Consider the following 56477-nt stretch of genomic DNA (forward strand, 5'->3'; position numbering starts at 1 on the left):
GGCAAGACCCTGGTCGGGGCCGCCGCGATGGCCGAGGCGAAGGCGACCACGCTGATCCTGGTCACCAACACCGTGGCCGGCCGGCAGTGGAAGCGGGAACTGATCGCCCGCACCTCGCTGACCGAGGAGGAGATCGGGGAATACTCCGGCGAGCGCAAGGAGATCCGGGCGGTCACCATCGCGACGTACCAGGTGCTGACCGCGCGGCGCGGCGGTGCCTTCACCCACCTGGACCTGTTCGGCGCCCGGGACTGGGGTCTGGTGATCTACGACGAGGTGCACCTGCTGCCGGCGCCGATCTTCCGGTTCACCGCCGACCTCCAGGCCCGGCGGCGGCTCGGCCTGACCGCCACCCTGGTCCGGGAGGACGGCCGGGAGGGCGACGTCTTCTCGCTGATCGGCCCGAAGCGGTACGACGCGCCGTGGAAGGACATCGAGGCGCAGGGCTGGATCGCCCCGGCCGACTGCACCGAGGTACGCGTCACGCTGACCGACGCCGAGCGGATGGCGTACGCGGTCGCCGAGCCGGAGGAGCGCTACCGGGTGGCGGCGACCGCCCGCACCAAGCTCCCGGTGGTGAAGGCCCTGGTCGACCGGCACTCCTCCGACCAGGTGCTGGTGATCGGCGGCTACATCGACCAGCTCCACGAGCTGGGCGAGGCGCTGGACGCGCCGATCGTGCAGGGCTCGACCACCAACAAGGAGCGGGAGCGGCTCTTCGACGCGTTCCGGGCCGGCGAGGTCTCCACCCTGGTCATCTCCAAGGTCGGCAACTTCTCCATCGACCTGCCGGAGGCGGCGGTGGCGATCCAGGTCTCCGGCACCTTCGGCTCGCGGCAGGAGGAGGCGCAACGGCTCGGCCGGGTGCTCCGGCCGAAGGCGGACCGCCGGCAGGCGCACTTCTACACGGTGGTCTCCCGGGACACCATCGACACCGAGTACGCCGCGCACCGGCAGCGCTTCCTCGCCGAGCAGGGGTACGCGTACACGATCGTCGACGCCGACGACGTGCTCGGCCCGCCGCTGCCCAGCGTCGACTGAGCCGACGACTCCGACCTCGGGCACGGGGGGACGGTATCGATCAGCCCCCGGTGGCGCCGATCTCTCCACCGCGTTCGTCGGTCGACGACTCAGCGTCGTAGCCGCGTGTTCAGCGAGAGTGCCAGGCCGATCCCGAACACCCCCGCCGTCGCGACCCCGGCCGCCACCGATCCGCCATCGTGCAGTGGCCAGGCCCACCAGCGGACCGCACCCTCCAGCGTGACGCCGAACGGTTCCAGCGGTCCCATCAGCGCAAGCGGCAGCACCCAGCACAGCTGCCGGCCGAACAGCCGGGCCGAGACGAGCGCGACACCCGCCCAGAACCACACGTTGCGCTGTGCCGGCACGACGACGGACGACGGAGTGGCCGACGCGATCAGGCTGATCCGCAGCAACAGCGAGGCGACCAGGCCGCCGATGACGACCTGGCACAGTTCCAGCCGCCAGAGACGGCGGGCAGCGGCTGCGTCGAACGTGGCCATCTCGCTGTGCAGGCTGAGCGCCACCAGCGCACCGAACGGGGCCGGCAGCACCGCGGACAGTGGGAAGGAGACGCTTCCCGCGGCGTTCGCGGCGGGTAGCTCAATCATTGTGTTGCCCCATAGTGCACCGGCGACGGCAACGATGATCGCCGCCGCCAGCACCGACAGGGTCCGCCTGGCACGCAGGTAGCGGCCCAGTGCCCCGCTCAGGTTCCGCAGGGACGGCGGAGCATCGACATCGACTCTGTCAGCCACCTGCGTTGACCGTCCTCGTCCATCCTCAGGACTCGTTGCACGTCATCGAGCACCGGGCCACTATGACCGGGAGACATGGGCAGCGGCCGACCGTTCCCGACCGCCCGGCTGGCCCGCCACACCAGCAGCGTCTCGAATGCCTGGTTGCGCTCGTCGTCGGGGCACTGCTGCACCTCTCCCAACGGGAACGCGCCCGCCAGGCTGTAAGCGAACGCCGAGTCGCCGCTGCCGACGGTCACCAAACCGGCGCGGTTCTGCCCAGGCCGGAGACCCTCTTCATACACCGTCGTCGGCACTTCGGACAGCCCGCGTACGGCCGCGGCCAGCCGCTGTGTCATTGACACCGCCTCTGCCAGGTACTTCTGGTTCTCCGGCCACAGGCACACCTCCGGCTCGCTGCCGGCACACGTCGCAACCACCGGCGTCCGTTCACGCATGAGGCGCTCGCCGTTGAGCTGGACAGCGAGTGCCGAGACCAGCACCACGACCGCGGCACCCAGCGCCGTCACCGACCAGTCGACGCGGACGGACGGTGTGGCCCGTAACAGTTCCGGCGCCACGAGCGCGACCGTGACCAGGGCGGCCGCCACTGCCAGCCGCGCCGCCAGGGCACGCCAGGACACTTCTTCGCTGGGTGGGCCCGAGAGGACAAACAGCTCGAGTGCCGTGTTGTCCAGCGCTGCCAGCCCGAGATAGTTGACGACGCCCACCAAGACTGGGGTGATCCGCCAAGGAAGGAGCCGTCCAGCGAGCTGCCCCATCGACACCGAGATCACCAGAACCGCCACGGCAAGGACGAGATATTCCGGCCAGATCCAGCCGGCACCGCTCTCGGCGTACGTCACGGCGAACGCGGAGGCAGCACCGACCGCCAGCGGCACCAGACCGAGCAACACGATCGCCAGCAGGTGTACCCCGTCGACCGCCCAGCCCGGCCGCGGCAACGCGCTGAGCTGTTCCTCGGCCCTGTTCCGGGCGGTCCGGCTCGCCGACCACGCCGCTCCCGCCGCGAGCGCGGGGGTCAGCAGGATCATCGGGACCTGGGCCGCCGCGCTGGTCTGTGGCCAGACGCCCACCCAGCCGCGCGAGCGGCCGAACAGGAATAGCAGGTAGACCGCGATGAGCGGCGGCAACCACCAGCGCAGCGGAGAGCGGCGCAACTCCATGCCGAGGGCCCACCTCATGCGCGTGCCCCCGGCCGTTCGATCGCCGCCAGGTAGCCGCGCTCGACAGGGCTGTCACCGCGGGCACCCGGCGATCCCAATGCCGCCAGGTCCTGCACACTGCCGCCGAAGACGAACGCGCCGTCGCGCATCACCCGGACCTCGTCGCAGATCGATGCCACGTCCTCGACCAGATGCGTGCTCACGACGATCGAGATGCCGTCGAGTGACCGCATCAGCTCGCGGAACTCCAGCCGCTGCTCGGGGTCGAGCCCGGCCGTCGGCTCGTCGAGCAGGAGCAGGTGGATGTCACCCACGATCGCCTGAGCGATCGCACACCGGCGCTGCATGCCGCCTGACAGCTTCTTCAACTTCCATTCACGCCGCGACGACAGCCCGACCTGATCGATGGCGCGGAGCGTGGAGTCGTGGCCGATCTTCTCCGGCACTTCGCGCAGCCATGCGCAATAGCGCACGAAGTCGTAGACGGAGAAGCCACCTGGGAAACCGAACTGCTGTGGGACGTAACCGATCCGCCGCCGAGCCTCGCGCACCGTCGCGGCGGATTCCACCGTGCGACCAAATATGCGCAGCGTGCCCGAACTCGGCGGGACCACGGTGGCCAACGTGCGCAGCAACGTCGTCTTTCCAGCCCCGTTTGGGCCGAGCAGGCCGAGAATTCCGGCGCCCCACTGCAAGCTTATTCCCGAGACAACCGTCCGGTTACCGTACTTCTGCATCAGGTCCGATGCTTCGAGTGTCACGTGACAACCGTTCCTAATCCGACCCCCAGCCGGCCGCAGATCTACGGCCGGCTGGGGGGCACTGCCACGGCGAGGCCAGGCTAGCAGGCCCCGTGGTTAGGTAGATACGTAGAGTAACTCAGCCCGTACTCTGGTTCACGTAGGCGCTCTGCACGGAGTACCGGCACTCGTGGCGGTCGAACGGCGCCGCGGTGCCTTCGATTACCACCCAGCCCCCCGTGTAGTCACCTTGGTTGTTGCAGAGGACCCTGAGCTGCTTGGCACTGCGCGAACTGCTGTAGCAGTACCCTGCGCCGGCCGTGTCCCACCACTGCGCATAGCAACCGTTGAATGTGCCCGTCTTGCCGGCGGCGAATGCCGGCGAGACTCCGACCACCGTCATGGCCGCGAAGAGTGAACCGACAATAAGTCGCACGCCCATTTTTCGCTTGATCACATATCCCCCATGTTTCATCGAACGAAAGACATTTAGCGATCGATCGCGTTGGTCACGTTAACACAGGCGATGCGGATCGCGCCATCCCTGTAACCCACCGTCCCGGCCTGCCTCTGACAGACGGTGACAATAAATGATCACCGTCCTGTCGCGTCGGCGCAGGTCAATGCCTTCGACAATCGGCGTATGAGATTACCGCCGAGGACCGGGGAGCGTCGGTACAAATTGCGACTGTCGCTTTCTAGTCGGCCGGCAGCTCCGGGCCGCCGTCGAGCAGCTCGATCAGCAGGTCGCCGTACTCCTCGATCCGGTCCAGCACCTCGGCGGCGGGAAACTGGCGGACGGCGCCCGGCTCGCCCTCGGCGGCGGCCTCGACCTCGGCCCAGTGCAGCGGGGTGGAGGCGGACGGCACCGGCTGGGCCCGCAGCGAGTACGGCGCCACGGTGGTCTTGGCCGCGTTGTTCTGGCTCCAGTCGATAAAGACCTTGCCGGGGCGGAGCCGCTTCGCCATCTGCGCCGTGATCGACTTCGGCGCCTCCCGGGCCAGCTCGTCGGCGATCCGCCGGGCGTACGCCGAAACGGTGTCGGCGGACTGCCGGCCCGAGATCGGGCAGAGCAGCTGCATGCCCTTGCGGCCGGAGGTCTTCGGATAGCTCTCGACGCCGTCGGCGGCCAGCCGCTCCCTGATCAGCAGGGCGACGCCGCAGCACTCGGCGAGCCCGGCCGGGGCACCCGGGTCGAGGTCCATCACCATCAGGTCGGGGTCGGCGTCGACCTTCCACTGTGGGGTGTGCAGCTCCAGTGCGGCGAGGTTGGCCAGCCAGACCAGTGTCGGCAGGTCGTCGCAGACGACGTAGTCCAACTCCTCCCGGTCCTTGGACGAGCCGGGTGACGGCAGTCGCTCCAGGCGTACCCACTCCGGGGTGCTGGCCGGGGCGTTCTTCTCGAAGAAGAACGCTCCGTCGACGCCGTTCGGGTAGCGGATCCGGGTCAGCGGCCGGTTGCGCAGGTGCGGCAGCAACGCCCCGGAGACCCGGGTGTAGTAGTCGATCACCTCACCCTTGGTGAACCCGGACGCCGGATAGAGCACCTTGTCCAGATTGGACAGCTCAAGGCTCCGGCCCTCGACCTCGACCCGTACCCGCTGTTCACGTGCCATCGACGTCCGCCACAGTCTTGTCGGTGCGCAGCCGGCGGATCCGGGGGAACCGCAGCCGGCCGTCCGGCGTGCGCTGGCCGTACTTCACCTCCACCACGATCTGGGGAGTTACCCAGATCGCGCCCCGGGCATCCTCCCGGGGCACCGGGGTCACGAACGGCGAGCCGCCGGTGCGCAGCGGCTCCAGCACGGCCAGCAGCTCCCGCTCGATCGCCGCGCCGATGCCGCCGCCGACCCGGCCCCGGTAGACCAGCCCGCCGTCCGGGGCGGGCACTCCGACCAGCAGCCCGCCGATCCGGCGTACGCCGGGCCGCCAGCCGCCGACCACGAAGTCGTCGGTGACCTCCAGTTTCACCTTCACCCAGTCCGGGGACCGGATCCCCGGCCGGTAGACCGCGTCGACCCGTTTCGACACCACGCCCTCCAGCCCGTGCTCGCCGGCCGCCTGGTAGGTCGCCCGACCGTCCGGGAACACCGGCGGCACCGCCCAGCGCGGCCCGGCCAGGCCGAGCGCCTCCAGCGCCTCCCGGCGACGCCGGTACGGCCACCCGGTCAGGTCCGTCCCGTCCCGCCGCAACAGGTCGAAGATCATGTACGTCACCGGCAGGCTCGCCGCCAGCCGGGCTGCCCGGGCCGGCTCCCGGACGTGCATCCGCTCGGCGAGCGCGGTGAACGACGGCTGCCCCTGCTCGGTCAGCACCACCACCTCGCCGTCCAGCACCGCGTCGGCCAGCCCCCGCTCGGCGAGCTGGGCGCGGAGCGCGGCAAGCTCCGGATAGGCGGCGGTGATCTGCACTCCGGAGCGGGCGTAGAGCCGCAGCTCGCCGGCGGCGAAGTCGGAGACCGCCCGTACCCCGTCCCACTTGAACTCATGCACCCAGCCGGGGCCTGCGGGCAGCTCCCCGGTGACCGCGAGCATCGGCTTGACCGGGGTGCCGGGCACGATCCTCACTCTAGGTCCGCGCCGAAACACTCGCGTCCGGTTCGATCCGGTGCGATCCTGGATCGAACCGGTCGTGCACACCGGCAAGGGCCGGGTACCGGCTGCTCAGGGGGCACTTCACCTGACGGGGTGAATATCCGCCCGGATGGGGGAAGGTACGGGATCATGCGGGCTATCTGGCGCGGCGCCGTCTCGTTCGGGCTGGTCTCCATCGGGGTACGGGTCTACTCGGCGACCGAGGAGAAGGACATCCGGTTCCACCAGGTGCACCGCACCGACGGGGGCCGGATCCGCTACAAACGGGTCTGCTCGATCGACGGCGAGGAGGTCAGCTACGACGACATCGCCAAGGGGTACGACATCGGCGGCGGCGAGATGGTCATCCTCACCGACGAGGACTTCGCCGAGTTGCCGCTGAGCACCTCGCACGCGATCGACGTGCTGGAGTTCGTCCCGGCCGAGCAGGTCGACCCGATCCTCTACAACAAGGCCTACTTCCTGGAGCCGGACGGTGCGGCCGCCAAACCGTACGTGCTGCTCCGGGACGCGCTGACCGACTCGGAGCGGGTGGCCATCGTGAAGGTGGCGCTGCGGCAGCGGGAACAGCTCGCCACGCTGCGGGTCCGGGAGGGCGTACTGCTGCTCAACACCATGCTCTGGCCGGACGAGATCCGCCGCCCCGACTTCGGCTTCCTCGACGAGGACATCAAGGTGCGCCCGCCGGAGCTGGCGATGGCGAGTTCGCTGATCGACTCGATGGCCGGCGAGTTCGAGCCGGACATCTTCACCGACGACTACCGGGCCGCCCTCCAGGAGGTGATCGACGCCAAGGTCGAGGGCCGGGAGGTGGTGCAGCCGGAGGAGGTCGAGGAGGCGCCGGCGGCGGCGGTCGACCTGATGGCGGCGCTGCGCGCGTCGGTGGACCGGGCCCGGGCCGCCCGCGGCGAGGAGCCGGCCGGGGCCGGCGCCGGCCAGCCCACCCCGATCTCGGCCGCCAAGTCGGCGAAGGCGGCCGCGGCGAAGAAGACCACCCCGGCCGCGAAGAAGGCTGCCAAGAAGACCGCGGAGAAGTCCACCGGGGCCAAGAAGGCGGCCGGGGCCAAGAAGGCGGCGTCCAAGTCGGGTACGGCCAAGAAGGCCGCGACGAAAAAGGCCGCCCCGAAGAAGGCGCCCCGCAAGTCCGCCTGAGCCGATTCCTCGTGCTCCCGGTCATGCCTCGTAGTGCGGGCGGCGCGGCATCCACTGCGGGTGGTGGTCCCGGAGGTACCCCACCAGCCCCTCCCGGAGTTCGCACCGCAGGTTCCACGCGTTCGGGCCGTCCTCGGCCGTGACCGTGATCCGGACCGTTACGTGCTGCTCGGTCATGTCCGTCATCTGGAGTCCCCAACCGGCGCGGTCCCACAGCGAGGATGCCGTGAGTTGCCGCCCCAGCTCCGCCCGCAGTTCCTCGAGATCGGCCGTGTAGTCCAGCACCAGGTCCACCGCGGCGGCCACCCTGGCGCCGAACCGGGTCCAGTTCTCGAAGGGTTTGCTGACGAAGTAGGTGCTGGGCAGGATGAGCTGGCGCTCGTCCCAGGTGCGGATCACCACGTGCGTCAACTGGACCTCCTCCACCTGCCCCCACTGCCCGTCCACCACCACGACGTCGTCGATGTGCAGCGCGTCGGTGAAGGCCATCTGGATGCTCGCCATGGCCGCCGAGATCATGGGCCGGGTGGCGACCCCGATGACGAGGCCGAAGACCCCGGCGGAGGCGAGCAGGGAGAGCCCGAAGATCCGGACCTGGCGGAAGGTGAGCAGCATCGTGCCGATGGTCAGCAGGACGATGACCGCCACGGTCGCCCGCCGGACCACCCGGACCTGGGTGTGCAGTTGCCGGGCGTGTTCGTCGGTGGGAGTACGCGGGTGACGCTTGAAGATCCACTCCTCGGCGACGTGCAGGATCTTGGTGACCAGCCAGCCGGCCGTGCCGATCGCCACCAGGAGATCCCAGTGCCGCAGGTGCTCCAGGGTCTCCGGCGGCAGTCCGGTCGCCGGCAGCGCGTAATACAACGCGAGCGCCACTGACAGCACGCTGAACGCCCGCTGGCCGTGTACCTGGGCCATCTGGAGGAAACTCCGGAGCCGACGCCCCCGGCCGATCGGCCGCAGCGCGCGGCCGAGCAGCAGGCTCAGCAGGAAGGCACCACCGGCCGCCGTGACCAGGATGAACACCGCCCGGGTGGTCACCGCCACCCGGCCCATTGCCGGACTGCCCGCCCGATCCTCGTCACCGGCTACCCCCTCCGATCCCCGGTCGGCGGTTTGCCTGGGGCGCGCTACTTAAACCGGGGCTCGTCAGGTGTGCCCGGGCGACCCGGGCGCGGCACCGGGCGCTCAGTACGCCGGCGGCACGCCGAACGGGTACGCCACCGGCGGCGGAGTGCCGTTCCGCTCGGCGCAGTAGGCGGCCCGGGGCCCCGGCCCGGTGAACGGCGGGACGTAGCTGGTCAGGGTCGCGAGCCCGGTGGCGATCGCCACCGCGCTGGACTCGATGTCGAGCTCGACCAGGGTCCGGGCGAAGGGGGTACGGGCGCCCGCCAGCCGTACGGCGTTGCGCCACGCCTGCTCCCGCCAACTGACCAGCAGCCCGAGGGCGGCGCCGGTCGGGATGCCGGTGTCGAAGCCCTCCCGGTCGAGCCGGGCGATCAGTTCGGCGAGCAGCGGGTCGATCACGGCGGCGAGGATCTCGTTGACCCTGTCGTGGTCGGGTTTGCGGCTGCTGCCGTCCGGCGCGGTCAGTCCGACCCGTTCGAGCACGTACGGCAGGTCCCGGTTGATGTGCGCGTTCATCCCGAGCATCAGGTCACCGGCCCCGCTGAGCCGGCGGGACCGGGCCGCGTCCAGGGCGGCCAGCCAGGCTCCCGGTACGGCGGAGCGCCGCCCGGCGGCCCAGTCGTCGTACGCCCGGTAGTAGTACTCGGCGAAGAGCGCGCCCTCCCGGTTGACCCAGGCGTTGTCGACGAAGTACCCGGGCTGGTCCCGCCCCCACTTGAAGCCCTGAGTGGTCCGCAGGTAGGCGAGCGTGAAGGTGGCGTGGTGGTCGCAGGAGCGGCCGAGCGTGGCGAACCGCTCCCGCAGCCGCGCGATCGTGTCGTCCACGCATCCGGCCCCGCCGTCCGGGCAGGTGTCCGGGACGGCGGCCCACACCGCCGCTCTGTCCGGTCGGTACGGCGACGGTGCGGCGCCGGCCGGTGGGGCGGGCGGCAGCACTCCGGTCACGCCCAGCGCGGCCGCCAGCAGAGTCCGCGCCGTCGCCCACCGTCCCATGCCGGCCCCCTCAGATGATGATCGACGTCAATGCCATACATCATTCCGAATCTGAGTGACTAGTCAGGAACATTGGTCCGATACCCGACTCGACCAGCTAAAAGAGCCGAATCAGCCGCTATCCTGACGGCTAATCCGGCTGCGGTCGTTCACCGTCGTGACGCTGTGCCGAGCGAGCCCCGGTCAAGCCCGGGGCAGCGCCCCCGCTGGGTCGAGCGGGTCAGCGTGGCCCGGTTGGGTCACCTGGTTGCCGGTGACCACCACCCGGCCGGTCGCGCCGACCACCGAGAGCGCGCCGGTGATCCGCACGCCGGCGAGCTGGACGGACCGGCCCCCGAGCGCGGAGATCCCTGCCAGGAGACGATTCGCCCGTTATCTGAAGATCGTCCGCCTAGGCTGGATCCGGGAGGTGGCCGCGCCGCGCATACGGCCGGAGGGAGGCAGGCATGAAGGCAGTGGTCTACCACGGGCCGCGCGAGGTCGCGGTGGAGAACGTGGAGGACGCCCGGGTCCAGGACCCCAACGACGTGGTCGTGCAGGTGACCACCAGCGCGATCTGCGGCTCCGACCTGCACATGTACGAGGGGCGTACCGGCGCCGAGCCGGGCATCGTCTTCGGGCACGAGAACATGGGCATCGTGGTCGACGTGGGCCCCGGCGTGGCGCATGTCAAGCGGGGCGACCGGGTGTCGATGCCGTTCAACGTCGCCTGCGGGTTCTGCAAGAACTGCCTGGCCGGCTACACCGGCTACTGCCTCACCGCGAACCCCGGCTTCGCCGGCGCCGCCTACGGGTACGTCAACATGGGCCCGTACCGGGGCGGCCAGGCCGAATACCTGCGGGTGCCGTTCGCCGACTTCAACTGCCTGAAACTGCCGCCCGGCAACGAGCACGAGAACGATTTCGCGATGCTCGCCGACATCTTCCCCACCGGCTACCACGGGGTGGCGATGACCGAGCTGCGCCCCGGCGAGACCATCACGGTGATGGGTGGCGGCCCGGTCGGGCTGATGGCGGCGTACTCGGCGATGCTGATCGGCGCGGCCAAGGTGTTCCTGGTCGACCGGGTGCCCTCGCGGCTGCGCCTCGCGGAGTCGATCGGCGCGATCCCGATCGACTTCGGCAAGGGCGACCCGGTCGAGCAGATCCGGAACCAGACCGACGGCGACGGAACGGACAAGGGCGTCGACGCGGTCGGCTACCAGGGGACCGGCAGGGGCGGCGAGGAACAGCCGGCGGGGGTGCTGAACAGCCTGGTCGAGATCGTCCGGGCCACCGGTCGGATCGGAGTGGTGGGACTCTACGTACCGCACGACCCCGGGGCGCCCGACGAGCACTCCCGCAACGGCGAACTGCTGTTCCGGGTCGGCACGTTCTTCGAGAAGGCGCTCCGGATGGGCAGCGGACAGACCAACGTCAAGGCGTACAACCGGTACCTGCGTGATCTGATCGTCGCCGGGCGGGCCCGGCCGAGCTTCGTGGTCAGCAAGGAGTTGCCGCTCGACGCGGCGCCGGAGGGCTACGACCGGTTCGACAAGCGCGACGAGGGCTACTCCAAGGTGGTGCTCAAGCCCGCCGCGTGATCCGCTCGGCAGAGCGGACCGGCGGGTGTCCGGTCGGCCGGCGGCGCCCGACTGGGGCAGGATGGAGTAGTGGTGGATGCGGTGGTCTTCGACCTGGACGGCGTACTGGTGGACTCGGAACCGGTCTGGGAGCGGGTCCGCCGACGCTACGTCGACACCTCCGGCGGCCGGTGGCAGCCCGACACCCAGCGCCGGCTGATGGGGATGAGCACCGGCGAATGGGCCCGTTACCTCGGCGAACTCGGCGTACCCGGCAGCGCCGAGCAGATCGCGACCGACGTGGTCGACGAGATGGCCCGGGAATACCAGAGCCACCTGCCGGTCATCGACGGCGCGCCCGAGGTGGTCCGCCGGATCGCCCGGCACTGGCCGCTCGGGCTGGCCAGCTCGTCCCCACGCCGGCTGATCGACGTGGCGCTGGACGCCATGGGGCTGACCGACCAGTTCCGGGCGACGCTCTCCACCGAGGAGGTGGCCCGGGGCAAGCCGGCTCCGGACGCCTACCTCGCGGTCGCGCAGCGCCTCGGCGTGCCGGCCGACCGCTGCGTCGCGGTCGAGGACTCCAGCAACGGGGTACGCTCGGCGGCCGCCGCCGGGATGCGGGTGGTGGCGATCCCGCACGGGTCGTACCCGCTCGACCCGGACGCCGAACAGCTCGCCGCGGTGGTCCTGCCGCACGTCACCGACCTCACCGAGGAAACGGTGCCGCCGGCCCGGTCGCCGCGGATCCAGGAGATCTCCTGGGGCCGGATGGTGGTCGACGGGCTCGGCGAGGGCAAGGACTTCAAGCTCTATCCCGGTGGTGGCCGGCCCTGGGACTGGACCGAGACCGGCACCCGGCACGAGCCCGGGATCCAGCCGGCCGACGTCGAGGAGCTGATCGCCAACGGGGCGACCCGGGTGGTGCTCTCCGAGGGCTTCGACGGGCGGCTCCGGGTCGACGCGGCGACGCTGCGGTTCCTCCACGAGCGGGCGGTCGAGGTCCATGTGGCCCGGACCGACGAGGCCGTCGAGCTCTACAACAGTCTCGCCGCACGGGAGCCGGTGGGCGGTCTCTTCCACTCCACCTGCTGACCCCTTCCACCTGCCAGCGCTATCCCCGGCCCTCCAGCCGCAGCGCCATCTCCCGGTAGCGGGCCACCGGCACCAGGTGTACGCCGTCGAACGCGCCGCTGTCGCGCAGCCGCTCGATCTGCTCGCAGGCCGCGTCGACCCCGGCCCGCCGGTCCCGCTCCACCCGCTCGACCAGGTCGGCCGGGATCTCGATGTCCGGGATGCTCGCCGCCAGCGTGCGCGCCATCGTCGGGCTGGCCAGCACCATCACCCCGGCGTAGACCGGCACGTCCAGCGCGACCGACTCCCGCCAGCGCAGCAGCGCGTCGACCGAGAAGCTGACCTGCGCGAACACGAAGTCGGCGGTGCGCTTCCAGCTCGGCAGCCGACGCAAGCCTGCGGCCACGCCGACCCGGAACGGCGGCAGCCCGGCGAAGGCCGGACTCTCCCCGGCCGTCCGGGCCTCGTCGATCATCGCGCGCACGGTCAGCTCACCGCTCCGGTCCCCGACCGTCGGCTTGTCGCCGTAGACGAAGAGGAACTCCCGCACCCCGTACGCGGCGGCGGTCAGCATGTCCCGCTGGAACCCGAGCCGGTTGCGGTCCCGCGAGTTCAGGCAGGCGATGCTCCGGCCACCCATCGCGGCCACCTCGTGCGCTACCGCGATGCTCGACACCGTGGCCCGGCCGATGTGATTGTCGGGAATCAGGAACGAGTGCGCGACCGGAGCCAGTACCCCGATCTGGTGGCGTACGTGCCGCAGGTCGGGACGGGTCGGCGGCTCGATCTCGCAGATCAGGTCGAAGTTCGGCGAGTTCACCTGGAGCAGCGTACGCCGGACTCGTCCAGCCGGCCCGGCGCCTCGCGGGCGCCCGGACCGGTGCACCCAGCTCTGAAGCTCTGCACCGGATCACGCTGGCCGGACCGGGCGGTCAGCGTCGGCCGGGCAGCAGCAGGGATTTGCCGCTGGTACGCCGGCCCTCCAGGTCGGCGTGCGCCCGGGGCGCGTCGGTGAGCGGGTACGTCGCGCCGATCCGGATCGACAGCCGCCCCGCGCCGATCCAGCCGAACAGGTCGGCGGCCCGACCGAGCAACTCGGCGCGGCTCTCGATGTGCTGCGGCAGGGTCGGCCGGGTCAGATAGAGCGAGCCTCCGGCGGCCAGCCGCTCGGTCTGCAACGGCGGTACCGGCCCGCTGCTGGCGCCGTACGCGACCAGCAGGCCACGGCGACGCAGCGCGGCGAGGCTGTCGTCGAAGGTGGTCCGGCCGACCCCGTCGTAGACCACCGTCGCACCGGCACCACCGGTCACCTCACGGACGGTGTCGAGGAAGGTGTCGTACCGGGCGACATGGTCCGCGCCCGCCTGACGGGCCAGTTCGGCCTTCTCGTCCGTCGAGGTGGTGCCCACCACGACGCCACCGCCCAGCTTGACGAGTTGGGTGAGCAGCAGCCCGACCCCACCGGCCGCCGCGTGCACCACGACCGGATCGCCGGCCGTCACCAGGTGGGTGGTGTGCGACAGGTAGTGCGCGGTGAGTCCCTGCATCATCGCCGCCGCCGCGACCGGGAAGTCGACGTGCTCGGGTACCGGCACCGCCCGCTCGGCCGGGATCGCGACCTGCTCGGCGTACCCGCCGGGCACGCTCACCCAGGCCACCCGGTCGCCCACGGCGAAACCCTCGACCCCGGGCCCGAGCGCCGCGACCGTGCCGGCGCCCTCCTGCCCCGGCACCGCCGGCAGGTCCCCCGCATACGGCTGGACGCCCTGCCGCTGGTAGACGTCGGTGAAGTTGACCCCGACGGCGGCGACGTCGACGAGGAGCTGACCGGCGCCGAGCTGCGGCGCCGGTGCGTCCACGATCTCCAGGACCTCCGGTCCGCCGTGTCGCCGCATCAGCACCGCCCGCATGCGGCCATCGTCTCCCGTGCGCCGCCGTGGCACCCCCGGATCGCCGCGATCGGCGGAAGGCTCTGGCGTGTCGTCGGCGCGTCCGGCCCGGCTTTCACCCGGCCCGGGCGCCCGGGCCGGACCGTACCTACCCGGGTGGTGGCCGGCCGGTCGGCCGGCCGCAGCACCGCCACGGACGCGTTCACCCACGGCCGGTGTCGGCTTTCCGACCGGATCGGTCGGTGGGCGGGACGGCTCCGCCGGGCAACCCCCGCCCGGCGGGGACCTCCGGGCGGATCACGGGCCCGGCGAAAGGGCGCCTGACAACGGGGTTTGTGCGGCGTACGGCCGGGTGCGCCGGGAGTGTCCCTCATCCGGCCACTACCAGGGAAAACGCGAGATGGATCCGCGTACTACTTCACTGGGTATCGGGACTGTTGCTCTAGGTGATTGTCTGCGTAACATGCCCGAGGAGCAGGCCCTACTGGAGGAGGTCGCTGGAGGGCGAGGCGCGGGACGGCTGCACCGGCACGGCCGGCACCGCCCGTACCGCTACGAAACTGGCCGGCACCGCCGCCGGCGGAGTCCGGAGAGCACCGGCGGGTCACCGGACCTGTGACAACCCCCAACGATCAGCGAGAACGGTCAACGGTATGCCAACTTTTCGATCGACGCTGCGCCGCGCCTACCACCAGTCCGGTGCCCACCACGTCCGCCGAGCCGCCCACCGGATCGCCCTCCGTACCCGGGCAGGGGCGTTCCGGAACGAGATCGGCGTCGTACTGCACGCCGACCACACCGACATCAGGGGCACCGAACTCGCCGTCTACAAGGGAAACCTCGACCGGAAGGCGGTTGCCGCCTGGCGGCGTCTGGTCTCCGAGATCCGGCCCACCGTGGCGATCGACGTCGGCGCCAACTACGGCGAGGTGGCCTTCTCGACCTGCTACTACGGCCTGCGCGAACTGCATCTCGTCGAACCGAACCCAGCCGTACTCCCCTGGCTGCGCAAGACGATCGCGGCGGCCACCGGCGACTACCCGGGCACCGTGCTGCACGCGGGTGCCGCCAGCGACCGATCCGGTACCGCCCGGCTCTATCTGCACGAACACACCGGCGTCGCATCCCTGCGGGTGCAGAACGACCGGGGCGTCGAGGTGGAGTGCTTCCGGCTCGACGAGCGGATCCAGCTCGGCGACGACGACTCGCTGCTGTTCAAGATCGACGTCGAGGGTCACGAGCAGGCCGCCCTGGAGGGGATGGCCGGGCTCTTCCACCGCCGACGGGCCGCCGGCATCTGCGAGATCCTGCACGCCGACGACGACCTGCTGAAATACCTCTGCGCCAACTTCGCGGTCGCCCTGCAACAGGCCGGCCGGGAGCAGCCGGTGGACGAGTCGCAGCTGCGCGACACGGTCGCCCGGGCCCGGGAGACCGGCTGGGGCGATCTCAGCAAGGACGTGGTGCTCCGGTCGCGCTGACCCCGACGGACGTGGGGGGGCCCCGGGGGGGCCGCCGCCGCCGGGCGCCCCCCCCCAGGGGGGGGGGCCCCCCCCCCCCCGCGCCACCGGACGGACTGCTGGTCACCAGGTCGACGAAGCTGGCACGGGCGATCGCCACGTCGATCTGCTCGGCACTGTCCGCCCGACTGCGTACGCCCGACTCGAAGACGGTCACGTCGTCCGCGCGTACCGCGAAGGCGACCTCGACGTCGTCGGCGCCGACGTCGATCACGGCCCGGAGCCGTTCGCAGCCGGCGGGCGGCTGCACCCGGACCCGGCTGGGCGCGGCGGTGAGCACCGCGCGCGGATAGACCTGGCCGTGCACGGTGACGGAACCGGGGGACGACCCGGTGGCCGGGGTCGGCGAGGGCCGCTCCGAACTGCCGTCCAGCAGCATCGGCAGGTCGGAGAGGTAGTAGGTGACCTCGGCCGGGGACGGCTGGGCCTGGCTGCGTGTCGTCACCCCGGGCCACAGGTTGAGCGCCATCACCCCCAGGGCGACGGCCAGCACCGCGACGGTCGAGGCCATCGCCCGGTGCCAGCGCCGCGCCGCCGCCCCGGGCGACACCGTGGGTGTCCCGGGCGTCGGGAGCGGCCCGGCCGGAGCGACCGTTACGGCGACCGCCGGTACCCCGGCTCCGGCGCCCCGACCCGACGGCGCGGTACGGGCGGTCCCGCGCCGGGACGGGCTGACGCGGGCCGGAAGCAGCGCCGGGCGGCGGCGGGCGGCCAGGTCCTCGATCCAGCCGAACAGCGCCACCGCCACGGCCACCAGCAGCCAGACCGCGGCCAGCCGGAGGGTGACGGTCTGCACCCAGCCGGAGACGGCCAGCGGGGCGATCAGCGCCCCGGCCAGCACCCCGAGCGGCAGGTGCCACAGATAGACCGTGACCGCCCGGGCGTTCAACAGCTCCACGAGGCGGTCCAGCAGGCGGATCCGGCCCAGCCAGTCGAGTCGGGGCCGGAACCGGAGCACCGTCGCGACGAACGCCATCGACCACAGGGTGTTGCCGCCCGCGATCCGGTTCAGGTCGTAGTTGCCGGTCGACCAGCCGACCGCCAGCACCCAACCGGCCCCGGTGACCGCGAGCAGCCCGACGGCGAGCGCGTACCGCCGGGCGGGGATCCGGCGCAGCAGCCCGTCGTGGTGCGCGAAACCGAGCAGCCAGCAGGCCAGGTACGTGCTGACGTTGGTCGCCTGCTCGTTGAAGTACCCGCCGACGTTGACGATGTTGAACCGGAAGGCGATCGGCAGCGCCACCGCCAGCGCCAGGCTCTGCCAGGGCCATCGGCGGAACGCGGCGAGCAGCACCGGCGAGAGCAGCACCAGCCACAGATAGGTGACGATGTACCAGAGCACCACGTTGTAGGCCCAGGCCCACGACTGGTCGCCGACCGGCGGGGTACGGGCGGGGAAGACCCACCAGACCATCTCGCCCCAGCCGAGTGCCGCGGTCGGTGCCGTACGCCAGCCGGTGACCAGCAGCAGCGTGACCGCCACCACCCCGAACCCCCACAGCGGGGGCAGCAACCGGCGCAGCCGCCGCCCGACCGCACCCGGGCCGGTACGGTCCAGCGAGCCGGCCATCAGCGAGCCGGCGAGCGCGAACATCAGCCCCATCGCCGGGAACAGCACGGTCAGCCAGATCCAGCCGAGTACGTGGTACGTCACCACCCGGACCAGCGCGGCCGCCCGCCACAGGTCCAGGTACCGGTCCCGATCGCCCGACGAGCCGCTGGCCCGAGCACCCGGCGAGCCGTCCGCCGGCCCAGCCACCGGTACGACCGCAGCCGGCACCGCAGGCTCGGCTGAGGTTCCCATCGGCGTCTCCACGTCTCCGGTCGGCCGCGCCCGACGGTCCCGGGCGACTCGTACGTCGTCGGCACGGGCGACCCGGAACGCCTCCGGCGACACCCCGCCAACGCCGCCCGCCCGGCCACCAGCTCCGGCGGAACCGCCCGGCAGGCCGGCGCCCTCGACAGACGGACCCTTGCCCAACAGTCCTACCCGACAAACCTGAACGATCGCTGACTGGGCCTTCGCGGCGTGTTTCCCGTCGCTCCCCACCCCGACCCGGCCGACCGCCCGCCGGACGTCAAAGGTCGACCACCGGTCGGGACCCGTGGCGGCGGCGGCACGAGATGCGGCCGCCCGGCCCAGTCTGTGACGCCGCACACCCGTGCCCGGTCACGAAACTCCGGCGATCCACCCGTTCGGGCAGCAAGATGGTGATCGGTCGTAACGCGTGCGGGGTCCGGCCGGCGGATCGGGGTGAGCGGGCCGGCCCGCGGATCGAGACGAGAGGTGGTCGAGCGTGGCAGCACCGGAGAGGTCGACGATGAAGGCGGCGGTCTACCAGCGCACCGGCGATCCGTCCGTGCTCGAGGTGGTGGACCGGCCGGTGCCGGAGCCGGGTCCGGGGGAGGTGCTGGTCCGGGTCGCCGTCTCGGGGGTGAATCCCACCGACTGGAAGTCGCGGCAGGGCGACGGTTCCGGCGCGCCGCCCCGGCACGGCTGGCAGATTCCGAACCAGGACGGCGCGGGGATCATCGAGTCGGTCGGTACCGGTGTCGATGCGAAGCTCACCGGCGAGCGGGTCTGGATCTGGGAGGCGGCCTGGCAGCGGCCGTGGGGGACCGCGGCCGAGTACACCGTGGTGCCGGTCCGGCAGGTGGTGCGGCTCGGCTCGGCCTCGTTCGACCTCGGCGGGGCCCTCGGCATTCCGTTCATGACCGCGCACCGCTGTCTGACGGTCGGCGAGACGATGCCGGACCGCCTCGACGTCGGTGCGCTCACCGGGCGTACCGTCCTGGTCCAGGGTGGGGCGGGGGCGGTCGGCAACGCCGCCGTCCAGCTCGCCCGGTGGGCCGACGCCACCGTCATCGCCACGGTCAGCAGCGCGGAGAAGGCCCAGCTCGCGGTCGCGGCCGGCGCGTCGTATGTGATCAACTACCGCGAAGAGGACGTGGTGGCCGAGGTCCGGAAGATCACGCCGGACGGGGTGGACGCGATCGTCGAGGTCGCAGCCGCCCGCAACGCCGAGATCGACTGCCAGGTGATCGGTGCCAACGGCGCGGTCGCGGTGTACGCCGACGACGGCGGCGCCGCGCTCACCCTGCCGGTCCGCCCGCTGATGGTGCCGAACGTCCGCTGGCAGTTCGTGCTGGTCTACACCCTGTCGACGGTGGCCAAGGCGCAGGCCGTGACGGACGTCGCCGCCGCCGCGTCGTCCGGGGTACTCCGGATCGGCACCGACGCGGGCCTGCCGCTGCACTACTACCCGCTGGACGAGGTGGCCCAGGCGCACGCCGCCGTGCAGAACTCGGCGGTGGGCAAGGTGCTGGTGGTGACCAGCGAGTCCTGATCACCACCGGTCCGGGCCGGCCCGCCGGACGGGGTCAGCGCTCGATCGTGGGCGGGCCGACGTACGACCAGGTGATGCCGTCCGGGGAGAGCCATCCGCCGGAGGAGTCCTGGTTGCCGGACTGGGCGTAGCCGCCGGGAACGGCTACCGCCGAGGCACCCGGGCCGACCTGGACCCGCGCGGCCGTACGCCGCCAGGTCCGCCCCGGGTCGACGCTGCGATAGACCGGCAGCTCACCGTCGACCCGGCCGACCGTGTACGCGGCCCGGTCGCCGATCGCCAGTGCGGCGGCCCCCGCGTTGCCGCCGGCCTCGACATCCTCGGGCAGCACCGTCTGCCGCCAGTCGTGTCCACCGTCCCAGCTCACCCGGATCCCGCTGCCGCTGAAGATGGCCACGTTCTTCGAGACGGTGCCGTTCTCCTCCTGCCGCGGGCCGGCTACGGCACGAGGACGATCTTTCCGCGCAGCCGCCCCGCCGCGACCAACCGGTGGGCGTCGGCCGCCTCCGCCAGCGGCAGCGAGGCCGCGACCCGGGTCCGTAGCCGTCCCTTGGCCACCTCGGTCATCAGCTCCGCCAGCATCGGCTGGTCGAGCCGGATCAGAACCGTCTGCTGCCGTACCCCGCGCGGCGGATCGAGCGGTGGTACCGGTCGGGTCGTCACCAGCGCGCCGCCGTCGGCGACCGCGGCGCCGGCCGCCGCCCCGACCGGTACCGCGTCGAAGACCGCGGGGACCGGGCCGAGCTCGGCCAGCTCGGCGGAGCGGGGCACCACCTCGGCGACGCCGAGGCCGCGTACCCACTCCTCGTCGTCGGAGCTGGCCACCGCGATCACCCGGTGACCGGCCCGGGCCGCCAACTGGGCGGCGAAGCCGCCCACCCCGCCGCTGGCGCCGGTGACCAGCACCGTCGACCCGGAGGCGAGCGACATCATCTCCAGCCCCTGCCGGGCGGTCAGCGCGTTCAGCGCCACGGTGGCCGCCTCCGCCGCGTCCAGCTCGTCCGGTACGCCGACCAGCCAGTCCGGCCGGGCCACCACGAACTCGGCGTACGCCCCGACGCCGCCCCGGGTGAGGTACCACGGCACCATTCCGGCGACCCGGCTGCCGGGCCGGTAGTCGGTGACCCCGTCTCCGAGGGCCACCACGTCACCGGCGAAGTCCCAGCCGAGCAGGAACGGCGGCTCGATCGGGCCGCCGGGGACCTGTCCCGCCCTGGCGGCGAGGTCGGCGGGGTGCACCGCCGCGGCGCGTACCCGGACGAGGATCTCGCCGGGGCCGGCGACCGGGTCCGGCCGCTCGACCACCCCCAGCACACCGGGACCGCCCAGTGCCGTCACCGCCACCGCTCGCATCGCTCGCCCCTTCCGCGTGGCCAACATCCTTCCCGGCACGACATCGAGTTGGCAACGGGCGGATCGCGGCCCGACCGGCCGGCGGCGGGACGGGGAACTGCCAGCGGCATCCGGATACTCCGCTTCCCCGCCTGGCTGGTACCGGACCGCCCGGCCGAGGTGGCCGCACAACTGCGCTCCGCCCTGCTGGCCGCCGGCTGGCGCCCGTGAAGGCAACCGGCGAACGTAATCTCCCGCTGCCCCTCCAGGGGTAGCAACAGCACACCGACGGTCAGGTCGGGAGCACGGTCACGGTGAGGGCGTTGGTGGCGTAGTCGGCGCGGACGCGCTTCTTGTCGAACTTGCCCACCGAGGTCTTCGGTACGGCGTCGACGAAGGCCCACCGCTCGGGCAACTGCCATCCGGCCACCCGGTCGGCGAGGAAGTCCCGCAGTTCCTCGGCGCTCACCTCGGCGCCCTCCTGCCGTACCACCGTCGCGAGTGGACGCTCGTCCCAGCGCGGGTCCGGTACGCCGACCACGCACGCCTCCCGCACCGCCGGATGCGCCATCAGCGCGTTCTCCAACTCGACCGAGGAGATCCACTCACCACCGGACTTGATCACGTCTTTCGCCCGGTCGGTGAGGATGATGAAGCCGTCCGCCGAGAGTGTGCCGACGTCACCGGTACGCAGCCAGCCGTCCCGGAACTTCTCCTCCTCGGGTGCGTCGTCGCCGACGTACCGGGCGGTCACCCACGGGCCCCGGACCTCCAGTTCGCCGACGGCCTTGCCGTCGGCGGGCAAGGGCGTGCCGTCCGGGCCGACGATCCGGGCGGCGACTCCGGCCGGCACCCGCCCCTGGGTGTAGCGGTAGCGCCAGGCCTCCGCGCCGGTCGCCCCGGCCGGCGGTCGGGCCACCGAGCCGAGCGGGGACATCTCGGTCATCCCCCAGGCGTGGATCACGTCGATCCGGTGCCGTTCGGCGAAGGCGTGCATCAGCGCCGGCGGGCAGGCCGAGCCACCGACGATCACCTCGGTCAGCGACGAGGTGTCGACCTCGTTGGCGTCCAGGTAGTTCAACAGGTCGGTCCAGATGGTCGGCACCGCACCGGCCAGGGTGGGCCGCTCGGCCTCGATCATCGCGGCGATCGGGGCACCCTGGAGGAACCGGTCCGGCATCACCAGTGAGGCCCCGGAGAGGAAGGCGGCGTACGGGATGCCCCAGGACATCGCGTGGAACATCGGCACGATGGCGAGTTCCCGGGTGGTCGGGCCGAGCCCGAACGACTCCGGCAGGCAGATCTGCATCGAGTGCAGCCAGATCGACCGGTGCGAGTAGGCGACGCCCTTGGGGTTGCCGGTGGTCCCCGAGGTGTAGCAGAGCGCGGCGGCGTCCCGCTCGTCCAGTTCCGGCCAGTCGTACCGGTCCGGCCGGTCCCGCAGCAGGTCGTCCCAGCGGTGTACGGCGATCCGCCCGCCGCCGGCCGAGCGCAGCGGCGCCGGGTCACCGCCGCCGACCACCACCACGTGCTCTACAGTGGACATCTCGGGCAGCGCCCTGGCCAGCAGCGGGATCAGCGTCGAGTCGACCAGCACCACCCGGTCCTCGGCGTGGTTGGCGATGTAGGCCACCTGGTCGGGAAAGAGGCGGATGTTGAGCGTGTGCAGCACCGCGCCCATGCTCGGCACCGCGAAGTACGCGACCAGGTGCTCGGCGTTGTTCCACATGAAGGTGGCAACCCGCTGGTCGCCGGTGATCCCGAGGTCGTCGCGGAGCGCGTGCGCGAGCCGGGCGGCGGTCGCACCCACCTCGGCGTACGTCATCCGACGGGAACCGTCGCCCAGCCAGGTGACCACCTCGGCGGTGCCATGCACCGTGCTGCCGTGTTCGAGGATGCGGGAAATCAGCAGGGGTGCGTCCATCATCGTGCTACGCATGGACCACAACCTAGTGTCGCAGCTCACACCTTGACCACCCGGAAGGCATCCCGATGAGCAGTATCCCGTGGGCCGAGTCGTACCTCGGCCAGCTTCGCGCCCTCGCCGGTGACCGTACGCTGATGTTCGTCGGCGCCCGGGGCGTGGTACGCGACGCGGCCGGCCAGGTGCTGCTGATCGAGCGCTCGGACAACGGTTACTGGGCACTGCCGGCCGGCGCGATGGAACTCGGCGAGTCGATCGCCCAGTGTGCCGTCCGCGAGGTCTGGGAGGAGACCGGGCTGACCGCCACCGAGGTCACCCCGTTCGCCATGTACACCGGCCCGGACCGCACCTTCACCAACATGTACGGCGACACGTACCAGCTCTTCGTGGTCGCCTTCCGGGTCGACGCCTGGTCCGGCGAGCTGCTCACCAGCACCGACGAGACCACCAACGCCGGCTTCTTCCCGCCCCGGGCACTGCCCGCCCCGGTCTCCTCCACGGTGCTGGAGACCCTGGACGACCTGGCCGTCTTCGAGCAGACCGGCCAGGTCGTCCTGAAGTAGTCCGGCGGCCTGGCCCGGTTCGCGGCGGGTGCGCGCTTCCTTGACCCGGAAGAGGTCGCGGACGCTCAGGGTCAGATCAGCGTCTGGGCGTTCGCCTCCATCTCGGTGGCCGCGTCGCCCTTCCGCTCCCGGGCCAGTCCCTCGCCGGAGCCGGGCGGCGGGCCGCCGCGCAGTTCCTGGTTCGGCATCGCCAGGGTCACCGCCACCGCCAGGAACGCGATCAGCCCCGCGACCAGGAAGACGGTGTGCAGCGCGCCGACGAACGACTCCTGCACGGCGGCCCGGATCGGTTCCGGCAGCGCCAGGATCCGGGACGGCTCGTTGACCGAGAACTCCGTGGTGGCACCGGCGAACTGCGCCCGCTGCTCCGGCGGGAGCTGGGCGATCGCGCCGGGCAGCCGGTCGGCCAGCCTGCCGGAGAGCCCGGCGGAGAGCACCGCACCGAGGATCGCCACCCCGAACGCGCCGCCCAACGACCGGAAGAAGGTGGCGGCCGAGGTACCGGCGCCGAGGTCGCGCATCTCGACCGCGTTCTGCGCGGCGAGGATCAGCGGCTGCATGCAGAGGCCGAGCCCGATGCCGATGAGCACCATGTAGACGAAGGCGTTCCATAGCGGGGTGTCGACCCGCAACCGGGTGAAGAGCAGCATGCCGGTGACCAGCACGACGGCCCCGACCACCGGAAACCACTTGTACCGGCCGATCTGGCTGATCGCCCGCCCGGAGAGCACCGAGGTGACGATCACGCCGGCCATCATCGGCAGCATCAGCAGACCGCTGTCGGTCGGCGACGCGCCCTTGACGATCTGGAGATAGAGCGGGATAAAAATGATCGACCCGAACATCACCAGGCCGAGGATGAAGCCCGCGGCGTTGGCCAGCGCGAAGGTGGACCGGCGGAACAGCTTGAGCGGCAGGATCGGCTCGGCCACCCGAGCCTCCTGGACCAGGAACAGCACGCCGAGCACCGCTCCGGCCACGAACAACCCGATGATGATCCCGGAGCCCCAGGCGTACTCATTGCCGCCCCAGCTCAGCGCGAGCAGCAGCGAACTCACCCCGGCCACCAGCAGGCCGGCGCCGAGCCAGTCGATGGCGTGCTGCCGGCGCTGGAACGGGACCAGCCGCATCACGTGGTAGCAGACGATGATGGCGACCACCGCCAGCGGCACGTTCAGGAAGAAGATCCACCGCCAGTCGTGCTCGGCGAAGTAGCCGCCGACCAGCGGCCCGGCCACCGAGGAGAGCCCGAACACCGCGCCGAAGAGGCCCTGGTAACGGCCACGGTCCCGGGCCGACACCACGTCGGAGATGATGGTGAAGGCCAGCGTCATCAGACCGCCCGCGCCGAGCCCCTGCACCCCGCGGGTGATGATGAGCTGGGTCATGTCCTGCGCGAAGCCGGCGGCCAGCGAGCCGACCAGGAACGCCCCGATGGCGAAGAGGAAGACCGGGCGGCGACCGAAGAGGTCGGCCATCTTGCCGTACAGCGGGGTCGAGGCGGTCGACGCCAGCAGGTACGCGGTGACCACCCACGAGTAGTGGTTGATCCCTCCGAGTTCGCCGACGATGGTCGGCAGCGCCGTTCCGACGATGGTCTGATCCAGTGCGGCGAGCAGCATGCCGGTCATCAGACCGCTCATCAGGAGCAGGATCTGACGGTGTGTCAGGGCCGGCCGCGTGTCCTCAGCGGTGGTCATAGTGCCTTCTCCCCCCGTTGGCACAGAAAATGCCTACCGCCAGTCTCGGCCTGGGCCACCGCCCGGCCCAGGCGAACGCGAGCGCTGTGATCACGATCATGCGCCCTCGGCACGCCGCGCTCGCCGGGGCCCCGCCGGTCCGGTGAGCGGTCGCCGGGGCCCCGCGGGGCGGTCTACTCGTTCGCCTCTGCTGGGCGGTCGGCGGGGCCCGGCGGAGCGGCTCTTCTCGTTCGCCGCTGCGCGCTGGCGGCGGGTCGCAGTTCCAGCCGCCGCGCCGGAGGCATCGCTTCTCAGCCACGTGCCGGAGGCATCGCCTCTCCAGCCGCGTGCCGGAGGATCAGTGCCGGCCCTCGGCGAGTTCCTCCACGAGCTTGGCGCAGAACGCCGGCAGGTCGTCCGGCTTGCGGCTGGTCACCAGGCCGTTGTCGACGTGACACTCCTCGTCGACCCAGTGCGCGCCCGCGTTCGACAGGTCGGTCCGCAGGCTGGGCCAGGAGGTGACGGTGCGCCCCTTCACCACATCGGCGTCGATCAGCGTCCACGGCGCGTGGCAGATCGCCCCGACCGGCTTGCCTGCGTCGAAGAACGCCCGGACGAACCGGACCGCGTCCGGGCTCGCCCGCAGGGCGTCCGGGTTGGCCACCCCGCCGGGCAGCACCAGGCCGTCGTAGGCCGCCGGGTCCGCCTCGGCCACGATCGTGTCGACGTCGTACGTCCCGGACTTGTCCAGATGGCTGAAGGCCTGGATCCGGCCGCCCTCCAGGGAGACCAGCTCGGCCCGGCCGCCGGCCGCCTCGACCGCCTGCCGGGGTCGGGTGTACTCGACCTCCTCCACGCCATCGGTGGCCAGGAACGCGATGCGCTTGCCCTGCAACGTCGCGGTCATTCGCTTCTCCTCTCAGGGAATCGGGGGGATATGCGGCAACGAACCTTTGGGTCGCATCCCGTGAAAAAGACGTTCCCGGTACGCCGGGTGCCAAACCCGCCGTACGGCCACCGCCGGGTCCCGGTGCCCGGCAGGACCAGGTTTGCCCGGCCGGGCACCGGGGACCCGTCGCCACATGGCGACAGACGCAGCGGAACAGCGCCGGTTGGCCTCGGTGGTGGAGAGCTGGCTCGGCAGGGGCGTACTGGTGGTCGGCGACGCGATGCTGGACGAATGGCGGTTCGCCGAGTCGGACCGGCTCTGCCGGGAGGCGCCGGCGCCGGTGTTGACCCTGCGCCGTCGGCTGACCGCAGCCGGTGGCGCCGCGAACACCGCCGTCAACCTCACCACGCTGGGCGGCCGGGCAGCGCTGGTCGCCCCGGTCGGCGCGGACGTGGCCGGTGACGAACTGCACGACTGTCTGGACCGGGCCGGTGTCTGGGACCGGACCATCAGCCAGCCCGGTCGGCCGACCCCGGTGAAGCGTCGACTGCTCGCCGCCGACCAGATCCTGCTCCGCGAGGACGAGGGCGACGCCGACGAGACGCTGCCCGAGGAGGGCGTACGCCGGATGCTCAACGCGCTCGCCCGGGCGACCGAGGAGTTGCGGGCGGACCGGGACGGCCAGCCACCGACCCTGGTGGTCTGCGACTACGGCCTGGGTGCGCTGCCCGAGGCGGTACGGAGCTGGCTGGTCCGGCACCGCGACTCCTTCGCCACTGTCGCCCTGGACGCGCACGACCTGGCCTACTGGCGTGGACTCGCCCCGACCGTGGTGACCCCGAGCTTCGCCGAGGCGACCCGGCTGCTCAACGAGGCGGTCTCCGCCGGCCCGGCCAGCCCGGCGTCGGCGGTCGCCGGCACCCGGGTCAGCGTCGCCGAGGACGGCAGCACGGTGGCGACCGGCGGAAAGGGCGACGCTGACAGTGGAAAGGGCGACGGCGCGGACGCCGGCAGGGATGCCGACGGTGGCCCGGTCAGGGGACCCGGTGCCGGCATCGCCGGTCGGCCGGCGCCGGCGGTCGCCGCCGGTGGCACCGAGGACGGCGGCCGGGACGGCGACGGCCCCGCCGCGCCGGAGGGTACGCCGCCGGGCAGCGGCGACGGCGGAGGTCCGGTCGGCGGGGACGGCCTCACGGTGACCAGTGACGAGATCGGGGTCTCCGGCGACGACATCGTGGTGGCCGGTGACGAGACGTCGAGTGCCGCCGGTGGGCGTCCGGTCGCGGCCGGCGGCGCCAGCCGGGCGCTGGTCGCCCAGGCCCGCCTCGCCGAGCTGCGGGAACGCACCGGTGCGGACGTGGTGGCGGTGACCCTGGACGCCGAGGGCGCGGTGGTGGGCGGGGCCGACGGGCGGTCCCGGCGCAGCCACGCGACTCCGGTACCGGCGAGTTACGCGGTCGGCGCCGGTGACGCGTACCTGGCGGCGATGACGCTGGCGCTGGCCGCGAACGCCCCACTGCCGACCGCCGCCCAGTTGGCCCAGCTCGCCGCCACCACCACCGTCTCGGACACCGGCACCTGTGTCTGCCTGCGCGACGACCTGCTCGCCGCGCTCGGCTCGGCCGGCGACGAACCGCCCCGGATCGTGCTCGACCGGGACGCCCTGGTGGAACTCGTCGAGCGGCACCGGGCCGAGGGGCGGGCCGTCGTCTTCACCAACGGCTGCTTCGACGTACTGCACCGGGGGCACGTGCGCTATCTCGACCAGGCACGCGATCTCGGCGACCTGCTGGTGGTGGCGGTCAACTCCGACGACAGCGTACGGCGGCTCAAGGGCACGGACCGCCCGGTGAACCCGGTGGAGGACAGGGTGGCGGTACTCGCCGCGCTCTCCTGTGTGGACCATGTGGTGGTCTTCGAGGAGGACTCGCCGAGCGCGCTGATCGAGGCGATCCGCCCCGACGTGTACGTCAAGGGCGGCGACTACCCGCCGGACATGGTCCCGGAGGCACCCCTGGTACGCCGGCTCGGCGGCCAGGTCCGCACCCTCGGCTACGTACCCGACAAGTCCACCTCGGCGGTGATCGACCGGATCCGTTCACACGGCGAGGACCGGCGCCAGGCGGCGGCCGCCCGTCCCGGGGATGAGGCCGACCGGCGCCACCTGCCCGACGGCGCCCAGCGCCACTCCCCGCCCGACGGCGCCCAGGGCGCCTCGCCGGACGGGAGCAGGGAGGCCGTTCCCGCTTCGGCGGACTCCGGCGGGACGGCGTCCGGGCCGAGCCGCCAGGCGTGAGCGCCGGGCCACATCGCGCCCAGGGTGGCGCGGCACCGAGGACGATCACCCGCCCGCTCGACCCCGGCAGCCCGGCGGACTTCCGTACGCCCCGTCTGCTGGACGTGCTGGTGCCGACCCGGAACCGCCCCGCCGAACTGGCGGTCACCCTGGCCGGGCTGGCCGCCCAGCGCCCCGCCGGGGCCGGCGCGCAGGCCGCCGACACCGACTCCGCCGGGCCGGACGGGCCGGACGGGTTCGGGGTGGTGGTCAGCGACCAGTCCGACGGGGAACCTGGCTGGGCCGCACCCGCGGCGGCGGCGATGGTGCGGGTACTCCGGCACCGGGGCCATCCGGTGCTGCTCACCCGCCGGCTGCCCCGGCGGGGCCTGGCCGAGCACCGCGCCTACCTGCTGGACGCCTCGGCGGCCCGGTACGTGCTCTTCCTCGACGACGACGTCTGGCTCGAACCCGGCAGCGTCGACCGACTGCTCAGCGCGATCCGGGAACTCGACTGCGGCTTCGTCGGCAACGCGGTGCACGGACTCTCCTATCTGGACGACGTACGGCCGGAGACGCACCGGCACTACGTCGAGTGGGACGGCCCACCGGAGCCGGAGCGGCTCCGCCCCGGCACGCCGGAGTGGGACCGGGCGCAGATCCACTCCGCCGCCAACCTGCTGCACGTCACGGAGGCGCGACGGCTGCCGGCTGGACAGTGGCGGGCGTACAAGGTCTCCTGGATCGGCGGCTGCGTGCTCTACGACCGGTCCCGGCTGCGCGCGGCGGGCGGGTTCGACTTCTGGACCCGGCTCGACCCCGGGCACCAGGGCGAGGACGTGGCCGCCCAACTCGCCGTGATGGCCCGGTACGCCGGAGCCGGCGTCCTGCCCAGCGGGGCGTACCACCTGGAGGCGCCGACCACGGTGACCGAGCGGACCATGGAGGCCTGGGAGGTCACCGCCCGGTCAGATCGGCCACCGCCGCCAGCACCTCCACCACCGGTACGTCGGTGACGAAGGAGACCTGGTGCGGGCAGGCCGGCCCACCGCCGCCCCGGGCCGGATAGATCTCCCGGCTACAGTCCCGGCCGCAGACCGGGCAGTTCAGGGTCCACGAGGCGATCGGCCGGTGCCGGCCGCGCAGCGGCGTCGCGCAGTTGATCACGTTGCCGACCCAGAAGATGCCGACGGTCGGGGTGTCCAGCGCGGCGGCGACGTGCACCGGACCGGTGTCGTTGGCCACCACCACCTCGCAGCCGGCGTAGCAGCCGATCAGGCCGCCGAGCGAGAGTTCGCCGACCACCGAGCGGACCGGCCGCCGCGCCGCCGCCACCACCTGCTCGGCGAGGTCCCGCTCGTCCGGGGTACCGGTCACCAGCACCTCGTAGCCGTCGTCGACGAGTTGGTCGGCGACCTCGGCGAAACGCTCCGGCGGCCAGCGGCGACGCGGATCGCTCGCCCCGGGGTGCAGGGCGATCCGGGGGTGCACCGGCTCGCCCAGCACCGTGCGCGCCTCGGTCAGGTCCGCCTCGGTGGCGACGAGCCGGGGCACCAGGCCGGTCGGGCTGGCGCCGACCAGGCCGGCGACCTCCAGGTAGCGGACCACCTCCGGCTGGTAGTAGACGTACCGGAGCCACCGGTCCAGCGGCGGCGCGTCCTCGCTGCGCAATCCGGCGGTCACCCGGGCACCGAGCCCGGCCACCAGCGGATTGGAGTTGGCCCCGCCGCCGTGCATCTGGAGCGCGAGGTCGAACCGCTCCCGGCGGGCGGCGTCGAGGAACCGGGCCATCGACTCCGCCGACGGTGCCGGTTCGCCCGGCCCGGCCACCCGGATCCCGTGCGCGGGCGGCACCACCATCACCCGGTCGACCGGACCGGGCCGGTCCCGGAGCAGGCGCTCGTGCCAGGGTGCGCCGATCAGCACGAGTTCGGCGTCCGGATAGCCGGCCCGCAGCGCGTCGAGCGCCGGCAGCGCGAAGATGAAGTCGCCGAGCGCGTTGGCCCGGAGTACGGCAATCCGCTCGACGTCACCGACGAGATCGCGCACCTTGCCGATCATCGGGTACGGGTCCGCCGCCCGCTCAGCCCGTGAACCCGGGGCCCGGGGTACCGGCGGCGGTGTCCGGGGCGTGCAGTTCCCGGTCGGCGGCCGGGTCCACGGCTGCGGGCTGGATGCGGGCTCCGCCGGTACGCCCGGCGCGCTGGCCCGGGTCGTGGCGCCGGCCGCCGATGGTGATGGTCCGCCGGCCCGGCCGGGGCGCCTTCGGCAGCCTGACGGTGAGCAGACCGTGGTCCATCACGGCGTCGATCCGATCCGGGTCGACCGGTGCCGGCAGGTGCACCCGGTGCTCGAAGGCACGGGCCTGCGATCCGCTGCCGACCATTCCGTGGTCGGCGTTGACCTCGGCCTCGGAGCGGGCCCGGATGCACAGCTCACGGTCGTCGAGTTCCAGGGCCACCTCCTCCGGGGCCACCCCGGGCAGCCGGGCCACCACCGTCCAGCCGTCGTCGCTCGGACTCAGCTCGACATCCGGCTGCCCGCCCCGGCCGCCGACCAGCGCGGAGCCGACCAGCCGGCCGAGTTCCGCGCGGAGCGCCTGCAACTCACCCAACGGATCCCAGCCCCGGTCTCCGGTGCCACGTCCTGGCTCAGCCATGCCGCCGTGTTCCCTCCCGTCGTCTCCTGCCACTCGTCGGAACCACCGCCCGCCACCGGCCGGCGGCACGGTCCCGGATACCCGTCCTCGGGCCGGTCAACGCGTCCGGACCCGGGTTACTCGGCGACCCGGCGGGCGTAGTCGTGCGGAGCGGCCGCAACAGCCGGCGCGGCGCTCGCGACAGCCGGCCGCCGCCACGGTCCTGGTTCCCTGCCGTGGTCCTGGCTCCTGACCGGTTGGCGATCCGGACCGACACCACGCGGATCGGCCGGTGGTCGCGGTCGCCGCCCCACTCACCGCTTCTCGGGTCGGTCCGCGGACGCCGCGGCGGTGGTCCGGGGACGCAGCGAACTCGACGCGTTCAGGTCGGCCTCCGGATCCACCCCGACGCCGAGCCGGTCCACCAGTTCGCCGCCGAGCCAGGCGCCGAGCCCGGCACCGGCCACCGCGACCACCTCGATCGCGACCAGGGCACCGCCGGCCGCCCGGGTGTCCGCGGCCAGCCGGACCGCCCAGACGGCGGCGAAGAGCAGCAGCACGGCGATGTTGGTCGAGGCGTGCGCCACCCCCACCCGCTTGGCCCGGGTCCCGGACGGTACGGCCAGCAGGTCCACCGCGCCGGCCATCACCGCGAGTACCCCGCCGATCAGGCCGACCAGGATGTTCCAGTAGGCCAGCTCGCCGAGGAACGCCGGGCCGCCGGCCACGTCGATGATGTCGAAGATCGTGGCGGACACGAAGAGGGCGATCGGGAACATCACCAGCATCGGATGGACCGGGTGCCCGAGCACCTTCAGTCGGCTCTCCATCATCGTCGCCTCCCAGGCTCAGCGGATGCGGCGCCGCAGCCGTCGTACCCACGCACTCGTCATGCGTAGGCCGACACGTCCGCACGCTGCTGACGCGGTACCCGAATTGTCCGCCCGCAAACCCTCCGTACCGCGCTGTTCCGCTATTTCGGGGCTGAATGCTGGTGCCGGCGGGCCCTCGGCTGCCGGGCCAGCGCCCGCCAGGCGGCGACCACCACCCCGAGCAGCACGGAGTTCGCGGTGCAGAAGATCAGCAGCGGCGAGAGGAAGATCATCGCCGGGGCCGACGAAGACCAGCACGCCGAAGCCGACCAACCGGGACCCGGGCGACCCCGCCCAGCACCCGGCGCGCGAAGAGGGCCCAGGCGAGCAGGAACAGCGCACGTGGCCCGGTTCGACCTGCCCGCCGTACTGCCGTGACGTACCAATCCCCGACTCGATGCTCCGAGCGCAGAGGGATGGATGCTGCTACTCCGCCGGCAGCATCCCGACCCGGTAGCGGTCCGCCGGATACAGGTCGGACGCCCCCTCGGAATGGGTGACCACAAGCAGCGGCACACCCTCTGGCACCTCGTACTCGCGTCGCTCGGCCGGCGTCGGATTCCGTGCCCACACGGCAGAACCCGGCTCGGCCTGAACCACCTCGGCTCCGGATGCTCTCGTACGACCACACCTAGCCGGGCGCCAGCTCGGCCAAGCCCTCGTTTCGTACCTGCTGCAACGCGGCTCGGGCGGTCTTCGTCGCCACGCCGTAGGCCTGGGCCAACTGCCCTTCGGAAGGCAGTGCACCTGTGGCGTCGAGTCACGGAGCTTGCCGAGTTCATCGAGCGTAACCCGGATCCGGGTCGGGTGAACGCCAGCGGCGCCAGGTCCCCGCGCCGAGGCGCACCATGATTTGGCGGCGTCCTCTACGGTGATCGGGTGGCACTGGGTGGGTATCGTCTCGGGGTCGATTTCGGCACCTCGTCCACGGTGGCGATGCTCGCGGGTCCGGACGGACGGGCGAAGCCGTTGCTGTTCGACGCGTCTCCGCTGCTGTCGTCCGGGGTGTTCGCCGGCCCCGGCGCCGGCCCGCTGCTCACCGGCACAGACGCCGAACGGGCTACGTCCACCCACCCCGCGGGCTTCGAGGCCAACCCGAAACGGCGGATCGACGATCACGTCATCTGGCTCGCCGAACGGGAAGTCACCGTCACCGACGCGATCGCCGCCGTGCTGACCCGGGTGGGCACCGAGGCACGCCGGGTCGCCGGCCGGCCACCGGACGCGGTGGTACTCACCCATCCCGCCGGCTGGAGCCATACCCGGCTCGGCATCCTGGCCACCTCCGCTGACCGGGCACAACTCGGCGACTGCTCCTTCGTCGCCGAACCGGTCGCCGCAGCGGCGTACTTCGCCGACATCCTCGGCCGCGACCTGCCGGTCGGCCGGTGCCTCGTCGTCTACGACCTGGGTGCCGGCACCTGCGACGTCAGCATCGTCCGCCGCACCGCAGGCGGGCTGGAGGTGGTCGCCACCGCCGGGCTGGACGACGTCGGCGGCCTGGACCTCGACGCCGCCATCGTCACCCACGCCCGCTCACTGACCACCGCCGCCGGTGATGCGTGGGGACGGCTGGAGTGGCCGCGAACCCCCACCGACCAACGCGCCCACCAACAGTTGTGGCGCGACGCCCGTACCGCCAAGGAACAACTGTCCCGGCACACCACCGCCGACCTGCACATCCCGCTGGTCGACACCGTCGTCCACGTGACCCGCGACGAATTCGAAACAGCGGCCCGCCCCCACCTCGACCGCACCGTCGACCTCACCGCCACACTGCTGCGCGACACCGGCGTACCCAGACAACACATCGCCGGCATCTTCCTCGTCGGCGGCTCCTCCCGGGTACCCCTCACCGCCTCCCTACTGCACCGCACCCTCCGCATCGCCCCCACCGCCCTCGACCACCCCGAACTCGTCGTCGCCGAAGGCGCCCTCCACATCCCGACCACCAGCACCCACCCGCCGACCAAACCCACCCCGCCAGCAGCAGCGGCACCCACCGAGCCGGCCCCAACACCCGCCACACCGACCCCGACGAACCCAGCACCCCCAGCCGACACCTCGACCACCGCCGACGCCGATGCCCACCACATCGACCAGCCAACAGCAATCGATACCACCCCTGGCGATGCGACAGCGGAGCGCGCCACCCTCGACGCCACCCCGGTCCGCTGGCCACGCTGGCCGCCCCGAACCCGCCGCGACAAGGCCACCATCGGCGGCACCATTGCCCTGGTACTGGCCATCATCGCCACCACCGGGTTATGGCGCTTCCTGCCAACCGGGCCGGACTCATCCGGCGATCCACCGCGCGGCACCTTCATCTTCGCCGGTGCTGGTGACCCGAATGACTTCGACCCGATCTTCAACTGGGACGAGGAGTCGCTCCGACCCATCCGGCAGATGTACGACACCCTGGTCAGCCACAAGCCGGGTACGGCGGAGCTGACCGGCGGCCTGGCCGAGAGCTGGGAGCACGACGCCGACGGCAAGGTCTGGACGTTCAAGCTGCGTAAGGGCGTGAAGTTCCACGACGGTACGCCCTTCAACGCGGCCGCGGTCTGCTTCAACTTCGAGCGCTGGTACAACATGAAGAGCCCCAGCGCCCAGGACCGGATGTTCCACTACAGGGACGTCTTCGACGGGTTCGCGAAGAACGAGACTACTGACGCAGGCGACCCGGTCTACAAGAGCTGCGCGGCCAAGGACGATGCCATCGCGGTCCTCATCCTCAACAAGTACAAGGGCGCCTTCCCGGATGCCTTCGCGCTCCCCGCGTTCTCCATCGCCAGCCCGACGGCGCTGAGGAAGTACGCCGCCGACCCGGTAGAGGACGACGATCGCCTCAGTTACCGGCCCAGCCAGTTCGCCACCGCGAACCCGGTCGGCACCGGCCCGTTCGCCTTCGGTGGCTGGGACAAGGCCAAGAACGTGATCACGCTGAACCGCAACCCGGACTACTGGGGCGACAAGGCCAAGGTCGAAAAGGTAATCATCAAGGTCATCGAGGACGGGAGCAGCCGTGAGCAAGAGCTGCGGGCCGGCACCGTACATGGCATCGACTTCCCGGCCATGGCGGACCGCGAGGCGCTGGCCATCGAGGGCTTCCAGGTGCTCAACCGCCCGGCCTTCAACATCCTCTACCTCGGTATCAACCAGAGGAACAACCCGAAGCTCCAGGACCTGCGGGTACGGCAGGCGGTCGCGTACGCGCTCAACCGCGAGCAGATGGTGCGAACCCTGGCCCCCGCCGGCTCCACGGTGGCCAGTCAGTTCATGCCGGACACCGTGCTCGGCCACGCGCCGGACGCGCAGAAGTACGAGTACGACCCGGACAGAGCCAGGCAGCTACTCAAGGAGGCCGGCGCCGAGGGGCTGACCCTCAACTTCTACTACCCGACGGACGTCTCCCGGGGGTACATGCCCAACCCGCGGGAGTCCTTCACCGCTCTCGCGAACGACCTGCGGGCCGTTGGCGTCAAGGTCAACGGTGTCCCACGGCCGTGGCACTACTTCCTGCAGGACGTGCGGGAGTCCGGCAAGCAGGACCTGCACCTCCTCGGCTGGATTGGTGAAAACAGCGACCCGGGTCACTTCGTCGGGACGTTCTTCGGCCGGGACAGTGCCGAGTTCGGCAACCAGGCGATGACCGACATGTTCGGCGCCATCACCAAGGCCGACGGGACCGTTGACGAGGCCGCGAAGAAGACGGCCTGGGAGCAGGTCAACCGGGACATCGCCAGCAAGTGGCTGCCGGCCGTGCCGATCTGGCACGCACCGCAGGCGATCGTGGTGACCAAGGACGTTACGGGTCTGGTCGTCAGCCCGCTGAGAGACGAACAGTTCAACACGCTCTCCGTCGCGGCCGAGTGACAAGCAGCGACTGACGCCCGCGCCCGAATAGGTGATTCCGCACACGTTCCGCAAGACCGTCGCCCCCTCGCCGACAAGGAGGCCGACGCCGACCGCGCCGCCGCCCAGCTCGACCACAAGACCAAGGAGATTGTCAAGAAGCACTACATCGTCAAGCCCACCCTCGCCCCGGACAGTTCTCACACACATGAAGAGCTTGGCCAAGTCAGGCGGCCACCGGCCCTGAACGCCGAGGTCACGGGCCGCGTCCAACCGCCGAACCCCTGCCCGGACAGCAGCGCCGCACCAGCGGACATGTCGAACCTGATCGCCCACAGGCTTTTTTTGGGGGGTTCGGGGGCTGATTCAAAACCACATAGACAAACATGAGGCCCGTTGCACACTCGCTAACGTTGCCCGCACCGGCGTGGTGCGTAGTCTCCTGGGCGGCGGCCCAACAAGACCGAGCGGGAGTGGCAAGACACGCTCGGAAGCGCGCAGAGCGGGTTGGACCACTTCTGCCGGCCCGAGCGCGTCTACGGCCTCGGCATGAGCGACGACGCCGGGGAGGACGCCCGTCCGGCGTACCTGACCGCGTCCGGGATCTATTACAACACTGGGCGCAAAGGACAGCGAGGTCTACGTGACAGGCGACGATCCGGCCAGGGCGGAGGCCGCGGCCCGGAAGTGGGTCTCGAACTGGCTGGAGCGGGTGAAGACGAGGGTGAGCGACCTGGACGCCGGCTGAACTTGCGGATGGGATTGGCGTCGTCGCCGACCCGGGGAACGAACGGCAACCTACTGACCGTGGAAGCCAGCTTACCGTTGTATGAGCATCTGAACGACGCCCCCGGCATCCTGCCGGGGCGTCGTTCGCGCCTACTCGAACATCTTGGTGATTACAACGGCTGCACTCGCCGCTGCGATGGTCTTCTGCCAGCCTTGCGGCAGGATACCGACAGCGGCGAGCGCACTGCCAGGTGGCGCGCCTGTGGTCGGTGGTCGGCTCGCGCACCGAGTCGGTATCGAACACGCGGGGCGTCACCGCCGGGCCGGGGTGCCGGTCGGCGGAGTCCGTGGTGAGCGGGGTCGCATGGCGAGGTCGATGACCTCGCCGGCGGTACTGGTGGCGGCCAGTGCCGCCGCGAACAGGATGAGCTGGTTGACGACGTTGAGGAAGACCAGCAGCCCGACGGTGCCGGCGACGACGTGGTACGTCGGGTTGGCCTCGGTGCGCTGTACGTAGAAGCTGCCAACGGTCTTGAGCAGTTCCAAGCCAATGGCGACGAGCAGCGCGGGTAGGACGACACGGCGCGGCGGCATGCGTAGCCGTGGCAGCCCGGTGAGCACCGCGGCCGACAGCAGCGTGCTCACGGCGATGCCAATCACGAGGGCGATCGTGGCCAGCAGCCACCGGCCCGGCGCGGCGTTCGCGCTTGCGGTATCGACCAGCCGGTTGGCCAGGGCGGTGGTGGCGAACGCTGTGGCCAGGGAGGCGGCCAGCAGCAGGCCGAGCCCGATCAGCACGAGCAGGTCGACCAGCAGGCGGACGACGAAGATACCCGGGTACTCAGGCAGTTGCCAGACCTTGCGGATGGAGGACCGGAGCGAGTCCACCCAGAACCAGCCGGTGATCGGCAGGCCGAGGAACGCGATCACCCCGATGGTGCTGCGGGCGGTCCGTAGTGCCTGTACGTCGAGGCTGGGCAGGTTCTGGGCGAGGTATCGCTGCACCGAGCGCTGCACCGCCGGATCGTCCAGGACGAATCCGAAGACGGCGAAGCCCAGCAGGGCCAGCGCGAACGTGGCGAAGAAGGCGTAGTAGGTGACCGCGGCTGCGAGCCGGCCGCCGTCGGCTTGGCGATAGCGCGCCACGGCTCGGGCGAGGTGGTTCAGCCAGCCGTGGCGGCGGCGGGCGCGCTGCCACAGCACGGCGGCCCGCTGCGCCATGCTCGGGGTCGTCATGTCGCCCGCGCTACCCTGCGGTCACCGGAGCCACGCTCCGGACGGCCACGATGGGACGCGCACCCGAGGTGCTGTGGTAGCCGGCCGCGTCTTGCGGAGTCATGTGCCGGTTGCGGCGCCGCCGGCCGGCGTCCCCGGATCGGAGTTGACGGAGGTCGCCATCGGCGGCGGGGTTTCCTGTTCGATACGGGTCTCGCTCTGGTGCGCGGTCTGCTCGGCTTCGGCCTGCTCGTCGTCGGTGGGTCGGGTGCCGGGCGGTTCGCGGTCGGGGGTGGGCTCGCCCTGCGGGTGTGCGACCAGGTACCGCACGGCGGTGTTGGCCACGGCCAGCACCGGTACGGCCACGAGCGCACCGACGATGCCGGCGACGACGAGGCCGGTGGCGATCGCGAGGATGACGGCGAGTGGGTGCAGGGCCACGGCGCGGCCCATGATGAGCGGCTGCAGCACGTGGCCTTCCAGTTGTTGCACGCCGATGACGACACCGAGCACGATGAGCGCGGTGACCGGGCCCTGGGTGACCAGCGCGACCAGGACGGCGACCGTGCCGGACAGGGTGGCGCCGATGACCGGGACGAAGGCGCCCAGGAACACCAGCGCGGCCAGTGGCAGCGCGAGCGGGACACGCAGCACGGCCAGCCCGATGCCGATGCCGACGGCGTCGACGAACGCCACCAGCACCGTGGCGCGTACGTACGAGCCGAGGGTGTGCCACGAGTAGTGACCTGCGCGAGCTACCGGGATGCGGGCCGGCTGCGGCAGCAGGCGGCAGACGAACCGCCAGATCTGGGCGCCGTCGCGCAGGAAGAAGAACAGGGTGAACAGCACGAGGAAGAAGCCGGCAACGACCTCGCCGACCGTCGTGGCGGTGCTCAACGCGCCGGAGGTGATCGCGCCCTGGTTCTCGGATATCTGCTGCTGTAGCCGTTCGAACCATCCGGTGAGCTGGGCCTGGGAGATGTGCAGCGGGCCGCGCGCGAGCCAGGTCTGTACTTCGTTCACGCCGTCGCGGACCTGGGTCGACAGGTCGTCGAACTGGGAGATGACCGTACCGACGATCAGCCCGAGGCCGCCGGACACGGCCGCCAGCCCACCGACGAGCACCGCGCCGGCGGCCAGGGACCGGTTGATTCCCCGGTTACGCAGCACTCGGACGGCCGGCTCGAACAGGGCGGCGAGCAGCAGCGCCACCGCCACCGGGATGACCACGATATGCAGGATCGCAATCACTCTGATCAGTAGGTAGGCGGCGGCGACGAACAGAATCAGCCGCCACGCCCACGCCCCGGCGATGCGCACGCCGCGGGGGATACCGTCGTCCACGGTGGGTGTCGGCCCAGCGACCACCGGCCCGGTGGTATAACCCAATGCGCTGTCGACCCGGAACGGCGGCAGCGAGTTGCCTCGCCGGGCGGTCGTCAACCGGGTACGCGCCCGCTCGCGTACAGACCCGATCCAGCTCATGGCAGCTCCCTTCCGATCGTTCCCGCGGCAGAGAAGTACCCACTATGGGACCGGTCGTCACCAGGTCACGTCCGGTCCAGGCGTACGATGAAGGCGTTGCTACGGACCAGGTGATCCGACGCTCCGCCGCCAGTGGACGCATTCGCGCCGGTCAAGGGCATGATGACCGAGCAAACCGACCAGGCGCCCCGCCAAGCCAGCCGTTAGGCACCCCGCGTCATCCGTTACCTGGGGGTGTCGGGCCCGTCATGCCGCTGCTGAGGCCGCGACGAATTCGCCCGCTGCCGCGCTTGCCGACCAACCGTAAGGAACCTGCCGTGACCATCACCGCCGCTCAACGCGTCACGATCGTGCCACCTTCACCGCCCTCGACACCCCGGGTACGCCTGGTACCGGCCCGCGCCAGCCAGGCGGTCATGAATGGTGGGTGGTGGCCGAGATCATCCGCCGAAGCGGCGGCCCGCGCCGCGATGGCGTGGGGCCGCCGATCCGACCAACACGATGCGGGCACCGGATATCCTCGCCGCCATCCCGCCAGGCTCGGATCAAGTGCCGGTCGCCCACGCCGGACAGCACGCCGACGCGGGTTCGACGTGGAACAACGAGGGCGGCCGTCTCGTAGACGACCGTCCACACCGGAGGGCGAGACATCGTCCCGCGGCCCAGGTTATCCGGCCCGACGGTCTCCGCTGCCCCGACAGGCGCTCAGGAGTGGATCTCGCGCAGACCGTGAGCCGCAGCGATGAACCCGACCGGTGAACGTGGTCGCGACCGCGATGCCATGGGACGCCCACGTAGCGCCCGCCCACGCGACGAACTGGGGCGACCGTTGCCGCGCGATGCAGACGGCGTGGCGGGCGTGCCCGACGACATCGCGCTGTCCCCGGCGGACTCGCTCGCGCAGGCACAGCGACTGCTCGACGACGGTCGCGCCTTCCACGCGCACGAGGTGTTGGAGGGTGCATGGAAAGCCGCCCCAGAGCCCGAACGCGAGCTGTGGCGCGGTCTGGCCCAGCTCGCCGTTGGCCTCACGCACGCCCAGCGGGGCAATGCCGTGGGAGCGGTGCAACTGCTACGCCGCGCCGCGGACCGCGTCGAAGGGTACGCAAAAGCGGCGCCGTATGGTCTCGACACGGCTGGGCTCGTGGTCTGGGCGCGCGCCCTGGCCGTACGTGTCGAGACGGACGGCTTTGGCGGACTCAGCCGGGGCGACCTCGTCCCGCACCTTCGACCTGAGGCGGGACGCCGGCACGATTGACGTGCCCGAACACGCACGCTGGACCCAGCGGGACCCTGTGTACCGTGGTGTCGTCGCCGTCGGCTGACACCGCGGATGCCGGACCCGCCGACCCCAGCCTCACAGATACTGGCCCGAGGTCTCGCTGTCGTTTGTCGCCACCCGCACGGACACCACGTTGGCAAGGTTGACGATCAGGGCATTCTCGGTCGCCTCGCGGTTGTACCTCGCGCGGGTCAGGACCAGGCTGCGCCGCTCGTCCAGAGCCCTGGCAATCGTTTCCAGCGCCCGATCCGGCCCGCTGAAATCGGTAGTCAGCACCGAGACATCTTCACCGCCCACCGGGTGGAATCGACACGACGGGACCAGGACTCAATGGCGTTGGCGGCGGACAGGCATGCACGATCGGTTGGGGCCCTGCGCGGGTTGGGGGTCGGCATGCCGGGGAAGAGGTGGTGCTCGATCTGGTGGTTCAGGCCGCCCAGCGCCGTGTCGGTCAGCCAGCCGCCGCGAACGTTGCGGGAGCTGAGCTTGCGCTGTGGGGGAACAGGTGTTCCACTGGGGTTAGCACTCGCCCTGCGTGAGTGCCAACCGAATGGGGTGGACCCCGGAGGGGGACCGTAGCAGCGGTCATCACAGGTCGGCCGGCCAGGTGCTGTATGTGGGCACGACGATGGTGAGGATCAGGCAGATGGCCAAGTTGATCGTTTTCGGGGAGAGGCCCGGCGTGGCCTGGAGCGGGGCGTGAACGTCCTCGCCGACACGGTGAAGGTGACGCTGGGCCCGAAGGGCCGCAACGCCGTGCTGGACACGAGGTGGGGTGTGCCCACGATCACCAACGACGGGGTCAGCATCGCCAAGGAGATCGAGCTTGACGACCCGTACGAGAAGTTGGGCGCCGAACTGGTAAAGGAAGTTGCTAAGAAGATTGATGACGTCGCGGGCGACGGCACCACGACGGCGACCGTGCTGGCGAGGCACTGGTCCACGAAGGGCTGCGAAACGTCGCCGCCGGGGCGAACCCGATCGCGCTCAAGCGCGGCATCGAGCAGGCCGTCGCCGCCGTGACCGAGGCCCTCGGCCATCAGGCACGAGACGTCGAGACCAGGGAGCAGATCGCGGCCACCGCGTCGATCTCCGCCGCTACCGCATCGAGGACGCCGTACGCAACGCCAAGGCCGCCATCGAGGAAGGGCTGCTGCCCGGAGGCGGGGTGGCGCTGGTCAACGCCGCGAACACCGCCTTCGACAAGCTCGACCTGACCGGCGACGAAGCCACCGGCGCAAGCATCGTACGGGTCGCAGTCAGCGCACCACTCAGACAGATCGCCACCAATGCCGGCCTCGAAGGCGGCGTCGTCGCCGACAAGGTCAACTCGCTCCCGGTGGGTCACGGCCTCAACGCCAACACCAGCGGATACGTCGACATGATCGAGGCTGGAACCGTCGAACCGGCCAAGGTCACCCGATCCGCGCTGCAGAACGCCGCGTCGATCGCCGCGCTGTTCCTCACCACCGAAGTCCTTGTCGCCGACAAGCCCTGACCACAAGAAACGAAGAAAGGCGTCATGACTACAGCGACGTACGTCAGGAAGACCGTGGTGGTGGCGACGCTGCGATCACGGGACCTGCACGGCAGGGCCGACTGGATCGAGAAGGAGCTACCCGCGCTCATCGACACCGCGAGGAACGCCTCGCTGCTGCGAACCCTCGGCATCAACGTCGACGCCTTGGCACCCGATGCCTGGCCCGACCACACGGTCGAATCCCGGTGAGCTGACCGACACCCACTCGCCCAGGGCGACAGACAGTGCCCGGAACACGAGGAGGCCTTCATGGCCAACAAGTCCGCCCACAAGGAAGATCGGAAAAAGCAGGCAAGCAGCCTGAAGGAAAAGCGCGCCGCCAAAAAGGCCAAGCGCGCGAAGCCGGCGTCACTGATCCCACCGACCGGCCACTGAATCGACGGAAGCGCAACCGGGTCAACCGCCCACAAAGGGAACTACGGCCGCGGTGGATCGCGCCGCCGGCAGACGCCTGCGGCGGCTGGCTGACCGACACGGCGCTGGGCGGCCTGAACCACCAGATCGAGCACCACCTCTTCCCCGGCATGCCGACCCCCAACCCGCGCAGGGCCCCAACCGATCGTGCAGGCGTACTGCGCCGAGATCGACGTCGCCTACGAACAGACCGGCCTCATCACCTCCTACCGCCAAGCCCTGCAGTACCTGCACCAGATCGCCGCACCGGCCCGCGCCGAACACGCGGCACGCCGAGCCAGCCTCACCAGCGAACTGACCGCCCACGTGCCCGAACACCTGGCCAGGGTGCCAGGGACCGACGGGCTGGCAGGCGGAAGACTGGCGCCGCAGCCGTCTCGAGGAGGATGCGCGCCAGTCCACGTGGCGAGAGGGCACCGGCCAATGGCCGGTGCCCTCGCTTGATCAGCCCTTTGCTCGCTGTCAGCAGTTCGACCACGTCGTCGTTCGGCTCGGCGCCGTCGAAGAGGCAGCTGATCTACGTCACCGCAAGCGGGTGACTGGGCAGGTGTTGGGACGGGGTTCGTGGGTACGTCGTTCCGATATGGAGCAAGGGCTGGTGACGTCACGTGCCCCACTGTGGCGTCACCAGTGAATGACCGGAAGGAAGGATCATGGCAACCGTCAGCTCGCTCGTCGACCGGCCCGCCAGCGCGGCACGCGGTAGCGACTACGCCCGGCTCTCGAAACGCGTCAGGGACGCTGGCCTACTGGACAGGAGATCGGGCTACTACACATTCAAAATCACAGTCACCGTGCTGGCATTCGCCGGCGCATGGGTGGCGTTCGTGATGATCGGCCCCTCCTGGTGGCAACTGGGTATCGCCGCGTTGCTGGCGGTGCTGTACACCCAGGTCGCGTTCATCGGCCACGACGCCGGCCACAAGCAGATCTTCCGGACCCGGCGCGCGAACTACCTGCTCGGCGTGGCGCTGGGCAACCTGGGCGTCGGGCTGAGCTACGGGTGGTGGATCGACAAGCACAGCCGTCACCACGCCCACCCCAACGAGGTCGGCAGCGATCCCGACATCGAACCCGGTGTGCTGGTCTTCACCGGGCGGCACGCCCCACTGGGCAGCAGGGCGCTCCGGCTCTGGCGGCGGCTACAGGCGTACATGTTCTTCCCGCTGCTGCTGCTCGAAGGGCTGAACCTACACGTTGCCAGCGTGCGGGCACTCGCCGGACCGACGGTCAGATCCCGCGGCTACCGGGCGTTGGAGATCATCCTGTTCGCCGTGCACACCGTGGGCTACCTGGCCGTGGTGTTCCTGGTGCTCCCACTCTGGCAGGCGATCGCGTTCATCGCGGTCCACCAGGCCCTGTTCGGCCTCTACATGGGGTGCTCGTTCGCACCCAACCACAAGGGCATGCCCGTGCTGACAGCCGACGACGACCTGGACTACCTGCGTCGGCAGGTGCTCACCTCCCGGAACATCCGTGGCGGCCGGCTGGTGGACTTCCTCCTCGGCGGGCTGAACTACCAGATCGAACACCACCTGTTCCCGAACATGCCGCGGCCCAACCTGCGCCGCTCGCAGCACCTGATCCGCCGCTTCTGTGCCGAGCACGGCGTCAGCTACGCCGAAACCGGCCTGTTCGCCTCCTACCGGCAGGTCCTGCGCCACCTACACCAGGTCGGGCGCCCAAACGCCGGCCCCACCCCCCGCACACAGGAGGACTGACCATGCTTACCGCCGCGCAACGGGCCACCATGATCCCGTCGTCACCGCCCTCGCAACCTCGACTGGTACTCGCCCCTGTCCGAGTCAGCCGGGCCGTCCTGGACGGCGGATGGTGGCCCCGCTCCTGGGACCCGGTGGCCGAACTCCCCGGGCTCCTCCTAGCCCTGTCCAGCCGCTACGGACGGATCCGGAACGTGATACTCAACAACGGTGCCTGGGACAGCCGCTTCCGCCGACTCGCAGTCGGCACGGACGTGGTCCGGGTGGGCTGGTTCGACTCGCTGGACACCGCCTTGTTGATCGCCACCACCGACCGCGGAGACCAACTCGACCTGCTCGTCGTGCCACCGGAGAGCACAGCTGCGGCGGCGGAGCAGGCGATGACCACCGCAGCCGATCCGACCAACTCCCTGCACGCACCCGACATCCTCGCCGACGGCCCCACGCCACCGTCACCGAAAGCGGGCACCGACCCGAGCACCGTGTGGGACAACGAGGGCGGTAACACCACCACAGACCGACCGCATCACCGGCCCACCAACGAGCAGGCCGCCCCGTCAGGTTGAGTCACAGCCGCCGTCCCCGCTCCCACCGGACAGGCGGCGTTGTGACGTGCACAACCGGCTCGACCGGAGCCCGACCGACCTGCTCAACGCCGGAGGCGGCAGTAGCCAGCGGGGATTGATTGGTGGAAGCTGGTCGGCTCCGAAGTGGGATTTTGCGGGTAGCCTTCGGGGTAGCGGCGCCGCACGGACGTGCGCAGCTTGTCGAGCCTGCAACGGCCGCCGCATTCTACAGGGTCGTTGCTTCCCGGCCTAGGGTCCAGCCCTCGCCCGCCCGTCAAGCGATTCATGTCTGCAGTTGAGCTGGAGGAGCACGATGGCTCCCAATCTTTCGCCTGTGACCGCGCTCGCGCCCCTACCCATCGACACAAGTCATCCGCAGCCAGCGACGGCCCGGCTCGGCGTGGCCGGAGAGATCGACCTGGCAACCGCACCGGTACTCCGCGACAAGCTGCTCACCCTGTTGCGGGATCAGACTCCCGCAGTCCTCGTCGTGGACCTCGCCGGGGTTGCGTTCCTGGACTGCGCCGGCATCGGCGCGCTCGTCGGCGTGCGCAACGCCGCTGGCGAGGCCGGATGCGAGCTGCGAGTCACCGATCCGCAACCCTTCGTTCGCCGCGTCTTGGAGGTGACCGGGCTGCTCGGCATCTTCACCGCCCCCATCGAAGCCGCAGCACCTTCCTCCAAGATCGGAATATCCGTCCGGGACGAGGCCCGCCCCTGCGGTCGCGGCGGAGCCACCCGGCGTGGTGGCCGCCTGACGGACGCCTCCGCTGTCGGTGGCGATGATGGCGGATCAGGCCAGCGAGATGGACGAGTTTGGCTCTGGTGTGGGCCTTCGGCCTGTCCGGAGTTCCACAGGTGGACAGGCCGGCGAGGACGGCTTGGTAGTCGTGGTGAAGCTCGTCGGCGAAGTGGCGTAGGTGGGGAAGGTTGTCCGCGGACGTCGTTGATCCAGTCCGGTAGGTGCTGGTGGTCGGTGAGATTGGTCAGCACGTGGCGAAGGTGCGCACGTGGCGGGTGGCAGCCAGGTGCGGACATGCCGCTTGGACGTCGTGCAGTTTCGTCCGTCTGTTCGGGCGGAAGCCGGTCCGGGCGGATCAGCAGCGGGGTCGCCGCAGTGCGGGGTGCCGGGATCGGCCGTGGTGCCAGCGGGACGACCACACCGCGTTTGATCAGGTGGACGTAGAGGTTGACGGTACTGCTGCTGCCGGTATGGGCGTGCGCTCGCGGATCATATCCGCCGACAACCCGCACGACGCGATCTTCGCCTCCCGGCGGGGCACCTGGCTGTCCCCGCAGAACGTTCGTCGCCAGTGGCCTGCATCGTCAAGCCCGCCTCGCCCGGACAGTTCTCACTTACTGGAACAGCTCGGCGCAAGTCAGGCGGCTACCGACCCTGAACGCCGAGGTCGCAGCCACACCGAGCCGCGTAGCCCTGCACGAACGGCAGCGGCGCCGCACCCGCCGCCATGTCGAACCTGATCGTCGGCAGGCGTTTTGGGGGTTCGGGGGCTGATTCAGCACCATATAGACAAACATGAGGCCCTGACCATCATTTCTGCTGGTCAGGGCCCCTCGCTGAGCCGCCTGACGGAATCGAACCGTCGACCTACGCATTACGAGTGCGTCGCTCTGACCGACTGAGCTAAGGCGGCAACGCCGGCAAGTGTACGACACCGGGCGCCGACCCGGCTCGGGGGTTTCCCGGCGGTGTGCCTCGGCTGACGATCAGGACACCGCCCCAACCCGTCCCAACCGTTCCCGGCGCTCCGCCGGATCCCGGCCAGAATTCGCCGCTGCACCACCCGAAGCCGCCGCTGAACCGCCCGGAACGGTCGGCAGGAAGACAGTGCGGTAACGGGCGCCCCGACTAGGCTGCCATCGATGACCGATCACCAGGCGCCGCCGATCCCGGCGCAGCCGGCAGCCCCACTCCGACCCGGCAGCCTCGATCCGCGCGAACTCGGCTTCACCCCGCAGCGCCCGGTGCCCTGGCTGGCGCCGCTGCTGCTGATCAGCACCGGGCTGCGTACCCTGCTGGCCCTGCTCTTCGGTGCGTACCTGGACAAGCGGGAGTTGCAGAACTCGCTGCCCGGCACGGTGACCCGGCAGGTCGGCCCGGACGGCGACCTGTGGCTGGACTTCGTGGCCGACCTCGGCGACGGGTTCAACGCCACCTACTCGGTCGCCTACCTGCTCACCCGCCCGGAGCTGGAGGTGGACGGGCACCGGCTGCCGCGCGGCCAGATGCTGGTGATGGGCGGCGACCAGGTCTATCCGACGGCCAGCGGCGAGGCGTACGAGAACCGGTGCAAGGGCCCCTACCAGGCGGCGATGCCGCAGCCGCCGGCCGACGGCCCGTCCCCGGTGCTCTACGCCGTCCCCGGCAACCACGACTGGTACGACGGCCTCACCGCGTTCCTGCGGCTCTTCGTCCGCTCCCGGGACGACAACGTCGGCGGCTGGCGTACCCCGCAGAGCCGGTCGTACTTCGCGGTCGAACTACCGGCCGACTGGTGGCTGTTCGGGCTGGACGGGCAGTCCGGGGTCTACCTCGACGACCCGCAACTGCGCTACTTCGAGGAGGCGGCGAAGAAGCTCAGCGCCGAGTCGAAGGTGATCATCGCGGTGCCGGAACCGAGCTGGGTCAAGGCCGTCGACAAGCCCCACGAGTACGACACCATCGACTACTTCATCCGTACCGTGGTCGCGCCGACCGGCGCCCAGGTGCGGCTGCTGCTCTCCGGCGACCTGCACCACTACGCCCGGTACACCGGACCGGACCGCGACCTGGTCACCTGCGGTGGCGGCGGCGCCTACCTCTATCCCACCCACAAGTTGCCGGCCCGGATCGAGGTGCCGCCGAAGGACACCCTGGTCCGGCGGGCCAGCACCAGCCAGTCGTACGAGCTGGCCGGCCGCTATCCGGACGCGGCCCGGTCCCGGCGGTACGGCTGGGGCATCTTCGGCCGGCTTCCGCTGCGCAACCCGGGCTTCACCACCCTGCTCGGCGGGCTGCACACGCTGCTGATGCTGGCCATGGCCGGGGTGGTGGCGCCACGCTCCGAGGCGACGGCCCAGCGGCTGTTCAGCATCCCGCTCGCCATCATGCTGATCATCACGCTGGTCGGCGCGGTCTTCTTCGCCAAGCCGCCGAGTGCCAGCGGCAAACGGCACGCCCGGCACTGGATCCTCGGGCTCTGTCACGGGTTCGCCCACATCGGGCTGGCCGCCGCCGGCACCTGGCTCTGGCTCCAGCTCTTCTTCCACGCCTGGCCGTGGCCGCTGCCGGTGGTCGCGGCGGCGGTGGTCTACGGGCCGATCGCCGGCCTGGTGGCCAGCCAGCTCACCGCGCTGTATCTGCTGGTGGCCGGCTCCTTCGGAGTCAACCTCAACGAACTCTTCGCCGGTCAGGGCATCGAGGACGCCAAGAGCTTCCTCCGGCTGCACATCGCCGCCGACGGCACGCTCACCGGCTATCCGGTCGCGGTGGACAGGATCTGCCGGCGCTGGCAGGCCGACCCGGACGGCGCCCCGGACGCTGCCTGGCTCACACCGGGCCAGCCACTGCCGTTCCGGCTCGCCGAACCGCCGTTCACGCTCCGCTGACCCGGCCGGCCGGCGGAAGGTCAGCCGGCGTAGTGCTCGTCGTGGGCCTTGCGCGGGCCGCAGACCGAGGCGCGGCTGCACGAGCAGCGGGATCCGTCGGCATCCATCCGGACCACCACCGAGTCGCGCGGCACGCTGTGCGCGACCACCCGACCGGAGCCTTCCGGAGTGGAGACCCGGGACCCGATCGCCGGCGCAGACGCCTGGAACTGCTGGTAGAGCGGATGTTCGTACTTCAGACAGCACATCAGCCGCCCACAGGCACCGGAGATGCGCAGCGGGTTGAGCGGCAACTCCTGGTCCTTGGCCATCCGGATGGTCACCGGCTCGAAGTCGGTCAGGAAGGTGGCGCAGCAGAGGTCACGCCCGCAGGAACCGATGCCGCCCTGCACCCGGGCGGAGTCCCGGGCGGAGAGCTGGCGCAGCTCGACCCGGCAGTGCAGGGTGGCGCCCAGGTCGCGGACCAGCGACCGGAAGTCGACCCGGTGCGGCGCGGTGAAGTAGATGGTGGTCCGGGACCCGTTCGACCCCCCGCTCGGTGTCGACTCGATGACGTGGTCGACGGCGACCACCTTCATCGGCAGCCCGTGTTCCCGGATCAGCCGCTTCGCGGCGACCTTCGCCTCGGCCTTCCGCTTGCGCAGCATCTCGTCGCGGCGCAGGTCCTCCTCGCCGGCCAGGCCGGCCAGCCGGGGAAAGCCGCTGGTGTCGTCCGACACCCACTGCGCGGCCCAGACGCATTCCGCCACCTCGGTCCCCTCGTCGGTGGGGACCAGCACCCGGTCGCCGACCGCCGGCCGCAGCTCACCCGGGTCGAGGTAGTAGAGGCGGCCGTAACGGTTGAAACTGACCGCGCACAGCATGCCCATGCGCTCACCCTACGACGGATCCTGGCGTCCGCCGAACCTCATGCGAACCCGGCGGTCAGCGGCCGGCTCGGGCCGCACGGCCGCACCCGGAGATCACAGCACGATCCGGCCGCCGTCGGGGCGTACGACGGGGACGTCCGGGGGGCGGTGGTCGAGGAGGTCCAGCTCCGCCGCCCAGCGCTGGGGCAGCGCCTCCGCCCGGTCGTACGCCTCGGAGACCGTGGCCAGGATCCGGGCGCCGATCTCGGCGGCGGCCGACTCGACCGGCAGCCCTCCGGGCGTCACGCCGGACGGCGCCGCCCCGAACCCGTCGCCACGGACCGTCAGCACGGCCACCGCCTCCGCCGAACCGAGCACGTCGGCGAGGGTGCGGGCCAGCGCGTACCGGGTGTCGGCGATCCACCCGGCCACCGCCTCGGCGTACGCCGCCGTGGCGTCCGCCCGCCCCGCCAGGTCGGTCAGGTGACCCGCCAGCCCGGTGCGGTGTGCCGCGTACGCCTCGGCGGCCGGGCCCTGCCACGAGCCGCCGTCGGCCACTACCGCCCCGGCCTCGCGGTAGGTCCGGCGCAGTTCGCCGCTCACCTCACCGGCGGCGGCCAGCTCCCCTCGCCGCAGCCCGAGCACCGCCCGCACGGCGTCGCCGGGCAGCACCCGGAGCCGGCGCAGCAGCGGCCAGATCCGGTGCCCGTCCGGCGCACCGGCGGCGGCGAGGAGATCGTCGACCCGCCCGGACAGCGTGACGGCGGGCTCGGCGAGCTGGTCGAGGACGTCCATCACGCCTCCTCCGGCCGACGGCGGGAGGCCGCCGCGTCGCTGTCGGCGTACGCCGTCTCGGCGATCCGCAGTGCGCTGCCGGTGTCGGTCAGCCGTTCGGCCGTGGCCAGCAGTTCCCGGGCCCGGTTGTCGAGCGCGACCGACCACTGCCGGTGCAGCAGTCCACCGATCTCGCCGAGCCGCCCCGGGCCGTCAGCACCGAAGGCATTGCCGGACGGCCCGGCGTACGGCAGCCGCCGGGCGAGTTCGGCAAGGCGGCCAGCCGCGCCGTCGAGCCGGCCGGCGAGGTCCCGGAGGCCGTCCACTCAGGCCTCCGTCAGTCGGCGGTAATCGCCGAACGTCTCGGTGTAGAGCTTCTCCCGGGCCCACCGGGCGGCGTCGTCGGCGGCCGTGATGGCGGCCCGGAGCGACCGGGCCACCTCCGGTCCGGTACGCACCTGCGATGCGCCCAGGAACCGCACGTCGTTGACCGACCCGTCGGCGGTGACGATCAGCTCGACCAGCCCGTCCGGGGAGCGGACGGTGACCTGCACCCGCCGGATCGCCTCGTCGAACTCGGCCCGCAGCGCCTCGATGCGCCGATAGCGCTCGATCGCCTCCTCGACCCACGACTGGTCGATCTCCCGCGCCACCGGCAGGTCCTCCCGCTTCCCGATGCCCGCTTTTCCGATGCCCGCTTTTCCGATCGCCCGCTTCCCGATGCCCGCCGGGCCGCCACCCCGCACGGGCCGGGCGGGTCAAGTCGTCGTCGGTCTCGCCGGGCGAAGCCGTGCACATCGGCTCACCGAATGTGCCGCCTTCGCTGCGTTACGGCACCGAACCGTACCGGGCGACCCGCCCGAAGGGAACCCTTCGCCCCAAGATCTCCCTGATCAGGACGGAACTCCCGGGCAGTAGGCGAATCGGCCGCCGGTCGGGACGGGCCGCTCAGCCGCGCCAGAGGGCGAGCATCATCGCCTCGACGGCGATCCGCGGCTTGACGTTGGTCTCGATCGCCGTACGGCAGCCGAGCACCGCCTCCAGCCGGCGCAGGGTGCCCTCGGCGGTCCACTTCCCGGCGGCCGAGCCGGCCATCCCGGCGACGTCGGTGTGCACCGGCTCGACCGGAGCACGCAGCGAGAGGGTCAGCACGTCCCGGTAGAAGCCGGCCAGGTCGACCAGGGCCCGGTCCAGCGCGTCCCGCTGGGCGCGGGTGGCCCGGGACTTCTGCCGGCGTTCGAGGTCCTTGAGCTGCCCGGCGGCGCCCCGGATCGCGCCGGACGCGCCCCGCCCGGTGCCCCCGGCGCCGAGCGCGGTCTCCAGCGCAGCCCGCTCGGCCGCGTCGGCCTCGACCACCGCCGACGCCGCCTCGGCCTCGGCCGCCTCGATCAGCGCGGAGGCTGCGTCGAAGCAGGCGCCGACGCCGGTCAGTTTGCGCGGCAGGGCCAGCACGGCCTCCCGCCGCTTGCGGGCTTCCGGGTCCCGGGCCAGCCGGCGGGCCCGGCCGACGTGCCCCTGGGCAGCCGCTGCCGCCCACGCCGCCACGTCTGGCGCGATGCCGTCCCGGTCCCGGAGTACGGCCGCCACCGCCTCGGCCGGCGGCTGGCGCAGCGCCACCACCCGGCACCGGGAGCGGATGGTCACCGAGATGTCGTCCGGGTGCGTGGACGGAGTGCAGAGCAGGAAGACGGTACGCGGCGGCGGCTCCTCGATCGCCTTGAGCAGCGCGTTGCCGGCCGCCTCGGTGAGCCGGTCCGCATCCTCGATGACGAGCACCTGCCAGCGTCCCCCGCTCGGCGTGCTGGCCGCCCGCAGCACCAGGGCCCGCATCTCGCCGACCCCGATGGAGAGCCCCTCCGGCACCACGAACCGTACGTCGGCATGGGTTCCGGCGAGCGCCGTGTGGCAGCCGGCGCACTCGCCGCAGCCGGTGCCCCGGAGGCACTGGAGAGCCGCCGCGAACGCCCGGGCCGCGACCGACCGCCCGGAGCCGGGTGGCCCGGTGAAGATCCAGGCGTGCGTCATCGCGCTGCCGGCACCGGCCACGTCCGGGGTACCGCCGGCCGGGTCGTCCCCGACGGCCGGGCCCGTACCGTCGGGGGCGACGCTCTCCGCGACCGCGGCGGCCCGGATCGTCTCCGCGGCGGCGGCGGCCCGGCGGAGCAGGTCGACCGCCTCGGGCTGGCCCACCAGGTCGGCGAAGACCTCGGGCATCAGGGTCGCCGTTCGAGTTCGAAGCCGCCCGTCGCGCCGCCGGTGCGGTGCGGTCCGGTCCGGCCCGGCCCGGCGTCGTCGACCGGCTGTCCGGGCCGGCCCACCAACCGGACCGGAGCGGTGGCCGCACCCTCCTGGTCGGTCGGCCGGCCGGTGGCGGCGTCCTCGCTCGCCCGGGTGGCCCCGTCGCCGTCGGTCCCGGCGTCCCCGTCGCCGCGCCCCCGGGTGGCCCCGGCCGCCCGCTCCGGTTCCGCAACCGTCTCGGTGGCGGCCGAGAGATCCGCCCCGGTCCTGGACTCCGCCTCGGCCCGCGATTCCGCCGGCGTCCGCAGCTCGGCTTCGGATAACTCCGGCCGGGCCGAGGTGTCCGGCGGGCTCGCCGGTTCCGGATGGCCGGTCGCATCCGGGTCGGCGAGCATCCCGGTGACCCGCTCGGCCACCGCCGCCGCCAGCTCGTCGACCGGCCGGGAGGCGTCGAGCACCAGGTAGCGCTTGGGGTCGGCGGCGGCCAGGTCGAGGAAGGCGTACCGGACCCGGTCGTGGAAGTCGATCGACTCGCCCTCCAGCCGGTCCGGGTCGCCGCCCCGGGCGTCCACCCGGATCAGACCGGTCCGGGGTTCGATGTCGAGCAGTACCACCAGGTCGGGCTTGAGGCCGCCGGTGGCCCAGGAGGAAAGCCAGGAGACCTCCTCGACCGGCAGGGTCCGGCCGGCGCCCTGGTAGGCGAGGGACGAGTCGACGTACCGGTCGCTGATCACCACCGCGCCGCGGGCCAGCGCCGGGCGGACCACCGTGGCGACGTGGTGGGCCCGGTCGGCGGCGTAGAGCAGTGCCTCCGCCCGGGGGGCGAGCGCGTCCGGGCCGCTGGTCCCGCCGAGCACGAGGCCGCGGATCTGCTCCCCGACCCCGGTCGCGCCCGGCTCCCGGGTCACCACCACCTCGCGGTGCCGCCGGCGCAGCGCCTCGGCCAGCCTGGCCACCTGGGTCGACTTGCCGGCGCCCTCGCCGCCCTCGAAGACCACGAAGGCTCCGGTCGAGGCGAACGGCTCGGCCGGGAAGAGCGGACGCCCCCGGATCGAGCCCCAGAGGTCGGACAGCACCGGTACGCCCGGCTTGTCGTCCATCTGGCGGAACGCCTTGATCCCGGTGAGGATGCCGGCCACCCCGGCGACCAGCAGCAGCAGTCGGGTCGAGGAGACCGAGATGCCCAGGTCGGCGATGCGCAGTTGCCAGGAGCCGCCGACGCCGACCAGCAGGCTGCTCACCGAGATGGCCAGGATCAGCACCAGCCTGGTCCCGGTCTGCACCACGGCGAAGACCCGGCCGCGTACCTCGTCGGCGATCTCCCCGCCGAGCAGGGTGGTACCGGCCAGGAAGGCCATTCCGGCGCCCGCGCCGACCAGTACCGCGCCGAGGATCGCCATGGAGAGGTGGATGGAGCCGGCGAGTACCAGCACCGAGGCGCTGGCCAGCACGATGCTCATGCCGAACCAGCGCCGCCGGGACATCTCCCGGACGATCATCGGTCCGAGCCCGATGCCGAGCGACAGGCCGAGGAAGATCGCGCCGAAGAGCAGGGAGAATGCTGCCTCACCGGCGGCCAGCGACTTGGTGAAGAAGTTCGCGGTGCCGATCACCACACCGCCACCGGCGAACGCGCCGAAGATGCCGAGCACCAGACCCCGGACCAGCGGAGTCTTGCCGATGAACCGCCAGCCGTCGACGAACTGGCGCAACGCGCTCTGCTCGACCTGCTGGACACTCCGACGATCGCCCCGGCCGCTGATCTCCCGAATTCCGAAGAAGACCACCAGCGCGGTGGCCAGCCGGCTCAACGAGTTGACGTAGAGGGCCAACTGGGCCGGTTCGGCCCAGTCCGGCGGCGGTCCACCGGCGGCGGCTCGCACGCTGCGGTCCAGCACCGCGGCGACGATGGCGGCCAGCACCGGGGTGACCCCGTAGGTAGTGATCAGCGTGAGCTGGTTGGCCACCTCCAGCCGGGTCCGCGGGATCAGGTTCGGGACCGCGGCCTCCTTGGCCGGGATCCAGATCAGGGTTATCGCCTCGATCAGGAAGGTGGCGACCGCCGCCCAGCCGACCACCAGACCACCGCCGACGTCGAGCAGGGCGGCGAGCGGGATCGAGGCAAACAGCACGAACCGCAGCAGATCGCAGATGACCATGGTGAGGCGCCGGTCGAACCGGTCGGCCAGCACCCCGGCGATCGGGCCGAGAACCAGCGCCGGGAGCAGCCGGACCGCGATCACGCCGCCGAAGGCGAGGCCCTTGGCGGTGTCGCCGGTGACCTGGGAGGCGGCGAAGAGCGAGGTGGCCAGCAGGCCGAGCCAGTCACCGAACGAGGCGGCGCCGAGCACCAGCCAGAGCCGGCGGAACGGACGGATCCGCATGACCGAGCGGAGCGCCTGGTAGCCGGTCCGGTCGACCGGACCGGCGGCGGTAGGTGGCGTGGGAGTACCGGGCGGCGACTGCGCTGTGCGCTCCGCGCTCCTGTCGTTGTCGTCGATGGTCGTACCCCTCCGCGCCCCGGCCCATGGCTGGGCTCCCCCGAGCACACTCTAATCGCGGTACGGATCCGCCCCGACCCCGACATTCCCCGGAACCGGGGCCTAGGGGTCGCCCGCGGATCTCCGGGCGGTCCGCGTCGCGCCCCTACGGGCGGGCCACGCCACGCCCGAAAGACACGAGAGAGTTTCGCATTATCGCCCCGGGGGTTAGCGTGCTCGAATGGCCACCGAACGCGACCTGCTGCGTCGTCGTCTGGACCGGGCGACCGCGCACCTCGAACCACCCTTCGCCGTGGTCGACCTCGACGCGTTCGACGCCAACGCCAGCGCCCTGACCGACCAGGCCGGCGGCAAGCCGCTCCGGGTCGCCAGCAAGTCGCTGCGCTGTCGGGCCCTGCTCGGCCGGGCCCTGGCCGGACCCGGCTGGGGCGGCGTGATGGCGTACACGCTGGCCGAGGCGATCTGGCTGGTCCGCAGCGGCGTGACCGACGACGCGCTGGTCGGCTACCCGAGCACCGATCGGCAGGCGCTGGCCCAGCTCGCCGCCGACCCGGAGCTGGCCGCCAAGATCTGCCTGATGGTGGACAACCCCGCCCAACTCGACCTGGTCGACGCGGTCGCCACTGCCGGCTCCCGCGCAGAGATCCGGACCTGCCTCGATCTGGACGCGTCCTGGCGGCCGATGGCCAACGCCTTCGGTGGCCGGCTGCACGTCGGCATCCGCCGCTCACCGGTGCACTCGGCCGGCGAGGCCAGCACGCTGGCCGGCGCCGTCGCACAGCGGCCGGGCTTCCGGCTGGTCGGTTTGATGGCGTACGAGGCACAGATCGCCGGGCTCGGCGACGCACCGCCCCGGCAGGCTGTCCGTGGTGCCACCATCCGGCTGCTGCAACGGCGGTCGTACCGGGAACTGGTGCACCGGCGCGCGGCGGCGGTCGCGGCGGTACGCGACCACGCCGACCTGGAGTTCGTCAACGGTGGCGGCACCGGCAGCGTCGCACTGACCGCGGCGGACCCGGCGGTAACCGAGATCACCGCCGGGTCGGGCCTGTACGGGCCGACGCTGTTCGACGCCTACCGGAGCTGGCGGCCCCGACCGGCGGCGTTCTTCGCGCTGCCGGTGGTCCGCCGTCCCGCCGCCAGGGTGGTGACCCTGCTCGGCGGTGGTTGGGTGGCGTCCGGGCCGGCCGACCGGACCCGGCTGCCCACTCCGTGGCTGCCGCCGGGTCTGCGGCTGACCGGCACCGAGGGCGCCGGGGAGGTGCAGACCCCGGTGACCGGTGCCGCCGCCGAGTCGCTGCGGGTCGGCGACCGGGTCTGGTTCCGGCACGCCAAGGCCGGCGAGCTGGCGGAACACGTCGGCGAGCTGCACCTGGTGGAGTCGGACCGGGTCGTGGGCACGGTGCCGACCTATCGCGGCGAGGGCCGGGCCTTTCTCTGAGCGCGCACCGGCCGGCCGCGGTACTGGTTGGACCGGTGGCCGGCTAGCCGGCCGAGGGAGCGGCGTCGACGTGCCGGTGCAGGTACTCCCGGATCAGCGCGGTCGCCTCGGTCAGCACCTTCTCGTCGCCCTCCGGATCGCGCCGGAAGGCCAGTTTGATCAACGCGTCGGCCGCCTCGACCGCGATCTCCAGCGCGAAGCGCAGCCGGGGCGCGTCGCTGGTGCCGAACTGCTCGACCAGCACCCGGGCCAACTGCTCGGCGATGACGCCGTTGTTGTCCCGGTCCTCGTCCAGCAGGTGCACGTCGACGACGTCACCGAAGTGCAGGGTACGGAAGCCGGGCACCCTCCGGTGCATCGTGATGTACTCGTCGATCGCGGCGTCGACCCCGTCCCACCAGTGGGTCAGGTCGCCCCGGGAGAACCGGTCGCTGAGCCGCTCCAGGTACGCCTCCATGTTGCGCAGGGTCAGTGCCTGCACGATCGCTCGCTTGTCTGGGAAGAACTGGTACACCGACCCGATGGCCACTCCGGCGCGCTCGGCGAGCAGGGTCGTGGTCAGCCCCTCGTAGCCGACCTCGTCGACTATCTCGGCACAGGCGTCGAGCATGCGCTGGACCCGGGCGACGCTACGGCCCTGCACCGGTACGCGGCGCAGTGGACCGGATGTGGCGGTTGACGTGGACACTCGTCGCCACTCCCTTTCGACGGGGTGAAGGTTACTAGGCGTCACGGTTTCGAAACGCTATCCGGACTAACGAGCCGAACGGATATCGGTATTTACTCGCCGTGACGATCCTGATTTACTCGCCCTGGTACACGTTGACGTGAGTCTAATTCATGTTTGTCCATCGGCGACCTGGTCAGAGCCAGGGGAGGTCAGATGAGCGGGCGTACCGCACCACCCGGAGTCACCTCCTCGTGGTCCAACTGGGCCGGCAACCAGCGCGTCACCGGCGACGCGCTGCGACCGTCGACCGTGGACGAGGTCGTCGCCACGATCCGGGCCGCCCGGACCACCGGCCGGCGGATCAAGCCGGTCGGTAGTGGCCACTCGTTCACCGCGATTGCCCGGGCCGACGACCAGCGGGTCGATCTCACCGCGCTGACCGGACCGGTCCGGATCGATTCCGGGCGTCGGCT

The 56477-nt window shown here is 71.6% G+C and carries 50 protein-coding genes, 1 tRNA gene and 7 pseudogenes (2 of these 58 running past the window's edge); 24 read left to right on the forward strand and 34 right to left on the reverse strand.

Annotated elements, in window-relative coordinates:
* Positions 1-1041: the 3' portion of a DNA repair helicase XPB gene (locus R6Y94_RS27855; protein WP_318398815.1), read on the forward strand. 639 nt of this gene lie to the left of the window's left edge; the window shows 1041 of its 1680 coding nt (coding positions 640-1680); its start codon lies off the left edge, out of view; it ends in the stop codon at positions 1039-1041.
* 89 nt (positions 1042-1130) lie between these two features.
* On the opposite strand, the gene R6Y94_RS27860 is transcribed toward R6Y94_RS27855, so the two are convergent.
* The 6 genes from R6Y94_RS27860 to ligD (R6Y94_RS27885) form a co-directional block, all read right to left on the reverse strand.
* Positions 1131-1778, reverse strand: coding sequence for a hypothetical protein (locus tag R6Y94_RS27860; protein ID WP_318398816.1), 648 nt, complete (start codon positions 1776-1778; stop codon positions 1131-1133).
* Positions 1730-2944, reverse strand: coding sequence for a hypothetical protein (locus R6Y94_RS27865; protein ID WP_318398817.1), 1215 nt, complete (start codon positions 2942-2944; stop codon positions 1730-1732). Before R6Y94_RS27865 ends, R6Y94_RS27860 begins: the two co-directional genes overlap by 49 nt.
* A 14-nt stretch (positions 2945-2958) precedes the next feature.
* Positions 2959-3681 (reverse strand): ABC transporter ATP-binding protein, encoded by a 723-nt coding sequence (locus R6Y94_RS27870; protein ID WP_412102907.1) that lies wholly within the window; start codon positions 3679-3681, stop codon positions 2959-2961.
* Between the two features lie 142 nt (positions 3682-3823).
* Positions 3824-4159 (reverse strand): hypothetical protein, encoded by a 336-nt coding sequence (locus R6Y94_RS27875; protein ID WP_318398819.1) that lies wholly within the window; start codon positions 4157-4159, stop codon positions 3824-3826.
* A 223-nt stretch (positions 4160-4382) separates the two neighbouring features.
* Positions 4383-5300: a non-homologous end-joining DNA ligase gene (gene ligD / locus R6Y94_RS27880; RefSeq protein ID WP_318398820.1), complete on the reverse strand. Its 918-nt coding sequence runs from the start codon at positions 5298-5300 to the stop codon at positions 4383-4385.
* The gene (ligD, locus tag R6Y94_RS27885; protein WP_318398821.1) at positions 5290-6243 is read right to left on the reverse strand and encodes a non-homologous end-joining DNA ligase; all 954 of its coding nucleotides are present in this window, start codon (positions 6241-6243) and stop codon (positions 5290-5292) included. The genes ligD (R6Y94_RS27880) and ligD (R6Y94_RS27885) overlap by 11 nt, the downstream gene beginning before the upstream one ends.
* A 165-nt stretch (positions 6244-6408) precedes the next feature.
* On the opposite strand from ligD (R6Y94_RS27885), the gene R6Y94_RS27890 reads away from it, so the two are divergent.
* The gene (locus R6Y94_RS27890) at positions 6409-7431 is read left to right on the forward strand and encodes a Ku protein (protein WP_318398822.1); all 1023 of its coding nucleotides are present in this window, start codon (positions 6409-6411) and stop codon (positions 7429-7431) included.
* A gap of 21 nt (positions 7432-7452) precedes the next feature.
* Here R6Y94_RS27890 and R6Y94_RS27895 read toward each other — a convergent pair whose 3' ends face one another.
* The 3 genes from R6Y94_RS27895 to R6Y94_RS27905 form a co-directional block, all read right to left on the reverse strand.
* A complete protein-coding gene (locus tag R6Y94_RS27895) occupies positions 7453-8478 on the reverse strand; it encodes a mechanosensitive ion channel family protein (RefSeq protein WP_318398823.1) in 1026 nt (341 codons plus the stop codon).
* Between the two features lie 141 nt (positions 8479-8619).
* Positions 8620-9552: a DUF5995 family protein gene (locus R6Y94_RS27900; RefSeq protein ID WP_318398824.1), complete on the reverse strand. Its 933-nt coding sequence runs from the start codon at positions 9550-9552 to the stop codon at positions 8620-8622.
* 183 nt (positions 9553-9735) lie between these two features.
* A complete protein-coding gene (locus R6Y94_RS27905) occupies positions 9736-9861 on the reverse strand; it encodes a hypothetical protein (RefSeq protein WP_318398825.1) in 126 nt (41 codons plus the stop codon).
* Between the two features lie 137 nt (positions 9862-9998).
* On the opposite strand from R6Y94_RS27905, the gene R6Y94_RS27910 reads away from it, so the two are divergent.
* From R6Y94_RS27910 to R6Y94_RS27920, 3 genes and pseudogenes are all read left to right on the forward strand, one after another.
* Complete coding sequence (locus tag R6Y94_RS27910; RefSeq protein ID WP_318398826.1) at positions 9999-11135, forward strand: glutathione-independent formaldehyde dehydrogenase; 1137 nt, start codon at positions 9999-10001, stop codon at positions 11133-11135.
* Positions 11136-11204: 69 nt separating this feature from the next.
* Positions 11205-11861: pseudogene (locus R6Y94_RS27915) on the forward strand (HAD family hydrolase); the annotation flags it as partial.
* A complete protein-coding gene (locus R6Y94_RS27920; protein ID WP_318398897.1) occupies positions 11838-12209 on the forward strand; it encodes an Mth938-like domain-containing protein in 372 nt (123 codons plus the stop codon). The pseudogene R6Y94_RS27915 and the gene R6Y94_RS27920, both read left to right, overlap by 24 nt.
* A gap of 19 nt (positions 12210-12228) precedes the next feature.
* Here the strand turns inward: R6Y94_RS27920 and R6Y94_RS27925 are convergent, their stop codons facing one another.
* Both R6Y94_RS27925 and R6Y94_RS27930 read right to left on the reverse strand, forming a co-directional pair.
* Complete coding sequence (locus tag R6Y94_RS27925; RefSeq protein ID WP_318398827.1) at positions 12229-13008, reverse strand: methylenetetrahydrofolate reductase; 780 nt, start codon at positions 13006-13008, stop codon at positions 12229-12231.
* Between the two features lie 112 nt (positions 13009-13120).
* Complete coding sequence (locus R6Y94_RS27930) at positions 13121-14098, reverse strand: quinone oxidoreductase (RefSeq protein WP_318398828.1); 978 nt, start codon at positions 14096-14098, stop codon at positions 13121-13123.
* Positions 14099-14730: 632 nt separating this feature from the next.
* On the opposite strand from R6Y94_RS27930, the gene R6Y94_RS27935 reads away from it, so the two are divergent.
* Complete coding sequence (locus R6Y94_RS27935) at positions 14731-15558, forward strand: FkbM family methyltransferase (RefSeq protein WP_318398829.1); 828 nt, start codon at positions 14731-14733, stop codon at positions 15556-15558.
* Here the strand turns inward: R6Y94_RS27935 and R6Y94_RS27940 are convergent.
* Positions 15527-17401, reverse strand: coding sequence for an acyltransferase family protein (locus R6Y94_RS27940; RefSeq protein ID WP_318398830.1), 1875 nt, complete (start codon positions 17399-17401; stop codon positions 15527-15529). The genes R6Y94_RS27935 and R6Y94_RS27940 overlap by 32 nt on opposite strands.
* Positions 17402-17918: 517 nt before the next feature.
* Between R6Y94_RS27940 and R6Y94_RS27945 the strand changes: the two genes are divergently transcribed.
* Positions 17919-18944 (forward strand): NADPH:quinone reductase, encoded by a 1026-nt coding sequence (locus R6Y94_RS27945; RefSeq protein ID WP_318398898.1) that lies wholly within the window; start codon positions 17919-17921, stop codon positions 18942-18944.
* A gap of 34 nt (positions 18945-18978) precedes the next feature.
* On the opposite strand, the gene R6Y94_RS27950 is transcribed toward R6Y94_RS27945, so the two are convergent.
* From R6Y94_RS27950 to R6Y94_RS27960, 3 genes are all read right to left on the reverse strand, one after another.
* Positions 18979-19341 carry a hypothetical protein gene (locus tag R6Y94_RS27950; RefSeq protein WP_318398831.1) on the reverse strand — a complete coding sequence of 121 codons (363 nt, stop codon included), beginning with the start codon at positions 19339-19341 and terminating at the stop codon, positions 18979-18981.
* 41 nt (positions 19342-19382) lie between these two features.
* On the reverse strand, positions 19383-20297 hold the full coding sequence (locus tag R6Y94_RS27955; RefSeq protein ID WP_318398832.1) for an NADP-dependent oxidoreductase: 915 nt from the start codon (positions 20295-20297) through the stop codon (positions 19383-19385).
* A 271-nt stretch (positions 20298-20568) separates the two neighbouring features.
* Positions 20569-22200, reverse strand: coding sequence for a long-chain fatty acid--CoA ligase (locus R6Y94_RS27960; protein WP_318398899.1), 1632 nt, complete (start codon positions 22198-22200; stop codon positions 20569-20571).
* A gap of 68 nt (positions 22201-22268) precedes the next feature.
* Here R6Y94_RS27960 and R6Y94_RS27965 point away from each other — a divergent pair, with 68 nt between their 5' ends.
* Positions 22269-22763, forward strand: a complete 495-nt coding sequence (locus R6Y94_RS27965; RefSeq protein WP_318398833.1) for an NUDIX domain-containing protein — start codon at positions 22269-22271, stop codon at positions 22761-22763.
* Between the two features lie 71 nt (positions 22764-22834).
* Here the strand turns inward: R6Y94_RS27965 and R6Y94_RS27970 are convergent, their stop codons facing one another.
* Both R6Y94_RS27970 and R6Y94_RS27975 read right to left on the reverse strand, forming a co-directional pair.
* Entirely contained in the window at positions 22835-24406 is a 1572-nt protein-coding gene (locus tag R6Y94_RS27970; protein WP_318398834.1) for an MDR family MFS transporter, read from the reverse strand.
* Between the two features lie 394 nt (positions 24407-24800).
* Positions 24801-25349, reverse strand: coding sequence for a type 1 glutamine amidotransferase domain-containing protein (locus R6Y94_RS27975; RefSeq protein ID WP_318398835.1), 549 nt, complete (start codon positions 25347-25349; stop codon positions 24801-24803).
* Positions 25350-25524: 175 nt separating this feature from the next.
* On the opposite strand from R6Y94_RS27975, the pseudogene R6Y94_RS27980 reads away from it, so the two are divergent.
* The 3 genes and pseudogenes from R6Y94_RS27980 to R6Y94_RS27985 form a co-directional block, all read left to right on the forward strand.
* A pseudogene (locus R6Y94_RS27980) lies at positions 25525-26947 on the forward strand (PfkB family carbohydrate kinase); the annotation flags it as partial.
* 68 nt (positions 26948-27015) lie between these two features.
* Positions 27016-27438, forward strand: a pseudogene (gene rfaE2, locus R6Y94_RS45325) (D-glycero-beta-D-manno-heptose 1-phosphate adenylyltransferase); the annotation flags it as partial.
* Between the two features lie 233 nt (positions 27439-27671).
* Positions 27672-28622, forward strand: a complete 951-nt coding sequence (locus R6Y94_RS27985; RefSeq protein WP_318398900.1) for a glycosyltransferase family A protein — start codon at positions 27672-27674, stop codon at positions 28620-28622.
* Here R6Y94_RS27985 and R6Y94_RS27990 read toward each other — a convergent pair.
* From R6Y94_RS27990 to R6Y94_RS45330, 5 genes are all read right to left on the reverse strand, one after another.
* Entirely contained in the window at positions 28564-29667 is a 1104-nt protein-coding gene (locus tag R6Y94_RS27990) for a glycosyltransferase family 9 protein (protein WP_318398837.1), read from the reverse strand. The two genes, R6Y94_RS27985 and R6Y94_RS27990, sit on opposite strands and share 59 nt — an antisense overlap.
* Before the next feature lie 22 nt (positions 29668-29689).
* Entirely contained in the window at positions 29690-30265 is a 576-nt protein-coding gene (locus R6Y94_RS27995) for an Hsp20/alpha crystallin family protein (RefSeq protein ID WP_318398838.1), read from the reverse strand.
* 293 nt (positions 30266-30558) lie between these two features.
* The gene (locus tag R6Y94_RS28000; RefSeq protein WP_318398901.1) at positions 30559-31074 is read right to left on the reverse strand and encodes a DUF2231 domain-containing protein; all 516 of its coding nucleotides are present in this window, start codon (positions 31072-31074) and stop codon (positions 30559-30561) included.
* Positions 31075-31217: 143 nt separating this feature from the next.
* Positions 31218-31349 carry a hypothetical protein gene (locus R6Y94_RS28005; RefSeq protein ID WP_318398839.1) on the reverse strand — a complete coding sequence of 44 codons (132 nt, stop codon included), beginning with the start codon at positions 31347-31349 and terminating at the stop codon, positions 31218-31220.
* A gap of 398 nt (positions 31350-31747) precedes the next feature.
* On the reverse strand, positions 31748-31858 hold the full coding sequence (locus R6Y94_RS45330; RefSeq protein ID WP_412102908.1) for a GntR family transcriptional regulator: 111 nt from the start codon (positions 31856-31858) through the stop codon (positions 31748-31750).
* A 137-nt stretch (positions 31859-31995) separates the two neighbouring features.
* Here R6Y94_RS45330 and R6Y94_RS28010 point away from each other — a divergent pair, with 137 nt between their 5' ends.
* Positions 31996-34992: an ABC transporter substrate-binding protein gene (locus R6Y94_RS28010; RefSeq protein ID WP_318398840.1), complete on the forward strand. Its 2997-nt coding sequence runs from the start codon at positions 31996-31998 to the stop codon at positions 34990-34992.
* A 1020-nt stretch (positions 34993-36012) separates the two neighbouring features.
* Here the strand turns inward: R6Y94_RS28010 and R6Y94_RS28015 are convergent.
* Both R6Y94_RS28015 and R6Y94_RS28020 read right to left on the reverse strand, forming a co-directional pair.
* Positions 36013-36936 (reverse strand): YihY/virulence factor BrkB family protein, encoded by a 924-nt coding sequence (locus tag R6Y94_RS28015; protein ID WP_318398841.1) that lies wholly within the window; start codon positions 36934-36936, stop codon positions 36013-36015.
* Between the two features lie 99 nt (positions 36937-37035).
* Positions 37036-38400, reverse strand: a complete 1365-nt coding sequence (locus tag R6Y94_RS28020) for an AI-2E family transporter (protein WP_318398842.1) — start codon at positions 38398-38400, stop codon at positions 37036-37038.
* An 859-nt stretch (positions 38401-39259) separates the two neighbouring features.
* Here R6Y94_RS28020 and R6Y94_RS28025 point away from each other — a divergent pair.
* Positions 39260-39658 (forward strand): DUF309 domain-containing protein, encoded by a 399-nt coding sequence (locus tag R6Y94_RS28025; RefSeq protein ID WP_318398843.1) that lies wholly within the window; start codon positions 39260-39262, stop codon positions 39656-39658.
* 99 nt (positions 39659-39757) lie between these two features.
* Here the strand turns inward: R6Y94_RS28025 and R6Y94_RS28030 are convergent, their stop codons facing one another.
* Both R6Y94_RS28030 and R6Y94_RS28035 read right to left on the reverse strand, forming a co-directional pair.
* Entirely contained in the window at positions 39758-39958 is a 201-nt protein-coding gene (locus tag R6Y94_RS28030; protein WP_318398844.1) for a hypothetical protein, read from the reverse strand.
* Positions 39952-40200 (reverse strand): annotated as a pseudogene (locus tag R6Y94_RS28035) (fatty acid desaturase); the annotation flags it as partial. The pseudogene R6Y94_RS28035 and the gene R6Y94_RS28030, both read right to left, overlap by 7 nt.
* 128 nt (positions 40201-40328) lie before the next feature.
* On the opposite strand from R6Y94_RS28035, the pseudogene R6Y94_RS28040 reads away from it, so the two are divergent.
* The 8 genes and pseudogenes from R6Y94_RS28040 to R6Y94_RS28075 form a co-directional block, all read left to right on the forward strand.
* A pseudogene (locus R6Y94_RS28040) lies at positions 40329-41180 on the forward strand (TCP-1/cpn60 chaperonin family protein).
* A gap of 24 nt (positions 41181-41204) precedes the next feature.
* The gene (locus tag R6Y94_RS28045) at positions 41205-41411 is read left to right on the forward strand and encodes a hypothetical protein (RefSeq protein ID WP_318398845.1); all 207 of its coding nucleotides are present in this window, start codon (positions 41205-41207) and stop codon (positions 41409-41411) included.
* 60 nt (positions 41412-41471) lie between these two features.
* The gene (locus tag R6Y94_RS28050; RefSeq protein WP_318398909.1) at positions 41472-41597 is read left to right on the forward strand and encodes a hypothetical protein; all 126 of its coding nucleotides are present in this window, start codon (positions 41472-41474) and stop codon (positions 41595-41597) included.
* An 80-nt stretch (positions 41598-41677) separates the two neighbouring features.
* Positions 41678-41891: pseudogene (locus R6Y94_RS28055) on the forward strand (fatty acid desaturase family protein); the annotation flags it as partial.
* A 398-nt stretch (positions 41892-42289) separates the two neighbouring features.
* Entirely contained in the window at positions 42290-43357 is a 1068-nt protein-coding gene (locus R6Y94_RS28060; protein ID WP_318398846.1) for an acyl-CoA desaturase, read from the forward strand.
* 2 nt (positions 43358-43359) lie between these two features.
* The gene (locus tag R6Y94_RS28065; RefSeq protein ID WP_318398847.1) at positions 43360-43923 is read left to right on the forward strand and encodes a DUF5994 family protein; all 564 of its coding nucleotides are present in this window, start codon (positions 43360-43362) and stop codon (positions 43921-43923) included.
* Positions 43924-44236: 313 nt separating this feature from the next.
* On the forward strand, positions 44237-45109 hold the full coding sequence (locus R6Y94_RS45335) for an STAS domain-containing protein (RefSeq protein ID WP_412102901.1): 873 nt from the start codon (positions 44237-44239) through the stop codon (positions 45107-45109).
* Positions 45110-45156: 47 nt separating this feature from the next.
* Positions 45157-45405 (forward strand): annotated as a pseudogene (locus R6Y94_RS28075) (hypothetical protein); the annotation flags it as partial.
* Between the two features lie 99 nt (positions 45406-45504).
* Here R6Y94_RS28075 and R6Y94_RS28080 read toward each other — a convergent pair.
* A tRNA-Thr gene (locus R6Y94_RS28080) sits at positions 45505-45578 on the reverse strand.
* Positions 45579-45807: 229 nt separating this feature from the next.
* On the opposite strand from R6Y94_RS28080, the gene R6Y94_RS28085 reads away from it, so the two are divergent.
* Positions 45808-47532, forward strand: coding sequence for a metallophosphoesterase (locus tag R6Y94_RS28085; RefSeq protein WP_318398849.1), 1725 nt, complete (start codon positions 45808-45810; stop codon positions 47530-47532).
* 20 nt (positions 47533-47552) lie between these two features.
* Here R6Y94_RS28085 and R6Y94_RS28090 read toward each other — a convergent pair whose 3' ends face one another.
* The 6 genes from R6Y94_RS28090 to tmk form a co-directional block, all read right to left on the reverse strand.
* The gene (locus tag R6Y94_RS28090; protein WP_318398850.1) at positions 47553-48401 is read right to left on the reverse strand and encodes a regulatory iron-sulfur-containing complex subunit RicT; all 849 of its coding nucleotides are present in this window, start codon (positions 48399-48401) and stop codon (positions 47553-47555) included.
* A 93-nt stretch (positions 48402-48494) separates the two neighbouring features.
* Entirely contained in the window at positions 48495-49175 is a 681-nt protein-coding gene (locus R6Y94_RS28095; RefSeq protein WP_318398851.1) for a hypothetical protein, read from the reverse strand.
* Complete coding sequence (locus tag R6Y94_RS28100; protein WP_318398852.1) at positions 49175-49480, reverse strand: hypothetical protein; 306 nt, start codon at positions 49478-49480, stop codon at positions 49175-49177. Before R6Y94_RS28100 ends, R6Y94_RS28095 begins: the two co-directional genes overlap by 1 nt.
* Complete coding sequence (locus tag R6Y94_RS28105) at positions 49481-49807, reverse strand: YbaB/EbfC family DNA-binding protein (protein WP_318398853.1); 327 nt, start codon at positions 49805-49807, stop codon at positions 49481-49483. It abuts the gene before it with no gap.
* 295 nt (positions 49808-50102) lie between these two features.
* Positions 50103-51368, reverse strand: coding sequence for a DNA polymerase III subunit delta' (locus R6Y94_RS28110; protein ID WP_318398854.1), 1266 nt, complete (start codon positions 51366-51368; stop codon positions 50103-50105).
* Positions 51368-53776 (reverse strand): dTMP kinase, encoded by a 2409-nt coding sequence (gene tmk, locus R6Y94_RS28115; protein ID WP_412102909.1) that lies wholly within the window; start codon positions 53774-53776, stop codon positions 51368-51370. Before tmk ends, R6Y94_RS28110 begins: the two co-directional genes overlap by 1 nt.
* 337 nt (positions 53777-54113) lie before the next feature.
* On the opposite strand from tmk, the gene R6Y94_RS28120 reads away from it, so the two are divergent.
* The gene (locus tag R6Y94_RS28120) at positions 54114-55334 is read left to right on the forward strand and encodes an amino acid deaminase/aldolase (protein ID WP_318398855.1); all 1221 of its coding nucleotides are present in this window, start codon (positions 54114-54116) and stop codon (positions 55332-55334) included.
* 43 nt (positions 55335-55377) lie between these two features.
* Here R6Y94_RS28120 and R6Y94_RS28125 read toward each other — a convergent pair whose 3' ends face one another.
* On the reverse strand, positions 55378-56022 hold the full coding sequence (locus tag R6Y94_RS28125; protein ID WP_318398856.1) for a TetR family transcriptional regulator: 645 nt from the start codon (positions 56020-56022) through the stop codon (positions 55378-55380).
* Positions 56023-56217: 195 nt separating this feature from the next.
* Between R6Y94_RS28125 and R6Y94_RS28130 the strand changes: the two genes are divergently transcribed.
* Positions 56218-56477, forward strand: partial view of a D-arabinono-1,4-lactone oxidase gene (locus R6Y94_RS28130; protein ID WP_318398857.1) — the 5' portion only. It continues 1063 nt past the right edge of the window; the window shows 260 of its 1323 coding nt (coding positions 1-260); its start codon is at positions 56218-56220; its stop codon lies off the right edge, out of view.

The organism is Plantactinospora sp. KLBMP9567 (assembly GCF_033446045.1).
Classification (GTDB): Bacteria; Actinomycetota; Actinomycetes; order Mycobacteriales; family Micromonosporaceae; genus Plantactinospora.

Excerpts from the sequence above, each read along its gene's own strand:
- R6Y94_RS27865 (WP_318398817.1), bottom strand. The coding sequence starts at position 2,944 with ATGGAGTTGCGCCGCTCTCCGCTGCGCTGGTGGTTGCCGCCGCTCATC.
- R6Y94_RS27870 (WP_412102907.1), bottom strand. The coding sequence starts at position 3,681 with ATGCAGAAGTACGGTAACCGGACGGTTGTCTCGGGAATAAGCTTGCAG.
- R6Y94_RS27875 (WP_318398819.1), bottom strand. The coding sequence starts at position 4,159 with ATGAAACATGGGGGATATGTGATCAAGCGAAAAATGGGCGTGCGACTT.
- ligD (WP_318398820.1), bottom strand. The coding sequence starts at position 5,300 with ATGGCACGTGAACAGCGGGTACGGGTCGAGGTCGAGGGCCGGAGCCTT.
- R6Y94_RS27890 (WP_318398822.1), top strand. The coding sequence starts at position 6,409 with ATGCGGGCTATCTGGCGCGGCGCCGTCTCGTTCGGGCTGGTCTCCATC.
- R6Y94_RS27900 (WP_318398824.1), bottom strand. The coding sequence starts at position 9,552 with ATGGGACGGTGGGCGACGGCGCGGACTCTGCTGGCGGCCGCGCTGGGC.
- R6Y94_RS27910 (WP_318398826.1), top strand. The coding sequence starts at position 9,999 with ATGAAGGCAGTGGTCTACCACGGGCCGCGCGAGGTCGCGGTGGAGAAC.
- R6Y94_RS27930 (WP_318398828.1), bottom strand. The coding sequence starts at position 14,098 with ATGCGGGCGGTGCTGATGCGGCGACACGGCGGACCGGAGGTCCTGGAG.
- R6Y94_RS27935 (WP_318398829.1), top strand. The coding sequence starts at position 14,731 with ATGCCAACTTTTCGATCGACGCTGCGCCGCGCCTACCACCAGTCCGGT.
- R6Y94_RS27940 (WP_318398830.1), bottom strand. The coding sequence starts at position 17,401 with ATGGGAACCTCAGCCGAGCCTGCGGTGCCGGCTGCGGTCGTACCGGTG.
- R6Y94_RS27945 (WP_318398898.1), top strand. The coding sequence starts at position 17,919 with ATGAAGGCGGCGGTCTACCAGCGCACCGGCGATCCGTCCGTGCTCGAG.
- R6Y94_RS27955 (WP_318398832.1), bottom strand. The coding sequence starts at position 20,297 with ATGCGAGCGGTGGCGGTGACGGCACTGGGCGGTCCCGGTGTGCTGGGG.
- R6Y94_RS27960 (WP_318398899.1), bottom strand. The coding sequence starts at position 22,200 with ATGGACGCACCCCTGCTGATTTCCCGCATCCTCGAACACGGCAGCACG.
- R6Y94_RS27965 (WP_318398833.1), top strand. The coding sequence starts at position 22,269 with ATGAGCAGTATCCCGTGGGCCGAGTCGTACCTCGGCCAGCTTCGCGCC.
- R6Y94_RS27970 (WP_318398834.1), bottom strand. The coding sequence starts at position 24,406 with ATGAGCGGTCTGATGACCGGCATGCTGCTCGCCGCACTGGATCAGACC.
- R6Y94_RS27975 (WP_318398835.1), bottom strand. The coding sequence starts at position 25,349 with ATGACCGCGACGTTGCAGGGCAAGCGCATCGCGTTCCTGGCCACCGAT.
- R6Y94_RS27990 (WP_318398837.1), bottom strand. The coding sequence starts at position 29,667 with ATGATCGGCAAGGTGCGCGATCTCGTCGGTGACGTCGAGCGGATTGCC.
- R6Y94_RS27995 (WP_318398838.1), bottom strand. The coding sequence starts at position 30,265 with ATGGCTGAGCCAGGACGTGGCACCGGAGACCGGGGCTGGGATCCGTTG.
- R6Y94_RS28000 (WP_318398901.1), bottom strand. The coding sequence starts at position 31,074 with ATGGAGAGCCGACTGAAGGTGCTCGGGCACCCGGTCCATCCGATGCTG.
- R6Y94_RS28005 (WP_318398839.1), bottom strand. The coding sequence starts at position 31,349 with ATGATCTTCCTCTCGCCGCTGCTGATCTTCTGCACCGCGAACTCCGTG.
- R6Y94_RS28015 (WP_318398841.1), bottom strand. The coding sequence starts at position 36,936 with ATGACGACCCCGAGCATGGCGCAGCGGGCCGCCGTGCTGTGGCAGCGC.
- R6Y94_RS28020 (WP_318398842.1), bottom strand. The coding sequence starts at position 38,400 with ATGAGCTGGATCGGGTCTGTACGCGAGCGGGCGCGTACCCGGTTGACG.
- R6Y94_RS28045 (WP_318398845.1), top strand. The coding sequence starts at position 41,205 with ATGACTACAGCGACGTACGTCAGGAAGACCGTGGTGGTGGCGACGCTG.
- R6Y94_RS28050 (WP_318398909.1), top strand. The coding sequence starts at position 41,472 with ATGGCCAACAAGTCCGCCCACAAGGAAGATCGGAAAAAGCAGGCAAGC.
- R6Y94_RS28060 (WP_318398846.1), top strand. The coding sequence starts at position 42,290 with ATGGCAACCGTCAGCTCGCTCGTCGACCGGCCCGCCAGCGCGGCACGC.
- R6Y94_RS28065 (WP_318398847.1), top strand. The coding sequence starts at position 43,360 with ATGCTTACCGCCGCGCAACGGGCCACCATGATCCCGTCGTCACCGCCC.
- R6Y94_RS45335 (WP_412102901.1), top strand. The coding sequence starts at position 44,237 with ATGGCTCCCAATCTTTCGCCTGTGACCGCGCTCGCGCCCCTACCCATC.
- R6Y94_RS28085 (WP_318398849.1), top strand. The coding sequence starts at position 45,808 with ATGACCGATCACCAGGCGCCGCCGATCCCGGCGCAGCCGGCAGCCCCA.
- R6Y94_RS28090 (WP_318398850.1), bottom strand. The coding sequence starts at position 48,401 with ATGGGCATGCTGTGCGCGGTCAGTTTCAACCGTTACGGCCGCCTCTAC.
- R6Y94_RS28095 (WP_318398851.1), bottom strand. The coding sequence starts at position 49,175 with ATGGACGTCCTCGACCAGCTCGCCGAGCCCGCCGTCACGCTGTCCGGG.
- R6Y94_RS28110 (WP_318398854.1), bottom strand. The coding sequence starts at position 51,368 with ATGCCCGAGGTCTTCGCCGACCTGGTGGGCCAGCCCGAGGCGGTCGAC.
- tmk (WP_412102909.1), bottom strand. The coding sequence starts at position 53,776 with ATGCGGATCCGTCCGTTCCGCCGGCTCTGGCTGGTGCTCGGCGCCGCC.
- R6Y94_RS28120 (WP_318398855.1), top strand. The coding sequence starts at position 54,114 with ATGGCCACCGAACGCGACCTGCTGCGTCGTCGTCTGGACCGGGCGACC.